Raw genomic sequence first — 56,205 nt, forward strand, 5'->3', positions numbered from 1 at the left:
GCCCCTCCACGCGCCTGCTGGTCTCCTCCACCCCGCCGGAGCTGCTGCGCAGCGGCGAGGGGGGGGGGGGGGGGGGGTTCTCCCCCCCCCCCCCCCCCCCCCCCCCCCCCCCGCATGAGCACGATCAGGACACAGCCAGCCCCGGCGAGGGGCCATACTTCCCGAATTGCCCATGTCCTCTCGGAAGTTCGCACTGGTGAAACCAGGAACCTCAGCGATACCGTCGGTGCTCTTGACTGAACTTCTGTCTCACGGGGAGTCACTGTGAAGCGCCGCGCATTGCCCGTTAGTACCGCACTGGCGGTGACGGCGGCACTGCTGCTGACGGCCTGCGGCAGCGGGGACGACAAGTCCAGCGACAACGACAAGACCGCAGGCGCCGGCCAGGCAATGGAGTCCCCGGAGGAGTCCGCGGAACAATCGGGGACACCGGCAGAGAACAGGCCGGACGGCGTCGACGTGTCCCTGCCCAAGGACATGAACCTGGTCTTCGACTGGGACAAGCCGAAGGACAAGAACGAAGCGGCGGCGATGGACGACGCCTCGAGCTACCTCCGTGCCATCTACCGGGGCGTCGACAAGCGCACGACCAAGGACGCGGCCGTGACCACCTACGCCACCGGCGATGGGCTGCGCTATGCGAATACGCAGATCGACGCCTGGATCGACGGCGGGTGGACTGCCACCGGAACGCTGCGCCACTACGACGCCACCACGCGGTCCACTACGAACGGCAAGTCGGTAGAGGTCGCGTTCTGCGCGGACTCAGGGAAGTTCTACGGCAAGGACATCAAGTCCAAGGAGGTCCTCAAGACCACGCCCAGCCTCGAAGACTTCGACTACTTCAAGATCGTGATGGTCACGTTGCCCACAAGTACGGACCTGTGGCAGGCATCCAAGGTGTTCGTCGAGACGGCGGCGGAGAAGTGCCGGTGAGCAGCTCACGACTGTCCGTCAACAGGTGACAGGGCGAGAAGGAGACGGAAAGCGTGGGAGGCACGGCCAAACCCCGACGCCGCAAAGCAGCTGCCCCTTCGCTGCAGTACGAGCGACATGCGGGCAAGCGGCGTACCAGCGGCAAGGACGCGAAGAAGAAGGGCGAGTTCGTCTTCGGCTGCCTGGCCTTTCTCTGCATCACAGGCGGCATCGTCCTCCTGGCAGTCGTCGACATACTGTGGGGCGACGACACCTGGCAGTGGGCGGCAGAGGCGTGGCCGGGCGGGGCCTATGTCTTCGCCGCATGCCTGGGGGCCCTGGCCCCCTGCCTGGTGCTTCTCTCGGTATGGTCGCTGAGCAGCATGAAATGGAAGTCCTGGAAGGCCCACCCCGCCCGCACGCTGGTCCGCACGGGCCTCGGCGTCACATCCGCCGTCGTGCTCGTCCCCTACGTGAGCCTCGTCTTCAATGCCCAGGACACCGGCAAGTGGGGCCGCGGTCGCGACACCACGCCAAGCTGGGTGTTCAGCAACTATCCCTGGCTCTGGGCAGTTGGACTGCTTTCCACGATCGTCACGATCACAGCACTCGTCCGCGCAGCCTTCGTCATCACCGACCGCCGACGCACGGAGGCCCAAGAGGCCACTCAGCCGACAGAGGCCTGACGGATCCGCTGGGATACAGCACTGGGACACAGCATCAGCTGGCTCGTCATGGCTACGCCGTCCGGGTCTGTGAATTCACGCGGTTTCTCAAATCCACCGCAGTGAGTGCGACATGGCATCGCAGAGATCACCCATCGGGCCTGCGGTTCCGCTTAGCGGTATGGAAAATGCCAAGTGCAGGTAGCCCACATCACCAGGCATGCGGACATGGAAGTCGATGGTCGACTCGGTGAGCAGACGGACCGTCCGCCCCGCCGGCAGATCGATGACCTCCACCTCGGCTCCCGCTGAGCGCTCGGTCAGTGCGTCGGCGAACGCGTGCGGCTCCGGTGTCAGGCCCGGGGGCATCGGCACCAACGAAATCAGGAGGGATGCCGGCATGGCCGACTCGCCCGGCGCTTCCGTCCTGAGGTAGAACTCCAATGCGCCGCGCCCTACGCCTCGTTCGGCGACATTGCGCAAGGTGGCCCAGAGACTGCGCGCCGCTTCAGCGGAACTCCTCCCCCTGGAGCTCTCCTTGTCCACGAAGACCTTCAGCTGTCGCCGCCAGCGCTCCTGGGTGAGGTCCACACAGAACCAGTCTCGCGGTACCAGGAGCCGGTAGTCGGAAGGCGGCGTCCCGGCGGCGGTCACGCCTTGGCCTCAGAAGTGATCAACCGCGAGCCGTCGGCGTGGTAGAGGCGGATGCTGCTGACAATGTTGCCGAAGATGGTGGAGAAGGTATCCCAGCCTGCCGGGGTGGGGGTTGCCATCTCCATGACGACGGTCGTGCCGTTGGGAAGCGGGACATGCACACGGATGTACCAGGTCGGGAACTCCAAAGACTCACCGTTCTCCGTGAAGTCGCCGCCGAGCTTCGTCTCCCGCGTTCCGATACAGGTGACCGCTGAACCACAGGGAAGCTCAATCTCGGAGACCTCGCCTGTCTCGGGGCGGCGCAAGCTCGATGCGATCTCCCGTACCGCGGCACGAGTTCCGCCCTGGACATCCGGACTGTCGACGAGCACAACCACCACGGTCGCCGTGCAGGGTGCATTGTCGACCGCGGTCAGGCAGATGCTCGCGTACTCCGCTCCTATTTCGTACAGATCACCGGCGACGAGGGCACAAACAACCCCGAAGCTCGTCTTGTCGTCGTCTCCGGCGCCTGGCAGTGCCTTCTCCGCAAGCTCTTCCAGGAGACGTACTGCCTCGTCATCGTCGTCCTCCCGAACCGGGAGATCGTGGAAGATCTCGGGCATTACCCAGCGGACGTGGATATCGTCCGCGCGCACCGCCGGTGGAGCCGCATGGGTCGGAGTGAACGTGAGCGGTTCGGTCTCGATCGTCACGAAGATTGTTCCTGGTCAGGGATGGGGCGGTCAGGTGCCTCGGGGAAGAACCTCCGCGATGTGAGGTACATGCCGTAGTAGGGGTACAGGAGCGGGATATCAGCACCTCCCCGTCGGGCGATCCCAACGATCTCGCGATAGAGACGGGCCCTGCAGCGCGTGTTCCGGATGGTCTTCTTGCGTACGTCACGCAGTCTCATCAGGAAGAGCGGCACCGTGCAGGCTGCGAGCAGCAGGGCGTCCACCACGAAGAAGGCGATCTGGAACTGACGAGATCGCTCGGATGCGACCAGATCCCAGAAGGGCCAGGCTCCCACACCCAGGATGAAGATCGGGAGAACAAGAAGACAGCCCAGAAGACTGCTCTTCTCCGTGTCCTCACGCCGCTGGAAGAGCATCCAGTGCACGGCCCGGTCATCGAGAAAATCGAACCGGACCTCGCGCCCATAGCGCTCGGCAGCCGCTTTGGCCGCCGGAACGGCGGAGATGACCGACGAGGGAATCATGTCGTGGACGGTTCCCTGGTCGTCCACGAACTTCCCGAACTCAAGCGCTTGGTAGTCGCCCATAGCGGAACCTCCTCAGCCTGTGGGAGCCAGAGCGGCGTTGAACGAAGTCGGAGACGGACTCGGTCGCGGTGCAGGCGAGGGCGTGTTCGAGCCGTCGGAGGGACTTGGCGTCGGATCCGGGGCGGGGGTCGGCCGCGCATCACCTGGAGGTGAACTGGGCTGATCCGGACGTTCCTGGGTGTGGTGGGCTATTCCGAGCTGAGCAGCAAGATTGGCCACGGCGCTGCCCTTGATGTATCGCGTAAGGAGTTCAGGATTGAACCCCTTCTCGGGGAGCACCTTGATGCCTTTCTTCGAAAGGAGCTTGGAGGCAAAGACGACACCCTTGTTGATGTTCTTCACCGCGAAGCCGTTCGTGAAGGCAGTCCAGACCCCCTGCCTTGCGGCAAGCAGTCGCCCGCCCTTCGCGGCGGCACTCAGCCCCTTGAGCGCCCCCAGGCCAGGCATGATGCCGAGGACATCCATGCCCATTGCCATGAGATCAAGCTTTCCACCACGGGCGAAGACGTCATACAAACGGCCCGTGAGTGCCGTGGCACTCAGTGCGGACGCCAGACCGACAAGGAGAACCGGCGCCAGCGCGCCGGCCGAAAGAACGACCGCCGCGACGAGCGCCACCGCCGCGACGATCGTGGCGAGTTTCGAGAACAAGTCCGCGTGATCTGCGAGCCAGTCCATGATGCCGCCGGGATCCCGCACGCCGTCATGATGGATGACGTTCTTTATTCGCCTGGCGGCTCGGTCCGCCGCATCGTCACGGACCTCCTTCGCAGCCTCGATCTTTCCGCGGGCGCTGAGCAGGATTCTCGCTGAGTCGTCCCGCTTCTTCTCCAGCCGGGTCCGCTCCGTCGCATCCGCCTTGGACGGGGACGTGCCTTCGTAAGACTCAAGATCCTTCATCGCCGACTTGTGGTCGGCCTCCGCTTCGCGGAACTCCTCCAGCGCCTTGTCCGCCATGCGCTGCGCCCGGTGCAGCTCGCTGGCGTACTCGTCGCTCTCCCCGTCCATGACCTTCGTCCCGAGCGCGGTCGCCGCTTCGTCGTAGCGGTCGTACGCCTTCTTCAGCCGACCGGCGGTGTCGCCCGCTGTCTCGTGAAAGGCCCGTCCTGCCTCGCTGTCCCAGCCGTCGACCGACGCCAGCGCCTTGATGTTCCGCGCTTGCTTGTCGATCTCCTCGGCCATGGCGCGGAGTTTCTTGCCCAGGCGAGCAACCTCGTACGGGTCACCGGGAACGGGGTCTGAATCGTACAGTGGCGACCAGTCCTTCGGCCTGGCTGTCACTTCTTTGCCTTCTTCCCGTTCTTCTTGGCGTCTCGCAGTGCGTTGGCGAGTTCGTGGTCCATCTTGTCGTAGGACTTCGCTGCGTTGCCGGTGAACTTGGCCAGGTTCTCGATGTCCTGCATCAGCTTCTTGCGGTTCTTCTTCCACGTGTCGGAGAAGTCCTCGAACACATCACGGAGCTTGCCGCTCCCCAGGTCTTCACCGAAGCCGTCAGCGGGATTTCCGTGTTTGTCGAACTCCTTGTGAATGCGGAAAAGCGAGTCGGAGCAGTCCTTGATCATGTCAAGGTCCGCTCTCATCCGGTCGCCCACGGTGTCTCCCTCTCGCAGACGCGAATCCGTCATACCGGCGGTTAGCCGAAGCACGTTGCCCAGCCGCGCGGCGCGGCACCCGTGAACAGGCACCGCGCCGCTCCGCTGCAGCCGAAGACCCTTACTTGCGAGCCTGCTTGGCCAGCTCCTCGTCGATCTGCTCGAACTTGTCGGCAGCCATGGTCAGGTAGTCACCCATGCCGTCAAGGCCGTCCAGTGTCGTCTTCGTGCCCTGCACGAACTCGTCGAAGTTCTCGTCGAACGCCTTCGACGACGACTTCGTGACGTAGCCGGACTGCACGAGGTTGTTGATGTACTTGCGGAGGCCCTCGAGCTTCTCCTGGAGCTTTTCCTTCTCCTTCACGACATGCTTGGCAGCTTCCCGCATGTCCTGATATGTGATGTCAAGGTCCTTGGCCATGAAGCCGCTTCCTCTCACAACGCCGCAGGGCCAACCCCCGTGGCTCCCTGTTTGCGGACTCATCGGCCTCCCGGCCGAGTTGGCGGTCGCACGTGGCAACCGGTGTGATCGTCCGCTCTTGCGTCAGCAGCTTACGGGTGTGGTCTTGGTGCCACATCCCTGGCCTGTGAACGAGCCGTCATGAAGTCGTGTACGTCGTTGCCATCGGGAACGTCACGGCGCCTCCCCATTGCCTCGCCGCCGCACCGAACGGATATCGTCCCTTACGGCTGTGACCCGTGTGACTGACGCGAACGGGGCAGCCGCCACACAACCACCGCGGCCACACCGGCCCAGTGGCACGGGGAGGACTAGTCGTGCGCCTGACTCTGACCGTCGTCGACCCGTACGGCGGTGGTACCGCCGACGTGGTGCTCGATGCCGATCCTGAGTCCACCGTGGGGGACATCGCGCAGGAGCTCGCCAAGCAGGTCGGGCACAGCGGCGCGCAGGTCATCCCGCTGGGACAGCACCGCCAGGTGCCGGCCAACAACGCGCCCCTCGTGTACGTGGACGGGTACGCCGTCGATCCGAGCGCCACCGTCGTCGGATCGCCCCTGCGCGACGGCGCCGTCGTCAGCCTCCAGGATCCGTCCGGGTGTCTGCCCGGTGAGCCCACCGGGCTCGTCGAGCTCCGGGTCGTGGGCGGGCCCGCGGCCGGGTTCGTGCACCGGCTCGGCGTCGGGCGCTACGACATCGGCAGCGGGGCCGCCTCGTACGTCCGGATCGACGATCCCGAGGTCGACGCCCGGGCCCTGACCCTCTCCGTGGCCACCGACGGCACCTGCCAGGTCGCCGTGCACATGGACGAGGACCTCGTCACCCTCGACGGCAAGTCCCTCGCCGAGGACGAAGAGGACGAGCAGAGCGAAAAGAAGAAGAGCGGGAAGAAGAGCGGCAAGAAGAAGGGGCAGGAGAAGGAGGAGAAGGGCGGCCCGACCGACTGGCCCCTCGGGGCTCAGATCGGGATCGGCAACACTCTCCTCGAACTCACCCGCTACACGCCCCCCAACGCCGCCCTCAAGTGGTCCGACGACGGCATCGGCCTCGACTACAACCGCCCCCCGCGGCTGCGTCCGCCCGAGCGGCAGACCAACTTCCGGTTGCCGTCGCCGCCCCGTGAGTACGAGGCCCGGCCGCTGCCCTGGCTGATGGCGCTGACGCCGCTCGTCGGTGCCGTCGTGTCCGTGATGATCTTCCAGCGCTGGTACTACCTGATCATGGCCGCGCTGAGCCCGTTCCTGCTCTTCGCGAACTACTACAACGACAAGAAGCACGGGCGTAAGTCGCACGCCAAGCAGGTTCAGGAGTACGAGGAGCAGAAGGCGCGGATCGAGAAGGACGCTCAGGACGCGCTGGTCGCCGAGCGGAACGACCGGCGGCACGCCATACCCGACCCCGCCACCGTCCTCGCTCTGGGGACCGGGCCGCGTACGCGTCTGTGGGAGCGGCGGCGGACCGACCGCGACCATCTCCTCCTGCGGGTCGGCACGGGGCAGTTGCCCTCCGAGGTCGTGCTCGACGACCCCGAGCAGGACGACCACCGTCGGCAGGTCACCTGGAAGATCGAGGACGCCCCGGTCGCGCTGCACCTGCGCACCCTCGGTGTCATCGGCATGGCCGGGCCCGGGGATTCCGCCCGCGCTCTGGGGCGGTGGGCCGTCGCGCAGGCCGCGACGCTGCACAGCCCGATGGACGTGCAGTTCTACGTGCTGAGCGACAACGCCGCGCAGGAGTCCTGGGACTGGGTGCGCTGGCTGCCGCACGCCCGGCCGTCCGGCGGGCAGGACGTCAACGTGCTCATCGGGACCGACGCCGAGACGGTCGGCGCCCGCATCGGCGAGCTGACGCAGATCCTCGACGCGCGCAAGAAGGCCGCCGAGCAGAACAAGTCGCAGGGTGGTTCGAGCTTCACTGACCCCGACATCGTCGTGGTCTGGGACGGGTCCCGGCGGCTGCGGTCGCTCCCCGGTGTGGTGCGGCTGCTGCGCGAGGGCCCTTCCGTCTCCATGTTCGCCATCTGCCTCGACGCCGAGGAGCGGTTCCTGCCCGGCGAGTGCCAGGCGTACGTCGTCGCCGAGCCGAAGGCCGAGGAGTACGAGCAGGCCCAGCAGGTCCAGCAGCAGGCCCAGCAGGTCGCCGGTGCCTTCCCCTCCTTCCAGGCTTGGCACACCACCGACCAGCAGCCCGAACAGGCCGGCCGTACCGAGAAGTTGCGGTTGCGTGTGGAGGAGGCCGGCGCGGAGCGGCTGAAGGACGTACGGCCCGACTTCGTCTCCCCTGCCTGGTGTCTGCGGCTCGCCCGGGCGCTGTCGCCGCTGCGGGACATCAGCGGTGAGACCGAGGACTCGGCCCTGCCGGGCTCCAGCCGGCTGCTGGACGTGCTGCAGCTGGAGCCGCCGACGAGTGACGCGATCGTGGCCCGGTGGCGGATGGGCGGGCAGTCGACGCTGGCCGTCATCGGGGAGTCGTACGACGGGCCGTTCGGCATCGACATCCGCAAGGACGGTCCGCACGGTCTGATCGCCGGTACGACCGGTTCGGGTAAGTCGGAGCTGCTGCAGACCATCGTGGCGGCGCTGGCCGTGGCGAACACGCCCGAGAACATGACGTTCGTGCTGGTCGACTACAAGGGTGGCGCGGCCTTCAAGGACTGTGTGCATCTGCCGCACACGGTCGGCATGGTGACCGACCTCGACGCCCACCTGGTGGAGCGGGCCCTGGAGTCGCTGGGTGCGGAGCTGCACCGCCGCGAGCACATCCTGGCCGCCGCCGACGCCAAGGACATCGAGGACTACCAGGACCTGGTGCGCCGGGATCCGTCGCACCAGCCGGTGCCCCGACTGCTCATCGTCATCGACGAGTTCGCGTCCATGGTGCGTGACCTGCCCGACTTCGTCACGGGGCTGGTCAACATCGCCCAGCGTGGCCGGTCCCTCGGTATTCACCTGCTGCTGGCGACCCAGCGGCCGTCCGGTGTCGTCTCCCCCGAGATCCGCGCCAACACCAACCTCCGTATCGCGCTGCGTGTGACGGACGGCGGCGAGTCGACCGACGTCATCGACTCGCCCGAGGCCGGGCACATCTCCAAGAACACCCCGGGCCGCGCCTACGCCCGGCTCGGGCACGCCTCGCTGGTGCCCTTCCAGTCCGGACGCGTGGGTGGCCGTCGGCCCGGTGCCGCCGACCCTGCCGTGCTGATGCCCTGGGTGGGCCCGCTGACCTGGGAGGACCTGGGCCGGGCCGCGCTGGTCAAGCCGAAGGCCGAGGCCCGTGAGGACGAGGAGATCACCGACCTGAAGGTCCTCGTCGACACCATCCGGGACGCCAACCAGTCACTCGGCATCCCGCCCCAGCACAGCCCGTGGCTGCCCGCCCTCGACGAGACGCTGCTGCTGGACGAGATCGAGGTTCCCGCGTTCGCCGGGGGCGCCGGCACGCTGCCGCCGGCCCCGTACGGCATCGAGGACCTGCCCGCCAGCCAGTCCCGCCGCCCGGTCGTCGTGGACTTCTCGTCCTTCGGCCATCTGATGATCGGCGGTGCGCCGCGCAGCGGCCGCTCGCAGGTGCTGCGCACTCTCGCGGGCTCCATCGCCCGCACGCACTCGGTCGCCGACGTGCATCTCTACGGCATCGACTGCGGCAACGGCGCGCTCAACGCGCTGACCCGGCTGCCGCACTGCGGCGCGGTCGTCAGCCGTAACCAGACCGAGCGGGTCGTGCGGCTCGTCAACCGGCTCAAGGGCGAGATGGGCCGGCGCCAGGACCTGCTGTCGGACAAGGGCTTCGCGGACATCGGCGAGCAGCGGGCCTCGGTCTCCGAGGACGAGCGGCTGCCGCACATCGTGGTGCTGCTCGACCGCTGGGAGGGCTGGGTGCCCACGCTCGGCGAGATCGACCACGGTTCGCTGACCGACGAGTTGCAGACGATGATGCGTGAGGGCGCGAGCGTCGGCATCCACCTGGTCCTCACCGGCGACCGGACCCTGCTGGTCGGCCGTATCGCTACCCTCACCGAGGACAAGTACGGTCTGCGGCTGGCCGACCGCAGCGACTTCTCGGCGCTCGGCATCCCGGTACGCAAGGTGCCGGAGGAGATCCCGCCGGGGCGTGCGTTCCGCAACGAGTCCGGTACGGAGACGCAGTTCGCGCTGCTCGCCGAGGACACCAGCGGCCAGGGACAGGCCGCGGCGCTGGCGGCGATCGGCGAGGCGGCCACGGCCCGCGACGCCGAAGTGCCGCGCGCGCGCCGCCCGTTCCGCGTCGACAGCCTGCCCAGCCGTATCTCCTTCCCGGAGGCCTGGGAGATGCGCGACCCGGACGCGTCCCGCTCGCGCCTGTGGGGTCTGGCCGGCATCGGCGGCGACGAGATCATCGGCTTCGGCCCCGATCTGGCCCAGGGCGTACCGGCGTTCGTCGTCGCGGGCCCGGCCAAGTCGGGCCGCTCGACGGTCCTGCTGAACTTCGCGCACTCCTTCCTGGCCCAGGGCACGCGCCTGGTCGTCGCGGCCCCGCGCCAGTCGCCACTGCGCCAACTCGACGGCGCGGATGGTGTCCTGAAGGTCTTCACCGGCGACGACATCGACGAGGACGAGTTCGAGGAGCTCGTCGACCAGGCGTCCCTGGAGGAGCCGATCGCCGTGCTCATCGACGACGGCGAGATCCTGGAGGACTGCGACGCCGAGAGCCAGCTGAAGAAGCTCGTCTCGCGCGGCGCCGAGCGCGGCCTCGCCCTCGTCATCGCCGGTGACGAGGAGGACGTGTGCAGCGGCTTCTCCGGCTGGCAGGTCGACGCGAAGAAGGCCCGCCGCGGCATCCTCCTCTCCCCGCAGGAGTCCTCCAGCGGCGACCTCATCGGCGTCCGCCTCAACCGCAGCATGGTCGGCGGCCAGGTCGCCCCCGGCAAGGGCATGCTCCACCTGGGCGACGGTGAACTGCGCACGGTCGTCGTCCCGGGATGAGGCGTTGAGCAGGGGTTCGGCGAAGCCGAAGCGGAGGAAGGCGGCGGGGGCCGCGCTGCGGTACGAGCACCGGCCGGGGCGGCCGACCGTCGACCGCTGTGGGCTGTCGGTCTCGTCGCCACGCTCGCCGCGGCCGCGCTGCTGATCACCGTGCTCGTCAAGTACAGCGGTCGGTCCTCCGCTACCGCACCCTCGACATCCGAGCCTGAGGACGACCCGAGTCCTCGCTCTCCGACCGGTACCGGAGGTCGTCGCCCACCGGCGTGAGGCGCACGGTCGTGGGGGCCGGGTTGCAGCCGCCGTGGTTGGTCTTCGCGCCCACGGACGTCGCGACGAGCTCCTTCTTCGTCACCTGCTTCAGGGTCAGTACGTCGACGCAGACGCCGCCGATCTGGTCGGTCTGGCGCAGGCGCCCCAACTCCTGGCCCACTGCGGCCCGTTCGACGGTGATCCGGAACGTGCCGAGGGGCAGCCTGCCGTCGAGGGCGGTGCCCTGGCCCTCCCACGTGCCGAGGTACGCGGCGGGCACGGCGCCGGAAGGGGCGGCGCTCGCCGTCGCCGCGGGGGGAGAGCCGGCGCCCGCGCCGGAGTCGCTCGTGTCGTCGTCGTGGGAGGTGCGGTCCGGCAGCAGGTCGAACACGAACACCGAGCCGATCGTCACGGCCGCCATCGCTCCGGCGACCGCCAGCGCCACGGTGCAGCTCAGCTTCCGCACGCGGCCGCCGCCCTCCGGCGTGGACGTCGCCGCCACGGAGACGGACACCCGGCCGGGGCGCCGGCCGGCGGATGACGGGGCAGCGGATGACGGGGCGGCGGTGTCGTCCTGCGGACCGCCGTCCCGGGGTGCGGGTACAGGGGCGGGGGTGGGTGCGGGTGCGGGTTCAGGTGCGGTGGGTGCGGGTGCGGGTTCAGGTGCGGCGGGTGCGGGTGCGGGTTCAGGTGCGGCGGGTGCGGGAACAGGTGCCGGTGCGGGTACGGCGGTGGAGGGGGCCGGTGGCGCGGGCATCACCGGCGGCGGCCCGAACACGCCGGCCGGACCCGCTTCCGCCGGCGTCACCGTCTCACCCGGCGTCACCGTCTCATCCCACGTCACGCTACCCACCGGCCCCACGGCCTCCCCCGACGCCACACCACCCACCGGCCCCACGCCCTCCCCCGACGCCACACCACCCACCGGCGCCACGGCCTCCCCCGAAGCCACCACCTCCCCCGCGGCCACAGACGGGCTGCTGAAACCGACCGGCCCCGAAGGGCCCCCGGCCGCCCCGGGCCCCGTGGCCTCCAGGTTCAGCAGCCGCACGGCGCTCCGGCTCACCTGCTCCACCAGCGCCCCCGGCAGCCACCCGCCCGCCACCAGCCGGGCCGCGCCCTCGGGCGCCAGCCGCCGGGCCACCTCGGCGGGGGCGGGCCGCGCGTCCGGGTCCTTCGCCAGGCAGGCCGCCGTGAGCTCCCGCAACGGTCCGTCCAGCGAGCCGAGTTCCGGCTCCTCGTGGACGACCTTGTAGAGCAGGGCCGCCGAGGAGTCCCCGGGGAAGGGCGGTTCGCCGGTCGCCGCGTACGCCAGGACCGCGCCGAGCGAGAAGACGTCCGCCGCGCCCGTGACGCCCTTGCCGAGGATCTGCTCGGGCGACATGTAGCCGGGCGAGCCGATCGACACGCCCGTGGAGGTCAGGGACGCCGTACCGTCCGTGGCCCGTGCGATGCCGAAGTCGATCAGCAGCGGACCGTCGAGTGTGAGCAGGACGTTCGAGGGCTTCACGTCCCGGTGCACCAGGCCCAGGTCGTGCACCGCCGCCAGCGCCTCGGCCAGCCCCGCCCCCAGGACCCGTACGGTGTGGGCGGGCAGCGCACCGCCCTCGGTGACCGCGGCCGACAGCGGGGGGCCCGCCGCGTACGCCGTCGCCACCCACGGCACGCGCGCGTCCGGGTCCGCGTCCAGGACCGGTGCCGTCCAGGCGCCGCCGACCCGGCGCGCGGCCTCGACCTCGCGGTGGAAGCGGGCCCGGAACTCCTCGTCCAGCGCGAAGTGCGGATGGACGATCTTCACCGCGACCGTACGGCCGCCCGCGCTGCGGCCCAGGTAGACCCGGCCCATGCCGCCCGAGCCCAGCCGGCCGAGCAGCCGGTAGGGCCCCACGACGGTGGGTTCGTCGACTTCGAGCGGCCGCATGGCGTCATCCCTCCCCCGTAGGCGCCCGCAGGCCCCCGCCGGACCCCGTACGCGCGCACTCCTCAGCAGAGTAGTGCGGGAGGGCGGCCCCGCTCACGGCTGGAGCAGGTCCACCTTCACGTCCGCGGGGAAGCCGGTCGTGGGGCCGACCCGGCGGGCGAACTCGGCGACCGCCTCCAGCTGCGGGCCGCCGAAGCGGAAGTCGAGGGTCGTGAAGTAGCGGGCGAGGGTCTCCTCGTCGAAGGCCTCCCAGCGGGCGGCCTGCTCGGCGACCTTGCCGACCTCCTCCAGGGACAGGTTGCGCGAGTCCAGGAAGGCCTCGTGCACCTTGCGCGTGATGACCGGCTCGCGCTCCGCGTAGTCGCGGCGCGCCGCCCAGACCGCGAAGACGAACGGCAGGCCCGTCCACTCCTTCCACAGCGCGCCCAGGTCGTGCACGTTCAGGCCGAAGCGCGGGCCGTCGACCATGTTCGCGCGCAGGGCCGCGTCACCGATGAGGACGGCGGCCTCGGCCTCCTGCATCATCAGGCTGAGGTCGGGCGGGCACGTGTAGTAGTCCGGCTGTACGCCGTAGCGCTCGGCGAGGAGCAGCTGGGCGAGGCGGACGGAGGTGCGGGAGGTCGAGCCGAGGGCGACGCGGGCGCCGTCCAGCCGGTCCAGGGGGACCTGCGAGACGATCACGCAGGACATGACCGGGCCGTCGCAGCCGACGGCGATGTCGGGGAAGGCGACGAGGTCGTCGGCGTTCTTGAGGAACTCGACCAGGGTGATCGGACCGATGTCGAGATCGCCCTGCACCAGCTTCTCGCTGAGCTTCTCAGGGGTGTCCTTGGTGAGCTCGAAGTCGAGGAGCGTGCCCGTTCTGGCGAGCCCCCAGTACAAGGGCAGGCAGTTCAGGAACTGGATGTGGCCGACGCGCGGCCGGGTGCGAGGATTGTCCACATCGTGAGGCTAGCCCTCATGGCGTACCGGCCCGCGCCCGGCCCCGCCGTGGGCCCGGGACCTGTCGCCGGCGCCTTCACCGCCAGTCGGCGGACTGTGTTCAAACATTCGGGTGACGTGATCTTGACCCCTATTGCATTCCGGGGCCTGCGTGCTAGGCTCGTCGCAAGTTGCAGTTTGGTTTCCCTTGCAGTACAGAGCCTGCGGAGCATGTGACCGCGGGCTCTCGTCATTCTCAGACGTATGCAGTTGTGCAGAATTCATCTTCACACTTGCTGGTTCTGGAGCAGGGCAACCCTTTTGAGCCCAAGGAGGGCTTATGGCTACCGGAACCGTGAAGTGGTTCAACGCCGAAAAGGGCTTTGGTTTCATCGCCCAGGAGGGCGGCGGCCCCGACGTCTTCGTCCACTACTCCGCGATCAACGCGAGCGGCTTCCGCTCGCTCGAGGAGAACCAGCAGGTGTCTTTCGACGTCACGCAGGGTCCGAAGGGCCCGCAGGCTGAGAACGTCACCCCGGTCTGATCAGTAGTACCCAAGGAGCCCCCCGCCGTAAGGCGGCGGGGCTCCTGCCTTTTGCTCCCCCTTGCCATCCGGTGAATTTCCGGCGAATTCTGGCCGCCCGGCCAGGGCCTGGCCTGGCCCGGGGCCTCGGCCTCGGCCTCGGCCTGGGCACGGCGATCGACGCGGGGGCGGGGACCGGAGCCCGGCAGGCGGACGAGGACCGGGCAGCCGGGACGCCGGAGGAGCCCCACGCGGTGTCAGTGCCCCGCCATAGGCTCGGGGGATGACTGACCTCGACTTTGTGGATGAGACCCGGGTCTTCTACGACGCCGTGGCGGAGGACTACGCCGTCCGCTTCAGTGAGCCGCGCGTGGCGATGCCGTTGGATCTGGGGCTGCTGTACGGGTTCGCGGAGCTCGTGGGTGAGGGGGGCGAGGTCGCCGACCTGGGGTGTGGGCCCGGGCGGGTGACCGCGTATCTGGCGTCGCGGGGGCTGTCCGTGTTCGGGGTGGACCTGTCGGAGTCCATGCTCGCGATCGCCCGGCGTGAGCATCCGGGCCTGCGGTTCGAGCAGGGCTCGATGCTGGAGCTGGAGCTGGCCGACGGCTCGCTCGACGGTGTCGTGTCCTGGTACTCCACCATCCACACCCCGCTCGACCGGCTGCCGTCCGTCTTCGCCGAGTTCCACCGCGTCCTGCGCCCCGGCGGGCATCTGCTCCTCGGCTTCCAGGCCGGTGACGAGCCCCGCCGCTACGAGGAGGCCTTCGGGCACCCGGTGGCGCTGACCTTCCGGCGGCGGCAGCCGGAGCGGATCGCCGCCCTGCTGGAAGCCGCCGGGTTCGCCGTCCGCTCCCGGACCGTCCGGGAGCCCGACGAGGCGCTCGGGGAGCCGGTCCGCCAGGCGTGCCTGGTCGCCCGCAAGCCCCCCGAGCCGGTGTCCTAGGGCCCGTCCCTACAGCACCCCCGCGGCATCCCTCGCCGCGATGTACCCGAACGTCATCGCCGGACCGATCGTCGAGCCCGCGCCCGCGTAACTGTGGCCCATCACCGCCGCGCTGGCGTTGCCCGCCGCGTACAGGCCCGGGATCACCGAGCCGTCGGGGCGCAGGACGCGGGCCCGGGCGTCCGTCCGCATGCCGCCCTTCGTGCCCAGGTCGCCGGGGACGATGCGGAAGGCGTGGTAGGGAGGCAGCCAGAGGGGCGCCAGGCAGGGGTTCGGGAGGACCGACGGGTCCGTGTAGTAGTGGTCGTAGGCGCTGTCGCCGCGGTGGAAGTCGGGGTCCTCGCCCCGCCGTGCCTGGGAGTTGAAGCGGTCCACGGTCGTGCGCAGGGCCGCCGCCGGGACGCCGATCGACGCGGCCAGGGCGTCCAGGGTCCAGGCCTTGTGCGCGGTGCCCGCGTCGTACCAGGCGCCGGGGAGGGGCAGGGCCGGCAGGACGTCCTTGAAGAGGTACCGGTTGCGGTAGTTCTGGTCGACGATCAGCCAGGACGGGATCGCTGGGTCGGTGTCGTGGACGTCGTACATGGTGTGGACGACGTCGCTGTAGGGCGCGGCCTCGTTGACGAAGCGCCTGCCCGACCCGTTCACCAGCAGCCCGCCGGGGAGCGTGCGTTCGGCGAGGCAGAAGTAGGGCTGGCCCGGGACCGGGATCGCCGGGCCCCACCACGCGTCGTCCATCAGGTCGAGCGCCGCGCCGAGCCGCTCGCCCGCCCGGATGCCGTCGCCGGTGTTCTCCTTCGCCCCGACCGTCCACTCCGTGCCGATCGGCCGGCGCTGGTACCGCTCGCGCATCGCCGCGTTGTGCTCGAAGCCGCCGGAGCCGACGATCACGCCCCGGCGGGCGCGGATCAGGCCCGGGGCGCCGTCGCGGGTGACGACGGCTCCGGTGACCCTGCCGTTCTCGACGTGCAGGTCGCTCAAGGGCGTGTTCAGCCATACCGGTACGCCTGCGGAGCGCAGCCCCGCGCGCAGGCCCGCCGCCAGCGCCTGGCCCATCGTCAGGGGCTTCTGGCCGAGCGCCGCGGCCTTCGTGCCGCGGGCCAGGCACTGGGCGGCGACGGCTGCGCCCCGGGCGTTCACGGCGGCCAGGGCCAGCCACTTGTAGTCGGCGCCGAAGACCACCATGCCGGCGGGGACGTCCATGTACGGCGGGTTCAGGCGGGCCAGTTCGGCGCCGAGGAGCGTGCCGTCGAGCTGGTCGGGCTCGATGGAGCGGCCGTTCGGCAGGCCGCCGGGCAGCTCGGGGTAGTAGTCGCTGTAGCCCTCCATCCAGCGGAAGCGCAGGGGGCTGTGGGCCATGACGTAGGAGATCGTCGCCGGGCCGTGGGTGAGGAAGGCGCGCTGCCGGTCCGCGGGGACCTCCGGGCCGACGACGGCGGCGAGGTAGGCGGCGGCCTTGGCCGGAGTGTCGGGGACACCGGCCGCGAGGATCACCGGGTTGTTCGGGATCCAGATCCCGGCTCCGGAGCGGGCGGTCGAGCCGCCGAAGGTCGGGGCCTTCTCCACGACGACGCAGCTCAGGCCCTGCCCGGCGGCGGTCAGCGCGGCGGTCATCCCGGCCGCGCCGGAGCCGATGACGACGACGTCGTACGTGCCGAGCGGGGGTAAGTCGGCGGCGTGGGCACCCTGTTGCACTCCGGCGGCGACCGCGAGGCCGGCACCCGCGGCACCGGCCAGCACTCGTCTTCGGGTGGGAGAGGAAGCAGAAGGGGCAGCAGCCGATGGTGCGGAGTTCATGTCAGTGGTCATGACGTCTCCAGCGCGACGGGACACCTCAAGGGGTGGGGAATGTCGCGCGGGCACCTCGCGAAGTCAAGAGCCAGGCCGTGATGGCCCGTTGGCGGTTCAGTCGAGGCCGATCGCCGCGCAGTCCGCCTTGTACTTCGCCGTGCAGATGTCCTTGACCGTGTAGACCCCGTCCGTGATCACCGTCTCCTTGATGTTGTCCTTGGTGAGGGCGACCACCGGCACCAGCATCGCCGGGATGTTCTTCTGCGTGGGGCTGTCGACGGTGTCCCGGGTCAGCGCGGCGAACTCGATGGAGCGCCCCTGGACCTTGGCCACGGCGATCTTCGCGGCGTTCGTCGCCTCCAGCAGGAAGGACTTGTACACGGTCATGTACTGCTCCCCCGACACGATCCGCTGCACCGCGTCCAGGTTGGCGTCCTGCCCGGTCACCGGCGGGATCGTGGTCGCGCCCGCCTCCTTCAGCGCCTCGATGACGGCGCCCGCCATGCCGTCGTTGGCGGAGTAGACGGCGGCGATGTTGTTCAGCCCGACGGTCCGGATCGCCTTCTTCATGTTGGCCTTGGCGATCGAGGGCTTCCACTCCTTGGTGTCGTACTGCTGGACGATGTCGACCTGCCCCTGGAGCTCGCTGAGCGCGCCGTCCTTGAACCGTGCCGTGTTCGGGTCGGCGGGGTCGCCGTTCATCATGACGACCTTGCTCTTCTCCGCCTTGTCGCCGAGCTCCCCGACGATGGCGCGGCCCTGCACCTGGCCGACGAGTTCGTTGTCGTGGGAGACGTAGGCGTCGATCGGGCCCTCGGCGAGCCGGTCGTAGGCGATGACCGGGATGCCGGCGTCCTTGGCCTTCTGCACGTCGGACGCGATGGTCTTGGAGTTCAGCGCGTCCACCAGGATGACGTCGACCTTGTCGTCGATCATCTTCTGGAACTGCTCGCTCTGTCTGGTCACGCTCGCCTCGGCGTTGGCGTACTCGACCTTGCCCTGGTTCTCGGTGAGCTCGGCGACCTCGCTCTTGATCAGGGGGTAGTCGAACTTCTCGAAGCGTGCCGTGTCCCGGTCGGGCAGCAGCAGGCCCACCGTGATGTCGTTGCCCTTCTTCACGCCCGCGGAGTCGTCACTTCCGCTGCCGCCGCAGGCGGCGAGGGACAGGGCCGCCAGGGAGACCGCCAGGCCTGTGGAGAGGGGACGCACAGTGGCCCGACGGGTGTTACGCGCTTTCACTGGTGGTGCCTTCCGATGGGGGAGCATCGCGACGAGGTGGCAGAAAGCCAACGGCGAGACGCCTTGCGGCGTCAAGGACCCTGTGTGAAGAGATCGCAAAGGTGCCTCACCGCGTGTACAAGGCCTCCACTTCTGCCGCGAAGGCGCGCATCACCGCCTCGCGGCGGAGCTTCATCGACGGGGTCAGGTGGCCGGCTTCCTCGGTGAAGTCCTCCGGGAGGATCGCGAAGCGGCGGATGGACTCGGGGCGGGAGACCATCTTGTTGGCCTCGTCGACGGCACGCTGGAGGACGGAGCGGAGTTCCTCGTCGTCGACGAGGAGTTTGGGCGGTACGGGGTGTTTGCCGTTCATCTGGCGCCAGTGGGTGATGCCCTCCGGGTCCAGGGTGATCAAGGCCGAGACGAAGGGACGGCCGTCGCCCACGACCATGCACTGGGAGATCAGCGGGTGGGAGCGCAGCCAGTTCTCCAGGGGCGCCGGGGCGACGCTCTTGCCGCCCGCGGTGATCAGCAGTTCCTTCTTGCGGCCGGTGATCGTCAGGTAGCCCTCGTCGTCCAGTTCGCCGATGTCGCCCGTGGCGAGCCAGCCGTCGGGGGCGGCGGGTACGACGCCCCCGGCCTGGGGGTCCCAGTAGCCGCGCAGGACGTGGTCGCCGGCGAGGAGGATCTCGCCGTCGGCGGCGATCCGGACGCGGGTGCCGGGCAGGGGCCACCCGACCGTGCCCAGGCGGGGTTTGAGGGGCGGGGTGACGGTCGACGCGCCCGTGGTCTCCGTGAGGCCGTAGCCCTCGAAGATCTCGATGCCGGCTCCGGCGTAGAACGCGGCGAGGCGGCGGCCCAGGGGGGAGCCGCCGCAGATGGCGTAGCGGACCCTGCCGCCCATGGCGTTGCGGATCCGGCGGTAGACGAGGGGGTCGTAGAAGACGCGGGCGGTCCTCAGGGCGCGGGAGGGGCCGGGTCCGGTGCCGGTCTGCTGGGCCTCCATCGCCTCGCCGTAGCGCCGCGCCACCGCCACCGCGCGGTCGAACGACGTCACCCGGCCGCCCGCCTCGGCCTTGGCCCGGGCCACGTTGAAGACCTTCTCCAGCATGTACGGGATGGCGAGCAGACAGGTCGGCCGGAAGCTCGCCAGGTCCGGCAGCAGGTTCTCCGCCTTGATGCTGGGCGCGTGGCCGAGCCGTACGCGGGCGCGGACGCAGGCGATCGCCACCATGCGCCCGAAGACGTGGGACATGGGCAGGAACAGCAGCACCGAGGCCTCTTCGCTGGTCTTGGCCCGGAAGACGGGGTAGAGCAGCTCGATGGCGTTGTCGACCTCGGCGAAGAAGTTGCCGTGGGTGAGCGCGCAGCCCTTGGGGCGGCCCGTGGTGCCGGAGGTGTAGACGAGGGTGGCGAGGGTGTCGGGGCCCAGCATGCCGCGCCGCACCTCGACCTCCTGGTCGGCGAGGTGCGCGCCGGCTTCCGCCAGCCGGTCGATGTGGCCCTTCTCCACGATCCACATGTGCCGCAGGTCGGGCAGGCGTTCGCGCTCCGGGCCGAGTGCGGCGGCCTGCCCGGCGAACTCGGTGACCAGGGCGACAGCGCCGGAGTCCTGGAGGATCCAGCGGGCCTGGAAGACGGATGACGTGGGATAGATGGGGACGGTGACGAGACCGGCCGCCCAGGCGGCGAAGTCCAGGACGGTCCACTCGTAGATCGTGCGGGCCATCACGGCGATCCGGTCGCCGGGCATCAGCCCTTCGGCGATCAGCCCTTTCGCCACGGCCAGCACCTGCTCGGCGAACTGCGCCGCCGTGACGTCGCTCCAGCGCCCGTCGGCGTCCTTGCGGCTGAGCGCCACGGCGTCCGGGTCCGCGCTCGCGTTGTCGAACGGCAGGTCGGCGAGGGACCCGTGGGTCCACGGCGGCGCCAGCGGCGGTACGGACGCCTCCCGCACCGCCCCGTCGAGCCGCCGCGTCTCGGGCTCGACCAGGGCCGGTCCGCCGTAGATGTCGCCGTAGGCGGAGGAGGGATGGGCAGTGGACACGGGCGGCTCCTGGGGCGCGCAGCGAAGGAACTGCTTGCTGCATACGTACGTGCCTCGCACGCCGAGGCGCTCAACCGGTTGAACCCCCAGAAAGGGGTTACTGGCGGTAGGAACGGGATCGTACGGGCCTCACGTGGTGGGTTTGTGCGGGTTGGGGGATGGTCCTGAGCCAGGCCTGTGCATTCTCGGGGGTTACGTGAGGGTCCTTCAGCTTCGGTACGCCGTCGGCCTCAGGCCCGTTCCAGGATCGCCGTCACCCCCTGCCCGCCCGCCGCGCAGACGGAGATCAACCCGCGGGCGGGCGCGTCGCGTTCGGCGAGCAGCTTGGCCAGGGTCGCCACGATCCGGGCGCCGGTGGCGGCGAAGGGATGGCCGGTGGCGAGGGACGAGCCCGCGACGTTCAGCCGGGCGCGGTCCACGGTGCCCAGGCCCCGCTTCTCCCAGGCCGCGAGGGTCGCCAGCACCTGGGATGCGAAGGCCTCGTGGATCTCCACCAGGTCGAAGTCGGCCAGGCCGAGTCCGGCCCGCTCCAGCATGCGCGGCACGGCGTACGCGGGTGCCATGAGCAGCCCGTCCTCACCGCCGGCGACGTCTGAGCCGACGAAGTCGACGGCCGCCGTCTCGTACGCGGTGAGATACGCCAGCGGCTCCAGGCCGCGCTCGCGGGCCCACTCCTCGCTCGCCAGCAGCACGGTCGCCGCCCCGTCCGTCAGCGGGGTCGAGTTCCCGGCCGTCATGGTCGGGTCGGGCTGGTCGAGGCCGAACACCGGCTTGAGGGAAGCGAGTTTCTCCACGGTCGAGCCGGGGCGCAGGTTCTGGTCGCGGGCCAGGCCCCGGAAGGGGATCACCAGGTCCTGGAAGAAGCCGCGTTCGTACGCCGCCGCCAGCCGCTGGTGACTGGCCGCCGCCAGTTCGTCCTGCGCCTCGCGGGCGATGCCCCAGGCGTGGGCGGTGACGGCGGCGTGTTCGCCCATGGACAGTCCGGTGCGCGGCTCGGCGTTGCGCGGGATGTCGGGGACGAGGTGGCCCGGGCGCACCTTCGCCAGGGCCTTCACGCGCCCGCCCAGCGACTTCGCCCTGCGGGCCTCCAGCAGGATGCGGCGCAGGCTGTCGTTGACGCCCAGGGGCGCGTCGCTCGCCGTGTCGGCGCCGCCCGCGACCGCCGATTCGGTCTGGCCGAGGGCGATCTTGTTGGCGGCGGCGATGACGGCCTGGAGTCCGGTGCCGCAGGCCTGCTGGATGTCGTAGGCGGGAGTGGTGGGGTGCAGACGCGAGCCGAGGACCGTTTCGCGGGCCAGGTTGAAGTCGCGGCTGTGCTTGAGGACCGCACCGGCCACGAACTCGCCGACCGCGCCCGGCTCCTGGAGCCCGTACCGCTCGACCAGGCCGTCGAGGGCGGCGGTGAGCATCTGCTGGTTGGAGGCGGTGGCGTAGGGGCCGTCGGAGCGGGCGAACGGGATGCGCGCTCCGCCGACGACCGCCACACGCCGCACCGACATCTTCTGGGGGCTCATCTCGACCGCTCCTCGCCTGTGACGTAGCCTTACCTACGGTAACCTTACTCCAGAGTAAGCAAGTGTGAGCAGTCATCCGAGCTGGGAGTCGCCATGGCCGACCGCTATCTGAGCTTCACCGCCACCGGGCCCGGCCGCTTCCTCACCCGGCGGCTCGGCCTGCCCCAGCCCGCGGCGCTGACCCGCTGGTCCCCCGAGCGGCCGGCCCTCGACGGCGGCGTGCGCCACCTCACCGCCGGCAGGTCCGCCCTCGACCTGGCGCCGGTCCTCGCCCGTACCGGGATCGGCCCGGCGAGCTCGGACCGGGCGGCGGCCGTCGTCCTGGACGCGACCGGCGTACGGGACGTCGAGGGCCTGGCCGAGGTGCACGCGGCCCTGCACCCCGTCGTACGGTCGGTCACCGCGAGCGGACGCGTGGTCCTGCTCGGCGCGCCGCTCGACCCCGCCGACCATCACCAGGCCGCCGCCCAGCAGGCCCTGGAGGGCTTCACACGCTCCCTGGGCAAGGAGATCGGCCGGGGCAGGACCGTGAACATGGTGCGGCTCACGGACACCTCGGCCGCCGAATCCACCCTCCGCTTCCTGCTGTCGCCCAAGTCGGCGTATGTGAGCGGGCAGGTGATCGAGGCCGGGACGGGCGAGGAACCCGCCACCCCCGTCGACCGGGACCGCCCCCTGGCCGGCCGAACCGCCCTGGTCACCGGCGCCGCCCGCGGCATCGGCGAGGCGGTCGCCGAGACGCTCGCCCGGGACGGGGCCCGGGTCGTCGTCCTCGACGTACCGCAGGCCGAGCAGGACGCCCGCCGCGTCGCCGACCGGCTCGGCGGCACCGCGCTGCTCCTCGACATCACCGCCGCCGACGCGGGCACGCGGATCACCGAGGCCCTGCCGGACGGCCTGGACCTGCTCATCCACAACGCGGGCATCACACGGGACCGGCGACTGGTCAACATGCCCGCCGAGCGCTGGATCCCGGTGCTGGAGGTGAACCTGGCGAGCGTGCTGCGCACGACGGACGCGCTGCTGAAGTCCGGGACGCTGAACCGGGGCGGCCGGATCGTGGCGACCGCCTCGATCGCGGGGATCGCCGGCAACGCGGGCCAGACCAACTACGGGGCGAGCAAGGCGGGCATCGTCGGTCTGGTCCGCTCCCTCGCGCCGCGCGCGCTCGCCGAGCACGGGGTGACGGTCAACGCGGTCGCGCCGGGCTTCATCGAGACGAAGATGACGGCCGCCGTCCCGCTGTTCATCCGCGAGGCGGGCCGCCGCATGAACTCCCTCGCGCAGGGCGGCCTTCCGGCCGATGTCGCCGAGACCACCGCCTGGCTCGCGCACCCGGCCTCGGGTGCGGTCAACGGGCAGGTCGTCCGCGTGTGCGGCCAGAGCCTGCTGGGGGCGTGATGACCGACGCCGCTCTCGTCCTCACCGGGTCCCCCTCCCTCGCCCCGCTCCTCGCGCGCGGCGCCCTGCTGTCCCCCTTCAAACGCCCGCGTCCCGACGCGGAGTTCCCGCACACCCGGCTCGTCCTGCCCGGCCTGCGCGTCGACCTCGCGCGGCTGGCGGCGTACGAGCGGGTCTGCGGGTTCCCGACCGGGGAGGACGCGCTGCCGCTGCCCTGTCCGCACGTGCTGGGCTTCCCCCTGGCCATGCGGCTGATGAGCGGCCGGGACTTCCCGCTGCCGCTGCTGGGCCTCGTCCACACGTCGATCACGATGACCCGGCACCGGGCGATGCCGGCCACCGGCGCGTACGAACTCACGGTGTACGTCGAAGGGTTGGCGCCCCACCGGCGCGGCACGGAGGCGACCGTCGTCACCGAGGTGCGTGAGGACGGGGACGTCGTCTGGGAGTCGAGGAGCACCTACCTCGCCCGGCACCGCACCCGACGTCCCGCCGAGGCGCCCCGGGAGGAGGCCGGGACACACCGGGAGGAGATACGGAAACAGCTGCCGGCCGTCGCCGAGTGGCGGCTCGCCGAGGACGTCGGACGCCGGTACGCGGCGGCGTCCGGCGACCGCAACCCGATCCACCTCCACCCGCTCACGGCCCGCCTGTTCGGCTTCCCCCGGGCCATCGCCCACGGCATGTGGACCCTCGCCCGCTGCCTCGCCGCACACGGCACGCCGGAGTCCTGCCACGCACGCGCGCAGTTCCGCGCACCGGTCCTGCTGCCCGGGACGGTGACGTACGCGGCGGAGGACGGCCGGTTCGAACTCCGGGGCCGGGAGGACCGGATCCACCTGACGGGGGAGCTCTACTCCACCTGAGCCCCCGCCCGCTCCTCCGCCTGAGCCCCCGCCAGCTCCTCCGGCGGTGACCACGGCCGCCCCGCCATGAGGTCGCCCAGTCCCGCCCAGGCGAAGTTCATCATCGTGGCCGCGGCCTGGCGGGCGGAGACGCCCGGGGTGGCGTTGGCCCAGGCGGCGAGCGACTCGGCGGCGCCGACCAGGGCCTCGGCGAGGCCGGCGACCTCGCGTTCCGGGAGGTCGGGATCGCGGTGCGCCTCGCGCGCGGCGGCAAGGATCAGCTGGGTCACGAACGCGACGATCTCCTCGCGCATCGCGGCGACCTCGGCGGCGAAGGGCTCGCCGTGCGTACGGGCCTGGAGGTGCAGGACCGACCAGGCGTCCGGGTTGCGCGCGGTGTGCGCGAAGAACGCCCCGAGCCCTTCCCAGAGTTGCCGGTCGGCGGGCAGGTCACGCCGGACACCGGCGCGCACGGCCTCGACGAGCGCCTCGGCCTCGCGGCGGATGCAGGCGGTGAAGAGGTCTTCCTTGGAATTCAGGTACAGGTAGACCAACGGCTTGGACACGCCCGCGAGTTCGGCTATCTCGTCCATCGACGCGGCCCTGTACCCCCGTTGTCCGAAGATCTGCACGGCGGCGTCCAGCATCTGCTGTTCACGGACCGCACGCGGCATCCGCTTGGTCTTCACGGCACCCATACCGCTTAGCGTACGGTCCCCCCGGCCGGCCCTCGGTCGGGAAACCGAGGAGGACCGGCCAGGGGGCGTCGGCGCGTCAGGCCGCGGCGGGGACCTGCTCGGGCTGTGCGTCGCGCGGCTCGTCCAGGGAGGAGCCGTCGGCCGTGGCGTAGGCCGTGCGGTCGAGCAGGTTCTCGCGGGCGGAGACCAGGACCGGGATCAGGGCCTGACCGGCGACGTTGGTCGCGGTGCGGATCATGTCCAGGATCGGGTCGATCGCGAGGAGCAGGCCCACGCCCTCCATCGGCAGGCCGAGGGTGGAGAGGGTGAGGGTCAGCATGACCGTCGCGCCGGTGAGACCGGCCGTGGCGGCGGAGCCGACCACCGAGACGAACGCGATCAGCAGGTAGTCGCCGACCCCCAGCTGGATGTCGAAGATCTGGGCGACGAAGATCGCGGCGATGGCCGGGTAGATCGCGGCGCAGCCGTCCATCTTGGTCGTCGCGCCGAACGGCACCGCGAAGGAGGCGTACTCCTTGGGCACCCCGAGGCGCTCGGTGACCTTCTGGGTCAGCGGCATCGTGCCCACGGACGAGCGGGAGACGAAGGCCAGCTGGATCGCGGGCCAGGCGCCCTTGAAGAACTGGACCGGGTTGGCCTTGGCGACGGTCGCGAGCAGCGCCGGGTAGACGCCGAACAGCACGATCAGGCAGCCGACGTAGATGTCGGCGGTGAACGTCGCGTACTTGCCGATCAGGTCCCAGCCGTAGGTGGCGATGGCGTTGCCGATGAGGCCGACGGTGCCGAGCGGGGCGAGCCGGATGACCCACCACAGCGCCTTCTGCAGCAGTTCGAGGACGGACTCGCTGAGGGTGAGGATCGGCTGGGCCCTCTCACCGAGCTGGAGGGCGGCGATACCGGCGACGGCGGCCATGAAGACGATCTGCAGCACGTTCAGCTCGGTGAACGGCGTGATGACGTCGGTCGGCACGATGCCGGTCAGGAAGTCGATCCAGGAGCCGGTGTCCTCGGGCTTCGCACCGTCCTTGGGGGTGAGACCGGTGCCGGCGCCCGGGTTGGTGACCAGGCCGATGACCAGGCCGATGCTCACCGCGATCAGCGACGTGGCCATGAACCACAGGAGGGTGCGCGAGGCCAGGCGGGCCGCGTTGTTGACCTTCCGCAGGTTGGTGATCGACACCAGGATCGCGAAGAAGACGAGGGGGGCGACGGCGAGCTTCAGCAGGCCGATGAACGTGTCGCCGACCTTCTCCAGGGTCGTGACCAGCCAGGACAGGTCCTGGCTGCGGGCGAGCCAGCCGAGCAGCACACCCAGGACGAGACCGGCGATGATCTGGGCCCAGAAGGGCACCTTGAAGGATTTCGTGTGTGAGGACACGGAATGGCTCCGTTGGGGGACGCGTAGGGACTGACGTGGGAGACGACGGGGGTTGCGTTACGTCAGGGACGACAGGTAGCGGACGCGCACCGACAGAGATCCACGTGCAGGCGCGCCACGAGCAAAGTGCTCAGGGGCATAAGGGGCGCGACTGCTGACTTCATGCCATCGACCTTAACACCTGAACTTTGAGGACCTCAAAGCCTGGCTTTGACAGGCTGAAACACGACCCCACCCACACATGACAAAGCGCCCGGTTTCCGAGCAAGTACGGAAACGGGGCGCTGTACGCCGGTGCGGGCCCTTACGAGGTCTGCCCCTGCACCCGTGACGCGTCGTCGGCGGCGTCCTCCTGGTTGCGGTTGGCCTCCAGGTTGGCCTTCATCCGGTCCACCCGCTGCACGATCTGCACGGACGCCCGGTCCCGCTCCTTGCGCAGCACGACGAAGCTGATCGGCGCGGAGAGCAGCAGGGCGAGCATGACGATCCACAGGCCGTTGCTGGCGCCGAGACCGCGCGGGGCGAGGCCGGAGTAGACGAGACCCCAGACGACCACGAGGCAGCCTGCGAAGATGCCGAGGCGCATCAGCGTGTAGCGGAGCATCTCAATCCACTCTTCCGGTTCGAACGGCCAGAACGCACCCAAAGGGGCACCGTCCAGTGAAGCACGCCGGGCGGCCGATCCTGCAGGGGGGTACGGGGCCGCCGGGTTCAGTTCAGCGGCAGCAGCATGATGATGTCGTCCCGGTCGTCGCCGGGCGCCACCCGGATAGCGCCGGGGACGCGGCCGACCTCCTTGTAGCCGCAGGACTCGTAGAAGCGCTCCAGGCCGAGACCGCCCCGGCAGGTGAGGCGGATCGCCTCGATGCCGTCGAGCCCTCGGGCCGCGTCGGCAGCCGCCGCCAGCAGATCACGCCCGTACCCCTTGCCCTGATGACGGGGATGCACCATGACCGTGTACAGCCACAGCCAGTGCGTCATGAGGTGGTGCGTGTTGAAGGTGAGGAACGCGGTCGCCGCGACGCACCCCTCCTCGTCATGCCCGACGAGCAGCCTGACCTGCCCCTCCGCCATCGACGCGAAGTGCCGCGTCAGCCAGGGACGGATGTCCTCCGGCGTCACCGGCGGCACAAAACCGACGGCCCCGCCCGCGTTGGAGACGTCGGCCCACAGGTCGAGGATGCCGTCACGCAGCTCGGGCGTGACGGCAGGATCGAAGGTGAAGGTAAGGGGCATGCGCCGATTGTAGCTATTACCCCAGGGCTTGCGCCGCCACTTTCAGGTCCGACAGCAGCCCCCGGTACGCCGCCTCCCGGTCGTCCGCCCGCAGCACCGACGACGGATGCACCGTCGGCACCAGCCGCTCCGGCCGGCCATGGATCTCCTCCTCCAGCACCGTGCCCCGCACCTGTGTGACCCGGAAGGAGGACCCGAGCAGCGCCTTCCCGGCGGTCGCCCCGAGTACGACGATCAGCTCCGGCTCCACCACCGCGAGCTCGGCGGCCAGCCAGGGGCCGCACGCGGTCATCTCCCGCAGGCTGGGCGCCTTGTGGATCCGGCGCTTGCGCGGCTCGGCCTGGGTGAACTTGAAGTGCTTGACCGCGTTGGTGACGTAGGCCTCGGAAGGATCGATGCCCGCCTCCTCCAGGGCCCGGTCCAGAAGCCGCCCGGCGGGCCCGACGAACGGCTTCCCCTGCCGGTCCTCCTGGTCCCCGGGCTGCTCCCCCACGAGCATGACGCGAGCGTCCTTGTTCCCGTCCCCGAACACGGTCTGGGTGGCGTCCCGGTGCAAGGGACACCCCCGACACTCGGCAGCGGCCCGCCGCAGAGCAGCCAACCCACCGCGATCGGGAACGAACGGTTCAGCGGTATAGGCGTCCTCAGGCGCCTTGATGGCAACCATGCCCTCCGGGTACCCCACCTAGGGGCGCGGGACCCTGTCGAAATGCGGCTTCGCCGCGGGGCGCGACCAGCCCCCACGCACCCGCACCCGAAATCACACCCGCATAGGCTGCGGCGACTCCCGAAGCTCCGGGTCGGGACCCTCGTACTCCCGAATGATCTCGTACCGCGTATTCCGCTCCACCGGCCGGAACCCCGCATCGCGAATGAGATCCAGCAGGTCCTCACGGGTCAGCTTGTTCGGCGTACCGAAGTTGTCCGCGTCATGCGTGATCTTGTACTCGACGACAGAACCGTCCATGTCATCGGCACCGTGCTGCAACGCCAGCTGCGCGGTCTGCACGCCGTGCATGACCCAGAAGACCTTCACATGCGGCACGTTGTCGAACAGCAGCCGCGACACGGCGAAGGTCTTCAGCGCCTCCGCACCCGTCGCCATCTGCGTCCGCGCCTGAAGGCGATTGCGCACCTTCCCGTCCTGCATGTCGACGAAGTCGTGCTGGTACCGCAGCGGAATGAAGACCTGGAAACCCCCGGTCTCGTCCTGCAGCTCACGCAGCCGCAGCACGTGATCCACCCGGTGCCGCGGCTCCTCGATGTGGCCGTACAGCATCGTGCAGGGGGTCTTCAGACCCTTCTCGTGCGCGAGCCGGTGAATGCGGGACCAGTCCTCCCAGTGGGTGCGGTGGTCCACGATGTGCTGCCGGACCTCCCAGTCGAAGATCTCCGCACCGCCGCCGGTCAGCGACTCCAGCCCCGCGTCGATCAGCTCGTCCAGGATCTCGGACGCGCTCATCCCGGAGATGGTCTCGAAGTGGTGGATCTCGGTCGCCGTGAAGGCCTTCAGCGAGACGTGCGGCAGCGCGGCCTTCAGCTCCCGCAGGGAGCGCGGGTAGTAGCGCCACGGCAGGTTCGGGTGCAGCCCGTTGACGATGTGCAGCTCGGTGAGGTTCTCGCTCTCCATCGCCTTGGCGAGCTTGACGGCCTCCTCGATGCGCATCGTGTACGCGTCCTTCTCCCCCGGCTTGCGCTGGAAGGAGCAGTACGCGCAGGAGGCCGTGCACACGTTCGTCATGTTGAGGTGACGGTTGACGTTGAAGTGCACGACGTCGCCGTTCTTGCGCGTGCGCACCTCGTGTGCGAGGCCGCCGAGCCAGGCCAGGTCGTCCGACTCGTACAGCGCGATGCCGTCCTCACGGGTCAGCCGCTCACCGGAACGGACCTTTTCCTCCAGCTCGCGCTTGAGCCCGACGTCCATGTGCACACCTTTCTCCGACAGCCCGACCAACCGTACTCGCCCACGCTTCGGGCGAGGGGACCCCCATACGGCGCTACGCGCCTACGCCTCTTCCGGCAGCTCGCCGACCCGGTTCTCCCACTTGGTGGAGAGCACGATGGTCGTACGCGTGCGGGACACGCCCTTCGTGCCGCTCAGCCGCCGGATGATCTTCTCCAGGCCGTCCACGTTCTCCGCCCGCACCTTGAGCATGTACGAGTCGTCTCCCGCGATGAACCAGCAGTCCTCGATCTCCGAGAGGTCCCGCAGCCGCTGGGCCACGTCCTCGTGGTCGGTGGCGTCGGAGAGCGAGATGCCGATGAGCGCGGTGACGCCGAGGCCGAGCGAGGCGGCGTCGACGGTGGCCCGGTAGCCGGTGATGACACCGGCCGCCTCCAGCCGGTTGATGCGGTCGGTGACGCTGGGTCCCGACAGTCCGACGAGGCGTCCCAGCTCCGCGTAGGAGGCCCGGCCGTTCTCCCTCAGGGCCTGGATGAGCTGCCTGTCCACCGCGTCCATTGCGATCGAAGCCTTCCGCTGAAGTTGTCTGAAAAGTCTGTGGTTGTGATGACGTACAGATGCCGTGCAGGGGCGTGGCTCAGTCGGCGCGCTGTGATCCGCCGCCGAGCTCACCTTGCCAACGGCGGTAGAGCCGGTGCGGCACGCCCGCCGCGTCGAGTACGCGTCCGGCGACGAAGTCCACCAGGTCCTGGATGTGCGTCGCGCCCGCGTAGAAGGCGGGTGAGGCGGGCACGACGGTCGCGCCCGCGTCGTCGAGGGTGACCAGGTGCCGCAGGGTCTGGCCGTTCAGCGGGGTCTCGCGTACGGCCACGATCAGCTTGCGTCCCTCCTTCAGGGTCACGCTCGCCGCCCGTTGCAGCAGGTCCTTCGACAGCCCGAGCGCGACCCCGGCCACGCTCGCGGTCGAGGCGGGCACGATCAGCATGCCCTTGGTGGGGTACGACCCCGAGGAGGGTCCGGCGGCCAGGTCGCCGGCGCTCCAGTGCCGTACGGCGCCGATGTCCACGGAGAACGTGCCGGGCTTGCCGTCGGCGCCCCGGGACAGCCATTCGCGCAGGTCGTCCTGCCAGTGGGCGTCCCGGAAGGAGATCCCGGTCTCGTCGAGCAGGGTGAGGCGGGAGGCCCGGGACACCACGAGGTCGACGCTCTCGCCGGCGGCGAGGAGCGCCCGCAGTACGGCAGCGGCATACGGGGTGCCGGAGGCGCCGGACACCCCTACGATCCAAGGCGTACGCGGTGTCTCGCCTGGCTTGACTGGGTTCACAACACCGAGCCTATCCGGCGTCGCAGGGTGGGAACCGGCCAAGGGGGGCGGGGCGTTCCCCGGAGGGACGAGCGAGCACTGGGGGTCGCCATGTCGGGTGCCGGAGCGGGTTGGTCGCGCGGCGACCGTGCGATGGCCGCGGGCAAGCTGATGCTGGCCTGGATCGCGCTGCTGTGGCTGCTGGAAGTGGTGGACGTGGTGAGCGGCCACGCGCTGGACGGCCTCGGCGTCACCCCGCGCAGCCCGTCCGAGCTGGTCGACGTCGTGCCGTCGGCGTTCATCCACTTCGGCTTCGCCCATCTGGCCGCGAACACGGTGCCGCTGCTGGTCCTCGGCTTCCTCGCCGCGCTGGCGGGCCTGCGGCGTTTCCTGCTGGTCTGCGCGCTGATCGTGCTCGTCGACGGCCTGGGCGTCTGGCTCATAGCCCCGGCCCACACCAACACGGCGGGCGCGTCCGGCCTGATCTTCGGCCTCTTCGGCTTCCTCCTGGTCAGCGGCTTCGTCGAGCGCCGCCCCTGGGGAGTCCTGGTCGGCATCCTGATCGCCGCGATCTGGGGCGGCTCGATCCTCTCGGGCCTGGCCCCCACCCAGACGGGCATCAGCTGGCAGGGCCACCTGCTGGGCCTGCTGGCGGGGGTGGCGGCGGCGTTCCTGCTCCGCCGCCCGACAGCGAGCCGAGCGCTCGCGCCTTAGGAACGCGCCTTCGGGTCCACCGGGAGCCGGGCGGTGGGGATCGACAGCTTGCCGAGCGGGGAGTCGACGGCCATTTCGGGGCCGTACGAGATGGTGTCGCGACCTCGGTAGCCGTCGGGGCCGGGGTTCCACATGGTCACGACGTGGCCCTTGAGCGGAGCGAGCACGAGGTAGTTGGCGATGCCCCGCGAGGCGTACCACCGGGGCTTCATCTCGTAGTCCGCCGAAGGGGAGCAAGACGTTGCTGACGACGTCCCACCCTGGCGGCAGCTGCGGCTCGACGATCGCCCACAGGCGCTGGACGGTCTCCCCGTCGAACGGCCTCACCGGGCTCGTGACGACGCTGCCTTCGACGATCTCCGTATGAAACCCCGGGAACGCGTCCTCGAAGCGGGCGAGCTGGGCACGGAGACGGCCCAGGGGCGGCACCGTAACTACACGGTCAGGCCGCGAACCAAGAGATCCAGCAGCGCGCACACGAACAGGGCAATGCCGATGAAGCCGTTGACGCTGAAGAACGCGCGGTTCACTCGGGACAGGTCGTGGGGGCGGACGATGGTGTGTTCGTAGAGGAACGCGGCGGCGACGATCAACAGGCCCAGCCAGAAGAAGGCGCCGGCGCCGGTGGTGAGGGCGTACCAGACGAACAGGGCCGTCGTGAGGGCGTGGCAGACGCGGGCGCCCCAGATCGCCGCCGGGATGCCGAAGCGGGCCGGGACGGACATGACGCCGATCTCGCGGTCGGTCTCGACGTCCTGGCAGGCGTAGATCAGGTCGAAGCCGCCGATCCAGATGCCGACGGCGAGGCCGAGGATCACCGCGTCCCAGGACCAGGAACCCGTGACGGCCAGCCAGCCGCCGACCGGGCCCATCGACTGCGCGAGGCCCAGGATGGCCTGCGGGAAGTTCGTGAACCGCTTGCCGTACGGGTAGACCACCATCGGGATCACCGCGACGGGGGCCAGGGCCAGGCACAGCGGGTTGAGCAGGGCCGCCGCGCCGAGGAAGACGACCAGGGCGATCAGGGCCCCGGTCCAGGCGTGCCGTACCGACATCGCGCCGGTCACCAGTTCGCGGTGCGCCGTGCGCGGGTTACGGGCGTCGATCTCGCGGTCGATGATCCGGTTGACCGCCATCGCGAAGGTCCGCAGCCCGACCATGCAGATGGTGACCAGCAGCAGCCGGCCCCAATGGACGTTCTTGTCCCACTGGTACATCGCCGTGAGCGCGGCGATGTAGGCGAAGGGCAGCGCGAAGACCGAGTGCTCGATCATCACCAGCCGGAGGAACGCCTTCGTGCGTCCCGGCTGCGGGATCGCCGCGGAAGCGGAAGTCACAGCCCATACTCCTTCCAGCGGCGGTCCACCTTCGCCGCGGTCTCCGGATCGGACTCCACCATGTCGGGCCAGCCGCCGTCACGCGTGTAGCCCTCCTCGGGCCACTTCCTCGTCGCGTCGATACCGGCCTTGCCGCCCCAGAACTGCTGGTAGGAGGCGTGGTCGAGGTGGTCGACCGGCCCCTCGACGATGCTCAGGTCGCGGGCGTAGTCCGTGTTGCCGAGCGCCCGCCAGGCGACCTCGTGCAGGTCGTGGACGTCGCAGTCGGAGTCGACGACCACGATCAGCTTGGTCAGCGACATCATGTGCGCGCCCCAGATGGCGTGCATGACCTTCTGCGCGTGCTTGGGGTACTTCTTGTCGATCGAGACGATCGCGCAGTTGTGGAAACCGCCCGCCTCCGGCAGGTGGTAGTCCACGATGTCCGGCACGATGATCTTCAACAACGGCAGGAAGAAGCGTTCCGTCGCCCGGCCGAGCGGTCCGTCCTCCGTCGGCGGCCTGCCCACGACGATCGACTGGAGCAGGGGCCGCTTCCGCATCGTCACGCAGTCGATCTTCAGCGCGGGGAAGGGTTCCTGCGGCGTGTAGAAGCCGGTGTGGTCGCCGAAGGGGCCCTCGGGCAGCATCTCGCCCGGCTCCAGCCAGCCCTCGATCACGACTTCCGCCTGCGCCGGCACCTGGAGCGGCACGGTCTTGCAGTCGACCATCTCGATCCGCTTGCCCGCGAGGAACCCGGCGAACAGGTACTCGTCGATGTCCCCGGGGAGGGGGGCCGTGGAGGCGTACGTGACGGCGGGCGGGCATCCGAAGGCGATCGCGACCGGCAGCCGCTCTCCTCGCCTGGCCGCCACCTGGTAGTGGTTGCGGCTGTCCTTGTGGATCTGCCAGTGCATGCCGATCGTGCGCTTGTCGTGGCGCTGGAGGCGGTACAGCCCGAGGTTGCGGATGCCCGTCTCCGGGTCCTTGGTGTGGGTGAGCCCCAGGTTGAAGAAGGAGCCGCCGTCCTTCGGCCAGGTGAACAGGGCCGGGAGCTGGTCCAGGTCGACGTCGTCCCCGGTGAGGACGACCTCCTGCACCGGGCCCTCCTTCACCTTCTTCGGCGGTACGTGCGTCATCGCGCCGAGCTTCCCGAAGGCCTCGCGCACGCCGACGAAGCCGTGCGGCAGCTCGGGCTTCAGCAGCCCGCCGATCCGCTCCGAGATCTCGCCGTACGACTTCAGGCCCAGCGCCTTCAGCAGGCGCCGGTCCGTGCCGTACACGTTCATCGCGAGCGGCATGCGCGACCCGCGTACGTTCTCGAAGAGCAGGGCGGGACCGCCGGCCTTCTGCACCCGGTCGACGATCTCCCCGACCTCCAGATACGGGTCGACCTCGGCCTTGATGCGCTTGAGGTCGCCCTCGCGCTCCAGAGCCCTGAGCAGGGAGCGAAGATCGTCGTAAGCCATGCGGTCCAGTATCCCCGAGCCGCTACCCTGGCCCTGAACCGCCCACCCGCTTTGCTGAGAGGCCGCGCATGCTCCGGGTACTGATGTTCCTCGTACCGCTGGCGCTGAGCGTGTACGCGTTCATCGACTGCATCAGCACGAAGGACGACGAGATCCGGCACATGCCCAAGCCGCTGTGGGCGATCCTCGTGCTGCTGTTCCCGCTCGTGGGCTCGATCTCCTGGCTCATCGCCGGGAAGAAGCGGAGCGGAGTCGCCGGCGGCGGCCGCCCCCGGCCCCGGCAGTGGGTCGCGCCCGACGACAACCCCGACTTCCTGAAGTCCCTCGACGAGGAGAAGCGGGACGACGACCCCAAGCGGGACGAGCCGTAGTCCTCAGAGGGCGGCTGTGAACGCCGACCAGGCGGACCGGGTGACGAGCAGGACCGGTCCGTCAGGGGTTTTGCTGTCGCGGACGGGGACGGTGTCGGGGAAACCGGGGGCTATTTCCACGCAGTTGCCGCCGTTGTCGTCGCTGTAGCTGCTCTTGATCCATTGCGCCGCGCAGAGCTCGTACCGGTCCATGATGCTCGTACCCCTCCATCGCGTCGCTGATCAGGGCGACGGATTCGCGGGCTGACGGGATGTCGGCCCTGAGCACATCATAGGTCTGGGAATGCCGCTGGTAGACGGCCGGATCGTTGTTGAAGTGGCCACGGTCCAGGGACTCCGAGTACACCCATCGCTCGTCAGCCAGTTCGATCAGCGACATGGATCCTCGGGGCCGGACGAGCCCGAAAGCGTCTGACGGGGCTACCTGGATACGGATGTTCCGGCGCTGCCCGACCGCCAGCAGGTGCGCGCACTGCTCACGCATGACCTCCCGGCTGCCGACACCGTTGCGCAGGCAGCTCTCGTCGAGGATGACGACGTACAGCGGACCGCCGTCGGCCAGGAAGCGTTGCTGTCGGCTCAGACGAGCCCGGACGCGTGAGTCCACCTCCTCGGCATCCGCGCCACGTCGGCTGAACAGCGCACGGGCGTAGTCCGCTGTCTGCAACAACCCCGGAATCACTCGCTCCTGGTACTCCCGCAAGGCGACGGCCACCTCGTCCATCTCCGCCCGCCGTCGAAACCAGTCAGGATGCTCCACCTGCGGATACCAGTCGATCCGCCCCCACAACCGCAGCAACACCCCGCCCGTGCCCAGAAGTTCGTCGCACTTCTTCGCGAAACCCTCCTGCGGAACCCTCGTGCCCGCCTCCACCCGCGCCACGTGCGAGCGGTCGCACGGGATCTGCCGCGCCAGACCCTCCTGCGTGAGCAGCGCCGCCTCGCGGAAATGCCGCAGCACCTCGCCGAACACGGCCGCCGTGCTCGCCCCCGACTCCGCCCCGCCGTTCCGTCGGCTCACGGCCTCCCCCTCCGTGACAGTGCACCGGTGTCACACGCCAAGCATTGAACCGGACCGTTCCCCTACGCAACGCTCGATACACCCAGAGTTACGGAGGTGCACGGGATGGAACCGGGAACGCTCGTCTACGACCCTGCGACGGGCAAGGTCGGCGAGTATCAGGACAACACCGGCCCGTATGTGATGCTGCGCCCGGTCGGCGGCGGCCGGGAGTGGCAGGCGGACCCGGCGCGGATCCGGGCGGCCACCCTGGAGGAACGGCTCAGCGCGGGCGTACGCGCGGCCAACGACCGTTCCCGGGAAGGGCTGGCCGACCCGGCCCGGCCCCCCGTGCCCGTGCCCGGGTGCGCGGTGTGCGAGGAACTGGCCGTCCGCCGGGACCAGGCACGGGCCGCGTTCGACGGGAGTGCCGTGACGGACGCGAACGTGCTGCTGCGCCAGCATCAGCGCAAGGAGCACGGCGGGCAACCGGCGGGGCGCCGGATCTTCCGGTACCTGCCGTACTCGATCGTGCAGGACGCGTCGGCGCTGCCGGAGTATCAGGCGTACTGCGTCTCGGGAGAGGAGGAGGACTGCGGGGCGAGTTCGGGACCGCGCCAGGCCCCGGCCCAAGTGGAGGAGTGGCAGCGCAGGCACACCCAGGAGACGGGGCACCTGCGCTACCGCCGCAGCTTCGCGGACTACGCGGTGCTGGAGAGGCAGGGCTGACGGGGTACGACGCCGCCGAGGAAGCGGGCGATCCCGAGGACCCTGCGCAGGTCACCCAGCCAGAAACCCGCCGGTCCGCGACGCCTGCACGGCCGCCACCTCACGCGGGGTCCCCTCGGCCACCACCCGGCCCCCGTCGGCCCCGCCGACCGGCCCGAGGTCGATCAGCCAGTCCGACGCCCGCATGACATCGACGTTGTGCTCGATGGTGAGGACGGAGTGCCCCGCGTCCACGAGCCGTTGGAGCACGTCCAGCAGCCGCGCCGAATCCGCCGCGTGCAGGCCGGTCGTCGGCTCGTCGAGGACGTAGAGCGTCCGGTCGGCGGCCCGGCGGCCCAGCTCCTTCGCCAGCTTGAGGCGCTGGGCCTCGCCTCCGGACAGCGTGGGCGCGGGCTGTCCCAGCGGCAGGTAGCCGAGGCCCACGTCCGCCATGCGCCGCAGTCGGCCGGCCACGTGGGGAACGTCCCGGAACACTCCGAGCGCCTCGTCCACCGTCGCAGCCAGCACCTCGGCGATGTCGTACCCCTGGTACCGCACTTCCAGCACCTCGGGCCGGAAGCGGCGGCCCCGGCAGGACGGGCAGCGCACCTCCACGGCCGGGAGGAAGTGCATCCGTACGGTGAGCACGCCCGCGCCCTCACAGCGTTCGCAGCGTCCGCCCGGCACGTTGAAGGAGAACCGGCCCGCTGTCAGGCGTCCTTCGCTGCTCGCGGCGAAGACCTCCCGGATCGGGGTGAAGACGTCCGAGTACGTCGCGGCGTTGGAGCGCGGGACGCGGCTGATCGGCTCCTGGTCGATGAGGACCGCCTTGGACAGGTGCTCCCAGCCGTCTATGCCGTCGTGTTCGGCCGGGAGTTCTCCGGCCCCGTGGAAGTGGCGGCGGGCGGCCCGGCCCAGGATGTCCAGCAGCAGCGTCGACTTGCCCGAGCCGGACGGGCCCGTGACCGTCACCAGGCGGTTCAGCGGGATCCGTACGGTCACGTCCTTGAGGTTGTGGGCCCGGGCCCCCCGGATCACGATCGCCGAGGTGCTGTCGCCGCGGCCACGGCTCGCGGGCGCGGGCAGCCGGCCCGACAGATACGCGCCGGTCACCGAGGACTCGGCCCGGGCCACCTCCTGCGGCGTCCCGGCCGCCACGATCCGGCCGCCGTCGCGGCCCGCCCCCGGGCCGACGTCCACCACGTGGTCCGCCGCCCGCAGCACCTCCAGGTCGTGCTCGACGACCAGCACGGTGTTGCCCAGGTCGCGCAGGCGGCGCAGGACGCCGATCAGGCGGGAGGTGTCCGAGGGGTGCAGGCCGATGGTCGGCTCGTCGAGGACGTACAGCACGCCGGTCAGGCCGGAGCCGAGCAGTGCGGCCAGCCGCAGCCGCTGGGTCTCCCCGGCGGAGAGGCTCGGCGTGGACTGCTCCAGGCTGAGGTAGCCGACCCCGACGTCCACCAGACGCCGTACCCGCTCCTCCAGGTCGGCGACGACCGGCTCCGCGAGCAGCCACTCGTCCCCGGCCGAGCCCTCCTTCAGGCCGGCCAGCCAGCCGACGAGTTCGGTGAGCGGCAGGCGTGCCGCCTCGACGATCGTCAGTCCGCGCACGTCCACCGCCCGGCTCTCGGGCCGCAGCCGGGTGCCCTCGCACTCCCCGCAGGGCTGCTTCACCAGGCCCTGCTTCTCGGCCCGTTCGCGGTACTCGGGGTCGTCGGCGCGCTCGGTGTAGCGCCGCAGCAGCGCCGTCGCGACCCCTTCGAAGCGGCCCGCCGCCACGGTCGTCGGCGCGTCGACGTCCGGGAAGTGCCGCCGGAACTCGGAGCTTTCGACGCCGTACACCAGCAGGTCCCGCTGCGGCTCGCCCAGTTCGTCGACCGGGAGGTCCGGGTCGAAGGTGAAGCCGTAGTGGCGGGCGGCGGCCCGCAGCGCGGTGAGGTTCCACTCGGTGAGCTTCGGGTTCCAGCCCCGTACCGCGCCTTCGGCCAGCGAGCGGGAGCCGTCGACCAGGCGCCGTACGTCGGGCCGGATCACCTCGCCGAGGCCGGTGCAGGACGGGCAGGCGCCGGCGGGCTTGTTGAAGGAGAAGGAGCCCATCACCAGCTCGGGCACGAGCGTGCCGCAGTGCGGGCAGGGGATGTGCTCGCCCTCGGCGTCGTCGTCGGCCGCGGTGGCCTCGGCGGCGTTCGCGTACGACGGCGGGATGCTCTTGCCGCAGCCGGGGCAGGGGCGGGACCCGATCCGCGACCACAGCAGGCGGAGGTAGGTGAAGACCTCGGTGACCGTGCCGACCGTGGAGCGCGGGCTGCGGTTGGTGAGGTGCTGGTCGACGCTGATGGACGGGGACAGGCCGCTGATCGAGTCGACGGCGGGTTTGCTGACGAAGCCGGTGACCATGCCCAGCGACTCCAGGTACTGCCGCTGGCCCTCCTGGTGGAGGGTGTCGAAGGCGAGGGTGGACTTGCCGGATCCGGACAGGCCGGTCAGGACGACCAGCTTGTTCTTCGGGACGGAGAGGGAGACGTTCTTGAGGTTGTGGAGGCGGGCGCCGGTGACCCGGATGCTGTTGTCCATTCCTTCAAGTCTTCCATTGAAGTGCGATGTTGAGACTTTGCAGGCATTGAGGTCGGCTTCTCTGCCGTAACCTTCAAATCGATGTCCAACGAACGCCGTCTCCGTCCCGTCGACCTCGCCCGGCTGGCCGGTGTCTCGACGCAGCAGATCCGCAACTACGAGGACGCCGGTGTGCTGCCGCCCGCCGCGCGGACCGCGTCCGGCTACCGCGTCTTCGGGGAGGTGCATCGCACCGCGCTGCTGGCGTACCGCGCCCTGATGCGGGGGTACGGGCCGGTGAAGGCGACGGAGATCATGCGCGCCCTGCATGACGACGACGTCCCGGGCGCGCTCGCCCTGGTCGACGCCGCGCACGCCGCCCTGCACGAGGAGCGGGTCTCCCTGCGGGCCGCGAGCGAGGCCCTGGAACTGCTGGCGGCCGAGCCGCCCGCCCCGCTGCCGCGTTCCGGCGGACTGCGCATCGGGGAGGTGGCCGCCCTGCTGGGCGTACGGACGTCCGCGCTACGGGTGTGGGAGGAGGCCGGGCTGCTCACGCCGGGGCGCGAGCGCGGCACGGGGTACCGCGTCTACGAACCCGCCGATGTGCGTGACGCCCGGCTGGTGCACACGCTGCGCCGCAGTCACTATCTCTTCGACCAGATCCGTCCGGTGCTTCAGGGGCTGCGGCGCGAGGGCAGCAGTGCGGCACTGCGGGCGGCCGTAGCGGCGCGTGGTCAGGCGCTGACGGCTCGGAGCAGGGCCATGATCGAAGGCGCGGGTGCCCTCCACGTCCACCTCGACCGGCTCACCGCGGCCGGGACGGCGCCTCGATCGCCGGCGGACGGGCCGGGCCCCTCACCCGCGTGACGACGGCCGCCGCGGGCGGCGCCCATGACCGTTCGTCCGGCCCGGCACCACGTCCGCCGCACGCGCGGATGACCGGGACAGGTTTGCGGTGCGGCTCGGACAGGTGAGGGATGAGGCCATGGACCAGGAACAGGCCCGCGCATGGCTCGCCACCGCCGTCGAGGAGGCCCGCACCGGCCTCTCGGAGGGCGGCATCCCCGTCGGTGCCGCGCTGTACGGCCCCGACGGCACCCTCCTCGGCCGCGGCCACAACCGGCGCGTCCAGGACGGCGACCCCGCGATGCACGCCGAGACAGCAGCCTTCCGGGCGGCGGGACGGCAACGGTCGTACCGGGGTACGACGATGGTGACCACCCTGTCGCCGTGCTGGTACTGCTGCGGACTGGTCCGGCAGTTCGGCATCTCCCGGGTGCTGATCGGCGAGGCGATCACCTTCCAGGGCGGGCACGACTGGCTGGCTCGACACGGCGTGGAGATCGTCCTGCTGGACGACGCCGAGTGCGTCGAACTGATGCGCGGCTTCGTCATCGAGCGCCCGGAACTGTGGAGCGAGGACATCGGCGACTGAGACGGATGTCCCCGGGCGCCGTCCGGAGCGTTCACCGCCGCGGATGCCCTCCGTTCCATTGAATAGTCGCGCCATCCGGTGTGGGCCGCGCACCCCCACGGCAAACCTGATCGGTACGTTCCCCTAGGCGATCGGAGTCGCCTCGTGCGTTTGACGGACATCCGACACTGTGAGATCCGGCCCGGGCGCCTCGTGGAGTGGACGCTCGATCCGGCGGCGGCCGCGACGGCGAAGAGCCTGCCGAAGGACTCCAGGCCGCCGGCCTACATCCAGGAGTCACACCTCAGAACCTCCCGGTCCGTGCGTGAGGACGGGCTGTTCGTACCGACCTGGATCGGCGCGTGCTTCGATTTCCCGGACCGGGTGGACCTGGACGTCCTCCAGGAGGCACTGCGCGCCTGGACGCTGCGGCACGAGACGCTGCGCAGCGGCTTCACGTGGTCCGGGCCCCACGACGACGAGCTCGTCCGGTTCACGCTCGACAGCGAGGACGTACGCCTGCACCGGGAGGAGATCGGCGACTTCACGGACGAGACGGCGCTGGCCGCGCATCTCCAGAGCCGGTTCGACACCGTGGCGGACGCACTGCGGTGGCCCAACTTCATCTACGCGGCGGTCGTCCGGGACGACAGCACCAGCGTGTACATGGCCTTCGACCACAGCAACGTCGACGCCTACTCGCTCCAGAACATCCCCGTCGCCCTCCACGAGCTCCATGCGGCGGCCGCGGCGGGTCGCCCCCTGGAGCAGGAACCGGTCGCCAGCTACGTCGACTTCTGCCAGGCCGAACGGGCGGACGCGGACGAGATCGACGAAAGCCATGACATCGTGGCCCGCTGGCAGGAGTTCATCAAGAACTGCGAGGGGCAGCTGCCGAACTTCCCCGTCGATCTGGGCCTGGGCGCCGACGGCGAACTGCCCCCGCAGAGGGCGCTGTGCGAGCCGCTGGTGGACGCCGAGGACGCCGCCGCGTTCGAGGCGCACTGCCGTCCCTACGGCGGCAGCCTGGTCGGGGTGCTGGCGGCCACCGCGCTCATCGTCCATGAGATCGGCGGGGAGCCCGTCTTCAACACCGTCGTGCCGTTCCACACCCGGGCGACGTCCCGGTGGTCGGACTCGGTGGGATGGTATGTCGGCGGGGCCCCGGTCGAGATCCCGCTGGCGCAGAACCGTGACTTCCATGGAACGCTGGAGAACGCACGCGCCGCGCTGCACGCCAACCGGCGGCTGGCCCGCACGCCCCTCGAGCGGGTGCTCCGGCTGCTCGGAACGGACTTCCGCCCCACGTCCCCCGACCTGTACTCCCTGGTGTCCTTCCTCGACGCCCGGGACGTCCCCGGCTCCGAACGGTGGGCCGAACTGAAGTTCTACGGACTGATCAGGGTGTCGTACGGCGACCGGGTCTGCGTCTGGGTCAACAGGCTTCATGAGGGCCTGTGGTTGGCATGCCGCTATCCGGACACCGACATCGCGCACAAGAACCTGTCCCTGTACGCGACCCGGCTGCGGGAGATGATCACGAGCGTCGCCCGCCAGGGCTAGGAGTGCTACACGCCCGCGTAGGAGTGCTTGCCGGAGACGAAGATGTTCACGCCGTAGTAGTTGAACAGCCAGCAGCCGAAGGCGATCAGGGCCAGGTAGGCGGCCTTGCGGCCCTTCCAGCCGGCGGTGGCGCGGGCGTGCAGGTAGCAGGCGTAGGCGACCCAGGTGATGAAGGACCAGGTCTCCTTCGGGTCCCAGCCCCAGTAGCGGCCCCAGGCGTCACCGGCCCAGATGGCGCCCGCGATGATCGTGAACGTCCACAGCGGGAAGACGGCGGCGTTGACGCGGTAGGAGAACTTGTCGAGGGAGGCGGAGGAGGGCAGCCGCTCCAGGACGGACGTCGCGAACGTGCCGGGCGTGCCGCCGCTCGCGAGCTTGTTCTCGTAGGAGTCCTTGAAGAGGTACAGGATCGTGCCGACCGCGCCGACGTAGAAGACCGCGCCGCAGAAGATCGCCGTGGAGACGTGGATGTACAGCCAGTACGAGTGCAGGGCCGGGACCAGCTGGTCGCTGGCGGTGTAGAGGACCGTCACCGCGAGGCCCAGGTCCAGCAGCACCGAGGTGATCAGGAACAGGCCGAGCCAGCGCACGTTCTTCTTCAGCGCCAGCAGCCCGAGGTACACGCCGACGGCGACCGTGGAGAACGTGATGTTGAACTCGTACATGTTGCCCCACGGGGCCCGCTCCACCGAGGCCGCGCGGGCGACGACGCCGCCCAGCTCGATCAGGAAGGCGAGCACGGTGAGGGAGATGGCGATCCGGCCGTACAGGTCGCCCTGTTCGTCACCGCCGTGCGCCCCGGGCCCGTCCGGCACGTCCCGCCGGCCGGCCCCGGCCCGCACGGTGACCTTGGGCCGCTCCAGGACGGCGGTGCCACCGGCCTGGTTCACGGTGACGGCGGGCGCCTTCTTCGCCTCGGCCTTCCCGGCGGTGAGCGCGGCGGCGGTCCGGGCGACCTTGCTGCGGCTGCCGAAGAGCCATTCGGCGATGTACGCGAAGAACGCCAGGGTGTAGACGGCCATCGCGGAGTAGATCAGCACATTGCTGATGTTCGCGAGGTTTTCGTTGGTGGCGGCGGCGAGAGTCACTTCTCAGCCCCTTCGGCAGGTACGGGGGTTTCGGTGCCCGGCTCCTGGTCGGTGTCGGGGGAATCTGCGGGGTCGTCGGGACCGGGCGCGGCCGGTGTCCGGTCGTAGAGGATCCCGGCGAGCTCGCCGAGTTCCTCGGGGACCTTGGCGGACTCGCTGCGGCCGAGGCCCGCCATCTCCACGACGGTGACGCCGTCGGCGCCCCGGACGGCGCGCACCCAGACGCGGCGGCGCTGGATGAACAGGGAGGCGGCGAGGCCGCCGATGGCCACGAGGGCCCCGGCGAGGGCCCAGCCGCCGCCGGGCTCCTGGACGACCTGGAAGCCGGCCCACTCCTTGACGTCCTTGCCGAAGGTGACCGAACCGGCGCCGTTCGGGAGCTTCATGGTCTCGCCGGGGCGCAGCAGCTTCTTGAACAGCTTGCCCTTGGAGTCCTTGAACTCCTTCATGTTGGTCTTGTCCATCTGGTACACGCTCTGCGGGATGCCGGAGTCGGCCCCCAGGTCGCCGTGGTAGGCGGACAGCGCGAGCACCGGATGGTCCAGCGCGGGGAACTGCGACAGCATCGTGCCGCTGGCGGCGCCGCCGAAGGTCGGCACGAAGAACGCGTTGAAGCCGAGCTGTTCCTTCTTGCCCTCGGGGTTGCGGTAGCCGTCGAGGACCTTGATGGCGCCGGAGGAGGTGACGTTGGCGTCGAGCGGCAGCAGCGGTACGGCGTCCTCGTAGACGACGTTGCCCTTGCCGTCGCGGACGGTGATGACCGGGGCGTAGCCGTGGCTGACGAGGTAGACCTTGGCGTCGCCGATCTGCAGCGGGTGGTTGACCCTGACGGTGGTCTTCTCGTCCTTGCCGTAGGGACCGTCGCTGTAGGTGAGGTCGGCCTGGTAGACGCGCGGGGTGCCCTTGTTGGGGCCGCTGCGCTCGTAGGTGCCGGTGAACTTCTTCAGGTTGAAGCTGAACGGCACCAGGTCGTCGGAGGTGAAGAGGCTGCCGGACTTGAAGTCGTCGTACTGGGTGAGCGTGTTGGAGAAGCCGTCGCCCTCGACGACCAGCTTGTTGCCCTCGGACTTGTACAGCTGGCCCCAGGCGAAGGCGACCAGCAGCACGATGAGGGCGATGTGGAAGGCGAGGTTGCCCAGTTCGCGCAGGTAGCCCTTCTCGGCGGCGACGGCGTCACCGGCGAGGTGGGCGCGGAAGCGGCGCTTCTTCAGCAGGGCCAGGGCGGCGCCGTGGACCTGCTCGGGTTCGGCCGTGGTGCGCCAGGTGGTGTGGGCGGGCAGCCGGTTCAGCCGGCTGGGCGCGCGGGGCGGACGGCCGCGCAGCTGGCCCACGAACTGCCAGGTGCGGGGGACGATGCAGCCGATGAGGGAGATGAACAGCAGGATGTAGACCGCGGAGAACCACACCGAGCTGTAGACGTGGAACAGGCCGAGCTTGTCGTAGAGGTCCCCGAGGGTCGGGTTGGCCTTGCGGAAGTCGGCGACCTTCGTCTCGTCCTGGCCGGACTGCGGGATGAGCGAGCCGGGGATCGCGCCGAGGGAGAGCAGCAGGAGCAGCAGCAGCGCGACCCGCATGGAGGTCAGCTGCCGCCAGAACCAGCGGGCCCAGCCGATGACGCCCAGGGAGGGCAGGTTGGGCGCGTCCTCGGTGGGGGCGGTGGACAGCTGGGAGCCGGCGTCACCCAGCTCCTGGTCCTCGGCGGCGGTCGGGGCCGGGTCGGAGGCGGTGGTCTTGCTCATCGATCAGATCCCCACAGTGAAGCCGTCGGACCAGACCTGCATCTCCTGCACGATGCGGTCCCAGGCGCCGGTCAGCAGCAGCAGACCGGTCACGATCATCATGGTGCCGCCGATCCGCATCACCCAGACGTAGTGGCGCTTGATCCACCCGAAGGCGCCGAGGGCCTTGCGGAAGGCGACCGCGGCGAGCACGAACGGCACGCCCAGGCCCAGACAGTACGCGATGGTCAGCACCGCCCCGCGACCCGCGCTGCCCTGGTTCAGGGCGAGGGTCTGGACGGCGGCCAGCGTCGGGCCGATGCAGGGCGTCCAGCCGATGCCGAACAGCGCGCCGAGCACGGGGGCGCCGACGAGACCGGCGGCCGGCTTCCGGTGGAAACGGAACTCGCGCTGGGTCAGCCAGGGCATCAGGCCCATGAAGAAGACGCCCATGAGGATCATGAAGACGCCCAGCACCTTGGAGAGCACGTCCCGCTCCGCCTGGAGCGTCTGGCCGAAGTATCCGAAGAAGGCCCCGCCGGAGACGAAGACGGCCGTGAAGCCGAGCACGAACAGCGAGGCCCCGGCGACCATCCGGCCGCGCCGGGCCTCGGCCAGGTCGGTGCCGCTGACTCCGGTGACATAGGAGAGGTAGCCGGGTACGAGCGGCAGCACGCAGGGCGAGAAGAAGGAGACGAGTCCGCCGAGCAGGGCGATGGGCAGGGCCACCAGCAGGGCGCCGTTGAGCACCGTGCCGTTGGGGTCCGCGACCGCGGCGAGGGTGAGCGCGCTCACGTCACTACTCCGCTCACTTCTCGGCGACGACCGGCTTGAGCATCTTCAGCAGCCGTTCCTCACTGAGCGCGGACAGCGAGCGGGCCGCGATCTTGCCGTCCCGGTCGAGGATCAGGGTGGAGGGGATGGCCTGCGGGTTGAGGGTGCCCTTGTCGAAGCGCAGCAGCAGCTTGCCGGTCGGGTCGTAGAGGCTGGGGTAGGTGATGCCCCAGTCCTTCTCGAAGGCGAGCGCCGCGCCGGTGGAGGTGTCGCGGGTGTTGATGCCGACGAACTGCACGCCCTTGCCGGCGTACTCCTTGGAGACCTTCGCGAAGTACTTGGCCTCGGCGCGGCAGGGGTTGCACCAGGACCCCCACACGTTGAGGACGACGACCTTGCCCTTGTAGTCGGCGACGTCGAGGGTCTTGCCGGCGATGGTCTTGCCGGACAGGTCGGGGGCCGGGGTGCGCTCGCCCTCGGCGACCGTGGCGATGCCGTCGGTGCCGGTGACGAAGTTGGTGTTGCCGCCCCCGCCGGAGGTGCCGCCGGAGCCGCACGCGGTGACGAGCAGCGCGGCCACGGCGGCGCCGGCGGTCAGGGCGGCGCGGCGACGTACCCGGGTCGAGGGGGCCGTGCGGATCGAGCGGTTCGAACGCTGGGGGGCGCGGCTGGCGGCACTCATGTGAAAAGTTTCGCATGTCCGTTCCGGGGCTCTCGCCCACCCCCCTTGCGGGCGGAAAACCGCATTTCAGGCGGCGTTTCGGGAGGGCGTACCGGCACCTCCCGGCGTCTTCTCCACGAACCCCTTCCACCCACCGGCCGGTTGCTGCCCGACCTCCAGCGTGCGGAGCTTTTCGAGCACCTCGGGCTTCTGCACGTCCAGCCAGTCGACGAACTGCCGGAAGGAGACGAGGCGCACATCCGCGCCCTTGTCCTTCTCCCGCGCCATGTGCTTGAAGGCCTCCTCCACGGCGTCCATGTAGATGCCGCCGTTCCACTGCTCGAAGTGGTTACCGATGAAGAGAGGCGCCCGATTCGTCTCGTATGCCCGCTTGAATCCCTGGATGTACGCCTGGGCCGACTGCTGCCGCCAGCCCGGGTAGTTGTGCGCGGGTGCCTTCGTGGTGCTGATCGACTGGTTCGCCAGCATGTTGTAGTCCATGGAGAGCACCTCGAAGCCCCGGCCGGGGAAAGGTATCTGCTGCAACGGCAGGTCCCAGATCCCCTGCCGCTTGACCGGCCAGACCTGACGGCCGCCGGGCGAGGAGGCGTCGTAGCGCCAGCCCAGCTCGCGGGCGGTGGGCAGCAGGTTGTCCTGGCCGAGCAGACAGGGCGTACGGCCGCCGACCAGCTCCTTGTCGTAGTCGAACGGCAGCGGCGGCAGGTCCTTCCAGCCGGTGTTGGTGCGCCACTCCTTCACGAAGGACTTCGCCTGGTCGATCTCGCTGCGCCACTGCCGGGGCGTCCAGTTCTTGACCGAGCCGTAGGTCTCGCCGCAGAAGTGCCCGTTGAAGTGCGTGCCGATCTCGTGGCCCTCCAGCCAGGCCCGGCGGACGTTCTTCAGCGTCTCCTTGACGTGCTCGTCGGTGAGGTAACCGATGTCGGAGGCGCCGCGCGGGTTGTTCGGCGGGTCGTACAGGCGCTTCTTCGACTCGGGCAGCAGATACAGCCCGGACAGGAAGAAGGTCATGCTCGCGCCGTGCTCCTTGGCGAGGTCCAGGAAGCGCGCGAAGAGCCCGTTGCCGACCTCGCCCGCGCCGTCCCAGGAGAACACCACGAACTGCGGCGGGGTCTGTCCCGGCTCCAGCGGCTCGGGCTTCGCGGGCTGGTGGGGCTGCTTGCCGGTGTAGGCGGTGGAGCCGTCGCCGATGGGCCGGGCGGCGGGCTTCGGCTTCGACCCGCCCTGCGCGGAGTCCCCGGAACCATCGGCATGGCCGGAGTCGTCCGACCCGGTGAGTCCGCCGCACCCGGCGAGCGAGACGGCGGCCGCGGCCCCCGCGCCGATCGAGAGCATTCCCCTGCGGGAGTAAGGGCGCATGGCATCCCCGTTCATCACGTTCTCTGGTGGTCACCCAGTCAGAGGTGGTGATGAACGGGGAGGTTCCGTCGATATTTGCAGATTCCGTAACGAGGCCGTCAGATGCGAACAGAAAGGGCTTACGCGCCGAACGCCTTGGCCTTGCCCTTCACCGGCTTGGCGCCGGCGAGGAGATGCGCCGGGACGAGATCGCGGGCCGGCTCGGAGTAGCCGACGGAAACGATCCTGTCGCCCCGGTACGTGAAGGTCGTCAGCGAGGCGAGCGTGCACTGCCGCTTGCGCGGGTCGTGCCAGAGCCGCCGCCGCTCGACGTACGACCGGACGATCCAGATCGGCAGCTGGTGGCTGACCACGACGGCCTCGTGGCCCCGGGCCCGGTCCTTCGCGGCGCTCAGCGCGTTCATCATCCGCACGACCTGGTCGACGTACGGCTCGCCCCAGGACGGCCGGAACGGATTGACCAGGTGCCTCCAGTTGCCGGGCTGGCGCAGCGCCCCGTCCCCGACGCCGAACGTCTTGCCCTGGAAGATGTTGCCGGCCTCGATCAGCCGCTCGTCGGTGGCGAGGTCCAGCCCGTGCGCCTTGGCGATCGGCTCCGCCGTCTCCTGCGCCCGCTCCAGCGGCGAGGCCACGACGTAGGTCACATCGCGGGACGCCAGGTGCTCGGCGACCCGGTCGGCCATGCGCCGGCCCAGCTCGGAGAGGTGGTAGCCGGGCAGCCGCCCGTAGAGGATGCCGTCCGGGTTGGCGACCTCCCCGTGCCGCATGACGTGGACGACGGTGAGGTCGCCGTCCGTGTCGTGGGTCGTCTCGTTGCTCATGCCGTGGCCTCCGCGGCAGCTCGGGCCGCAGCCGGGAGGGCGTCGGCGATCCGCTGCACGGCCCGCTCGTCGTGCGCGGTGGAGACGAACCAGGACTCGAAGGACGACGGCGGCAGGTAGACACCGTCCGCGAGCAGCGAGTGGAAGAAGGCGGTGAAGCGGAAGGACTCCTGCGTCTTGGCGTCCTCGTAGTTCCGCACGGGCCGGTCGGTGAAGAACACGGAGAACATGTTGGAGGCGTTCTGCAGCGTGTGCGCGACACCCTCCTTGGTCAGCGCCTCGGTGACGAGCCCCCGGATCTGCTGCGACACGGTGTCGACCTTGTCGTAGGCGGCGTCGTCGAGGAGGCGCAGCTGGGCGAGCCCGGCCGCGGTGGCGACGGGGTTCCCGGACAGGGTGCCGGCCTGGTAGACGGGCCCGGCCGGGGCGAGGTGCGCCATCACGTCCGCGCGCCCGCCGAAGGCCGCCGCGGGGAAGCCGCCGCCCATGACCTTGCCGAAGGTCATGAGGTCGGGCCGGACCCCGTCGACCCCGTACCACCCGGCCCGGCTGGTCCGGAACCCGGTCATGACCTCGTCGGAGATGTAGAGGGCGCCGTTCTCGGCGCACAGGTCCTTCAGGCCCTGGTTGAAGCCGGCCGCGGGCGGGACGACGCCCATGTTCCCCGGGGAGGCCTCGGTGATCACGCAGGCGATCTCGCCGGGGTGGGCGGCGAAGGCGGCGCGCACGGCGTCGAGGTCGTTGTACGGCAGGACGATGGTGTCGCCGGCCTGGGCACCGGTGACGCCGGGGGTGTCGGGCAGCGCGAAGGTCGCGACACCACTGCCGGCGGCGGCGAGCAGCGAGTCGACGTGCCCGTGGTAGCACCCGGCGAACTTGATCACCTTGCTGCGCCGCGTGAACCCGCGCGCGAGGCGGATCGCGGACATGGTCGCCTCGGTCCCGCTGGACACGAGCCGCACCTGCTCGACCGGCTCCACGCGGGCGACGATCTCCTCGGCGAGCGCGACCTCGCCCTCACCGGGCGTGCCGAAGGACGTACCGCGGGCGACGGCGTCCTGCACGGCGGCGATGACCTCGGGGTGCGAGTGCCCGAGGATCATGGGCCCCCAGGAGCACACGAGGTCGACGTACTCCCGCCCGTCGGCATCGGTCAGATACGGCCCCTTGCCGGACACCATGAACCGCGGTGTGCCGCCGACGGCGCGGAAGGCCCGCACCGGCGAGTTGACGCCACCGGGTGTGACGGCCGCCGCACGGTCGAACAGAGCCTGCGAGGCCGGTGCTTCATACGGATATGCCAGTTCGCTCATGACCTGCGACTTCTCCGACCTTCTCCGACGCCGTCGGGATCCGGGTGCGTGTGACCTGTTCAGGGTAGGACAGAGCCCTGCAACCGGTCGCCGAACCTCTGTCGTCTGCGAGACTGGGGCGTGATACACACAGCTCAAACGGCCAGGAGTGGTCGGAGGCTGCGAAGATCCCGCGGGCAGATGTTTCGGCGCACGTTTCGGCGAGCGACCGCGGGGGAGGTCACTGACACGATGATCGGGTTGCGCGGCGGGGGCGACGCGTCCTAGAAAAGCAGTCGGGTGGAGATATGCATCGCGGTGGCGGACTGGGCGAGGGGACTGATGACCTGGGTCCTCGACGTGCCCGGCGGGGAAGGCACCGGCGCGAAGCGGAGGACACGCAGGAAGCACGTCAGACGCAGGGGCTGCCGAGTGAACCGGACCGGCTCGACCGCCGTACTGAACGCCGGATGGACGATCTTCGGACGGGGAGCAGGAATGGTGGTCGGGTGGGGGTGACGTACAAGTACTTCGGCGCGCCCGACGGCGCGACCGCGGCCCGCGTCCCGATCTCGATGCGCCCCGAGGAACTCGGCGGCGACGAGCTCGGCATGAACGGCATGTTCACGAAGATCAAGCCGGAGACCATGGCGGCGATGGTCCTCACGGGCATCGAGGGCGTCCCCCTGCACAAGGTGCCGCCGCTGGAACTGGTCGTCCTGCACCCCGACTACGCGGTGGTCAAACTCCCGATGACCGTCGTCGACCCCCTGCGGGGCATCGGCGAGGAGGCGGTGGGCGCGGCAGCCTTCATCTGGTCGACGGTCCCGGACCGGGGCGGGCCCCGGGACGCGTTCAATGTGTACCAACTGCTGCACGAGTGGCAGGACTTCTCGCATCGGCTGCATGAGGCGGGGCATCAGCCGTATTGCCTTGTCTGGCCCTGAGCGGAGACTTCCGGGGGTGGGGCGGAGCTTGAGGCTCCGCCCTTGTTTGTGTGGGGGGTCGATTTCTCGGGACGGCCCTTCTCGTCGGCCCGGCTGCCCGGGCCGGGTTCCAGGTGCACTTCGTCGAGCGTGCGGCCGACATGATGGCCATCGGCGGACGGCTCCTCGCGGACACCGGCCCGGGCGCCGACGTCATGGTGATCGACGTGACGGTGATGGACGGGAACTGGCGCCAGGAGGTGCGGGCCGAGGTCATCGAACGCGTCCTGGCCGCGATGACCGAAGCCTGCGGCCTCGCCGAGCCGTCGCCGGCCTGGTGGGTCACCTTCCCCGTGATCGACGAGGGCAGCTGGGGATCGCGCGGCGGCGTGCTGTCCGTCCTCTCCCTCCTCGACACCGGCGTGTTCACCGAGGAGAAGGCCGAGGCCGTCCGCGCCGCACTCGGCGTGTGACCCGGGTCCGTACGCTTTGGCGGGTCAGCGCTTGATCGCGCCGGCGACGAGTGCCTGCAACTGCTCGGCGGTGTCGTCGAGCGGCTGTGCGCTGCGTTTGGCGCGGCACATGGCGACCGTGCCCTCGACGGCCGCCACGACGAGCGTCGCGAGCTGCGCGGCCTGTTCCGCCTCGGTGCCGCGCTCCCGCAGCGAGGCGGCAAGCAGGGCCTCCCACTGGGCGAACACCTCTGCCGCGGCAGCCACAGCAGGCGGGATCTCGTCGGTCGGGGGCTCCTCGATGGCCACGGCCAACACAGGGCAACCGGCGTGGAAGTCGCTCTCGACGACGATCTTGCGCCACAGGGCGAGGAACGCCCGCAGTCCTTCGACCGGCCCTGCCTGAAGCTCCTTGCGAAGGCTGCGGGCGACCCACTCGCCGGTGTACCGGACGGCTTCGGTGGCCAGTTGCTGCTTGCCCTCGGGGAAGTAGTGATAGGTCGAGCCGAGCGGCGCCTTGGCGTGCCTGGCCATCTCCCGGATGCTCGTGGCGCTCAGACCGCGCCGACTGATCATGTCGGCGGCCCCGGCCACGATCCGCTCACGCGACGGCGCACTTCGCTCGGCCACTTGTGCACATCCCCTCTGGCTATAACGGCCGTCATAGTCTACTGTGTCCACTCGTTATAACGACTGTTATAGACAGAGCCCGTCGGCGAACAGTGGCTGCCGGCGATTCGAGGAGCTGCCATGCCGATGATCATGCTGACCGTCCCGACCGGTGCTCTCACCGATCAGGGGCGCACGAACGTCCAGCGCGACCTGGCCGCCGTGCTGCTGCGCTGGGAGGGCGCGCCCGACACCGCCTTCTTCCGCGCTCAGGCATGGAGCTACCTCGTCGAACTGCCCGAGGGCGCCCAGACCACCGCCGGGGACGACGAACCGCGCTTCCTGGTGGAGGTCGTCGTCCCGCAGGGCGCCCTGTCCGAGCGCCGCAAGGCGGGGCTGGTCGAGGAGGCGACGAAGACCGTACTGGGCGCCGCCGGCCTCGGCCCGGACGACACGCTGCGGGTGTGGGTGCTGGTGCACGAACAGCCCGACGGCACCTGGGGCGCGGGCGGCTCCGTCGTCCGGTACGCCGATCTCGTGGCACTGGCGAAGGGGCAGCACACCGATGCGTGAACTGACCTACGTCGCCAAGCGCACCGTCGCATGGCGAGAAGCACCCGACCCCAGGATCCAGTCGGACGGCGAGGCGATCGTCGCGCCGGTGGCCGCCACCCCGTGTGACGTCGACTCCGCCATCCTCGCCGGGCACGGCTTCATCGAGCCGCCCTTCGCCCTCGGCCACGAGTGCGTCGCCCGGGTCGTGGAGACCGGCGACGCCGTCACCGCCGTCGCGCCCGGCGATCTGGTGGTCGTCCCGTGGTCCGTCAACTGCGGCGACTGCGACCGCTGCCGGGCCGGGTTGACCGCGCACTGCACCGCCGTGCCCTACATGGCGATGTACGGCGCGCCGATCGGCGGCACCTGGGGCGGGCTCTTCTCCGACCTGGTCCGCGTGCCCTACGCCGACGCCATGCTCGTACCCCTGCCCACCGGCCTCGACCCGATCGCCATGGCCTCGGCCAGCGACAACTGGTCCCTGGCCTGGCGCCTGGTCGCACCGCACCTGGAGGTCCGGCCCGGAGCACGGGTGCTGGTCGTCGCCCGCGGCAGCATCGGCCTCTACGTGTGCGACATCGCCCGCGCGCTCGGCGCCTCCGGGGTGCTCTACGTCGACCCCGCCCCCGAACACCGCGAACTGGCCCGCGCGTTCGGGGCAGCTACCGCCGAGACGCTGGATGCGGTCCCGCAGGGCTTCGACATCGCCGTGGAGGCCACCGGCCGTGTCGACCAGCTCGGCCTGGCCGTCAAGTGCCTCACCCCGGAGGGGATCTGCGAGAGCGCGGGCAACCACTTCCGCCCCGGCGAGCTGCCCCTGCTCGACATGTACCTCACCGGTGTCACCCTGCGCGTCGCCCGCGACAACGTACGTGCCCACATCCCCGACGCCCTCGCACTCGCCGCCTCCGGCAAGGTCGCCCCCGAACGGGTCGTCTCCCACGTCATCGACTGGGAGGACCTCCCGGCCGCACTGACGGAGAAACACCTCAAGCCGGTCTTCGTCCGGGCAGATGTCTGACCGCCCCTGTTCCCCGGGGGCGGGATGAGCCGGCCCCGGGAAGGGCAGTACGTGTATAGGTGTACGGGGCGGGGCAACTCCCGTGCACTACTGCCGACTTGGGGGGAATGGTCATGCGCGGTCTCACGGACTCGATCGAATCGGTGGAGCAGCTCGCCACGGTGTGGCGGGTCATGGTGCTCGACCGGGATCCGCAGGCGGACGTCCGCGATCTGCCGGGGGTCGCCGTCCGCTGGGCCGACTGCCGGTTCGCCTTCTGGAACTGCGTCACGCTGACCGAACCCGGCACCACCGCCGGGCTGCTGAAGCAGCGGCTGGACGAGGTCGTGGAGGTCATGCGGGCGAAGAAGCACCCCGGTTTTCTGTGGGTCTTCGAGGATCTGCTGGACGACGAGGCACGCGCGGGGCTCGGGGACGCCGCCGAGCGAGCCGGGCTGGTGCACGCCTTCGCCGGGACGGGCATGGCGGGGGATCTGCTGCCCCTGCCCGAACCCGCCCACCCCGACCTGACGTTCGTACGCGTGACGACGGACGATCAGCTGCGCGCCTTCGCCGACCTCAACTCCCGTGCCTACGGCTTCCCGTTGGAGGACGGCCGTGACGGTCTCGGCCGCTCCTCGCTGTGGAAGAGCCGGGTGTACGCCTACCTGGGCGTGCGCGCCGACGGCACTCCCGTCACCTGCGCCGCCACCGTCGAGGCCGACGGCCGCCTCTTCGTGCTGCTCGTCGCGACCGATCCGGCGTGGGAGCGCCGGGGGTACGGGGAAGCGGTGACGCGGAAGGCCCTGTACGAGGGTGGCCGGGCCACCGGACTGACCCGGGCGACCCTGCACGCCACCGCCGCCGGAGCGCCCGTGTACCCGCGCATCGGCTTCGAGGCGAACTCCCCGATGCGGTTCTTCGCCCTCAAGGACTGATCAGCCGGTTCTTCCCGGGGTGCGCACGTCACTCACGCACCTGCTCGCCGGCCCGCTCCCCCTCGTCCCGGGCCCTGGCCCGGCACACAGCCCGCCTGGCTTGCAAGCGCTGTCCCGACCCGCCGCCGGGCTTCCTGTGTCTGGTCAATGAGGAAGGTGCCGGGCAGGGGCAGACTCCGTGGCGCCCGACACACGTAGGCGCGGAGCCGGCCCGGGTCACTCCAGCCCCCCGCCCACCGTGAACCCGATCACCGTCCCGCCCCCGTCCCGGCGGAACGCGAACGGTGCCCCCCCGTGTGCGAGCGCCACCTCGCGGACGATGGACAGGCCCAGGCCCGAGCCCGGCAGGGAGCGGGCGTCGGCGGCGCGGTAGAAGCGGTCGAAGATGCGGTCGAGATCCTTGTCGGCGATGCCCGGGCCGCGGTCGAGGACCTCGACGCGGATCGTGCCCGGGCGGGCGGGCCCGGCGACGACGATCTCGATGGGGGTCGTGCCGCCCTGGTCGAACTTCACCGCGTTCTCGACGAGGTTGGACAGCGCCCGGGTCAGCATCCCGGGCCGCCCGTCGGTGGTGGTGTCGCCGCTCGCGCGGAGCAGGATCCGCCGGCCGCTGCGGCGCCGGGCCAGGCCCGCCACCTCCTCCGCGATGTCGGCGACGTCCACCCGCTGCGGCGGCTCGGTGTCGGACTGCCCGGCCGCGAGGTCGACGAGCTCGTTGACCAGGTCGGTCAGCTCGCGGGCCTCCTGGCCGAGATCGGCGACCAGTTCCTCACGGGTCCGGGGCGGGAGTTCGTCGATCCGGCGGAGCAGGGAGATGTTCGTCCGCAGGGAGGTCAGCGGCGTACGGAGCTCATGGCCCGCGTCCTGGACCAGGCGGCGCTGGTCCTCCTCGGACTGGGCGAGCCGCCCCAGCATGCGGTCGAAGGCCCGGCCCAGCCGGCCCACCTCGTCGTGCCCGGCGACGGGCACCTGGATGCCGAGCCGGCGCGTGCGGGCGACGTCCTCGGCGGCGTCGGTCAGGACGACCAGGCGGCGCGTGATCCGCCGGGCCAGCCACCAGCCGAACAGGCCGGCGGCGATCACCACGGCCGCCATCAGCAGCAGCGTCCGCCGCTGCAGCGCCCGCAGCAGGTCCTCGACATCGCTGAACTCCTGCGCGACCTGCACCGCGCCCCGGCCGCCGCCGAGGGAGACGGTCGCGACGCGGTAGACGTCGTCGCCCACGTCGACGTCCTTGTGCTCGGCCACCCGCCCGGACGTCACGGCCCCGGCGATCCGTACGTCGGCGCCGGTGACCGGCAGCCCGGGGCTGCCCGGGTCGACGACATGGCCGTCCGGCCCGAGTACCTGCACATCCGTCCGGGCGGGCCGGACCAGGTCGTGGCCCGGCGCGGCGGACGAGAAGTCGCCGGGCGTCATGTGGTTCTGCCGCACCTCGTCACGCAGGTCCTGCACGACCTCGTCGAACACGGTCTGCTGGTCCACCCGCACCAGCCGGGCCGCCGCGCTGTACGACAGGATGCCGACCAGGATCGTCACGGCCGCCGTCACCGCCGCGAACGACACGGCGAACGTGGTGCGCAGCGAGACCAGCTTCAGCCGCCGCCCGCCCAGCATCCGGCCGAGGCGGCCCACTCAGTCCTCCCGCAGCACGTAACCCACGCCACGCACGGTGTGGATCAGCTGCGGCGCGTCCGGCTCGTCGAGCTTGCGCCGCAGATAGCCGACGTAGACGGCGAGGTTCTTCGAGCCGGGGCCGAAGTCGTAGCCCCAGATACGGTCGTAGATCGTCGAGTGGTCGAGGACGATGCCCGCGTTGCGGACCAGCAGCTCCAGCAGTTCGAACTCGGTGCGGGTCAGCTCCAGCTCGCGGGCGCCCCGCCAGGCCCGGCGCGCCTGCGGGTCCATGCGGATGCCGGCCGCCTCGATGAACCGCTCGGGGACCGGCCGGGGCGCCTCGGCCGCGGGTGCGCCGCCGACGCTCACCGGGCTGGTGCGGCGCAGCAGGGCGCGCAGCCGGGCGAAGACCTCCTCCACGTCGAAGGGCTTCACCACGTAGTCGTCGGCACCCGCGTCCAGGCCGGCGATCCGGTCGGCGGTCTCCACGAGGGCGGTCAGCATCAGGATCGGCGTCCGGTCACCCTCGGCGCGCAGCACGCGGCACACCTGGAGCCCGTCGATGCCGGGCATCATCACGTCCAGGACGAGGACGTCGGGACGGTGGCGGTGGGCCTGCGCCAGTGCCTCGACACCGTCGGCGACCGCCATGACCTGGTAACCCTCCAGGGTCAGGGCGCGCTCCAGGGCGTTGCGGATGGCGCGGTCGTCTTCGGCGAGCAGCACTGTTTGGGACACGCGTCCAGTGTGCCCCGCCGCCGGGTCCGCCGGACCGGATGAGCTGCGCCGGAGCCTCCTTCTTACTGCCCTCTCACCAGGGGGCACGCAACCACAGCCGTCCTCTCACCGTTCCCGGAGACGGCTCAT

General features: G+C 70.4%; 55 protein-coding genes. 18 read left to right on the forward strand and 37 right to left on the reverse strand.

The window, feature by feature from the left end; genetic code table 11:
• Positions 1-264: 264 nt before the first annotated feature.
• Both AC07F0_RS34935 and AC07F0_RS34940 read left to right on the forward strand, forming a co-directional pair.
• Positions 265-936, forward strand: a complete 672-nt coding sequence (locus AC07F0_RS34935; protein ID WP_478983947.1) for a hypothetical protein — start codon at positions 265-267, stop codon at positions 934-936.
• A gap of 53 nt (positions 937-989) precedes the next feature.
• Entirely contained in the window at positions 990-1,601 is a 612-nt protein-coding gene (locus AC07F0_RS34940; RefSeq protein WP_478983948.1) for a hypothetical protein, read from the forward strand.
• 87 nt (positions 1,602-1,688) lie between these two features.
• Here AC07F0_RS34940 and AC07F0_RS34945 read toward each other — a convergent pair whose 3' ends face one another.
• The 6 genes from AC07F0_RS34945 to AC07F0_RS34970 all read right to left on the reverse strand — a co-directional run bounded on the left by AC07F0_RS34945 (position 1,689) and on the right by AC07F0_RS34970 (position 5,514).
• Positions 1,689-2,171, reverse strand: a complete 483-nt coding sequence (locus tag AC07F0_RS34945) for a hypothetical protein (RefSeq protein ID WP_478983949.1) — start codon at positions 2,169-2,171, stop codon at positions 1,689-1,691.
• Positions 2,172-2,230: 59 nt separating this feature from the next.
• Positions 2,231-2,932 carry a hypothetical protein gene (locus tag AC07F0_RS34950; RefSeq protein WP_478983950.1) on the reverse strand — a complete coding sequence of 234 codons (702 nt, stop codon included), beginning with the start codon at positions 2,930-2,932 and terminating at the stop codon, positions 2,231-2,233.
• Positions 2,929-3,501, reverse strand: a complete 573-nt coding sequence (locus AC07F0_RS34955; RefSeq protein WP_478983951.1) for a hypothetical protein — start codon at positions 3,499-3,501, stop codon at positions 2,929-2,931. Before AC07F0_RS34955 ends, AC07F0_RS34950 begins: the two co-directional genes overlap by 4 nt.
• 12 nt (positions 3,502-3,513) lie before the next feature.
• Positions 3,514-4,782 (reverse strand): putative T7SS-secreted protein, encoded by a 1,269-nt coding sequence (locus tag AC07F0_RS34960; RefSeq protein WP_478983953.1) that lies wholly within the window; start codon positions 4,780-4,782, stop codon positions 3,514-3,516.
• A complete protein-coding gene (locus tag AC07F0_RS34965; RefSeq protein WP_478983954.1) occupies positions 4,779-5,081 on the reverse strand; it encodes a hypothetical protein in 303 nt (100 codons plus the stop codon). The genes AC07F0_RS34960 and AC07F0_RS34965 overlap by 4 nt, the downstream gene beginning before the upstream one ends.
• A gap of 133 nt (positions 5,082-5,214) precedes the next feature.
• Positions 5,215-5,514, reverse strand: a complete 300-nt coding sequence (locus tag AC07F0_RS34970; RefSeq protein WP_082319687.1) for a WXG100 family type VII secretion target — start codon at positions 5,512-5,514, stop codon at positions 5,215-5,217.
• 356 nt (positions 5,515-5,870) lie between these two features.
• On the opposite strand from AC07F0_RS34970, the gene AC07F0_RS34975 reads away from it, so the two are divergent.
• A complete protein-coding gene (locus AC07F0_RS34975; protein WP_478983955.1) occupies positions 5,871-10,514 on the forward strand; it encodes an FtsK/SpoIIIE domain-containing protein in 4,644 nt (1,547 codons plus the stop codon).
• 181 nt (positions 10,515-10,695) lie between these two features.
• On the opposite strand, the gene AC07F0_RS34980 is transcribed toward AC07F0_RS34975, so the two are convergent.
• Positions 10,696-12,684 (reverse strand): serine/threonine-protein kinase, encoded by a 1,989-nt coding sequence (locus AC07F0_RS34980; protein WP_478983956.1) that lies wholly within the window; start codon positions 12,682-12,684, stop codon positions 10,696-10,698.
• Positions 12,685-12,777: 93 nt separating this feature from the next.
• Positions 12,778-13,626: a menaquinone biosynthetic enzyme MqnA/MqnD family protein gene (locus AC07F0_RS34985; protein WP_478983957.1), complete on the reverse strand. Its 849-nt coding sequence runs from the start codon at positions 13,624-13,626 to the stop codon at positions 12,778-12,780.
• Between the two features lie 319 nt (positions 13,627-13,945).
• Between AC07F0_RS34985 and AC07F0_RS34990 the strand changes: the two genes are divergently transcribed.
• Both AC07F0_RS34990 and AC07F0_RS34995 read left to right on the forward strand, forming a co-directional pair.
• Positions 13,946-14,149, forward strand: a complete 204-nt coding sequence (locus tag AC07F0_RS34990; RefSeq protein WP_003992177.1) for a cold-shock protein — start codon at positions 13,946-13,948, stop codon at positions 14,147-14,149.
• A 262-nt stretch (positions 14,150-14,411) separates the two neighbouring features.
• Complete coding sequence (locus tag AC07F0_RS34995) at positions 14,412-15,071, forward strand: class I SAM-dependent methyltransferase (protein WP_478983958.1); 660 nt, start codon at positions 14,412-14,414, stop codon at positions 15,069-15,071.
• Positions 15,072-15,080: 9 nt separating this feature from the next.
• Here the strand turns inward: AC07F0_RS34995 and kstD are convergent, their stop codons facing one another.
• From kstD to AC07F0_RS35015, 4 genes are all read right to left on the reverse strand, one after another.
• Entirely contained in the window at positions 15,081-16,877 is a 1,797-nt protein-coding gene (gene kstD / locus AC07F0_RS35000) for a 3-oxosteroid 1-dehydrogenase (protein ID WP_478983959.1), read from the reverse strand.
• Positions 16,878-16,973: 96 nt separating this feature from the next.
• Positions 16,974-18,098 (reverse strand): sugar ABC transporter substrate-binding protein, encoded by a 1,125-nt coding sequence (locus AC07F0_RS35005; RefSeq protein WP_478983960.1) that lies wholly within the window; start codon positions 18,096-18,098, stop codon positions 16,974-16,976.
• 106 nt (positions 18,099-18,204) lie between these two features.
• On the reverse strand, positions 18,205-20,124 hold the full coding sequence (locus AC07F0_RS35010; RefSeq protein ID WP_478983961.1) for an AMP-dependent synthetase/ligase: 1,920 nt from the start codon (positions 20,122-20,124) through the stop codon (positions 18,205-18,207).
• Between the two features lie 230 nt (positions 20,125-20,354).
• The gene (locus AC07F0_RS35015) at positions 20,355-21,638 is read right to left on the reverse strand and encodes an acetyl-CoA C-acetyltransferase (protein ID WP_478983962.1); all 1,284 of its coding nucleotides are present in this window, start codon (positions 21,636-21,638) and stop codon (positions 20,355-20,357) included.
• A 93-nt stretch (positions 21,639-21,731) separates the two neighbouring features.
• Here AC07F0_RS35015 and AC07F0_RS35020 point away from each other — a divergent pair, with 93 nt between their 5' ends.
• Entirely contained in the window at positions 21,732-23,039 is a 1,308-nt protein-coding gene (locus tag AC07F0_RS35020; protein ID WP_478983963.1) for a 3-oxoacyl-ACP reductase, read from the forward strand.
• Positions 23,039-23,905: a MaoC family dehydratase gene (locus AC07F0_RS35025; RefSeq protein WP_478983964.1), complete on the forward strand. Its 867-nt coding sequence runs from the start codon at positions 23,039-23,041 to the stop codon at positions 23,903-23,905. Before AC07F0_RS35020 ends, AC07F0_RS35025 begins: the two co-directional genes overlap by 1 nt.
• Here AC07F0_RS35025 and AC07F0_RS35030 read toward each other — a convergent pair.
• The 9 genes from AC07F0_RS35030 to AC07F0_RS35070 all read right to left on the reverse strand — a co-directional run bounded on the left by AC07F0_RS35030 (position 23,893) and on the right by AC07F0_RS35070 (position 30,423).
• The gene (locus tag AC07F0_RS35030) at positions 23,893-24,582 is read right to left on the reverse strand and encodes a TetR/AcrR family transcriptional regulator (RefSeq protein ID WP_478983965.1); all 690 of its coding nucleotides are present in this window, start codon (positions 24,580-24,582) and stop codon (positions 23,893-23,895) included. The genes AC07F0_RS35025 and AC07F0_RS35030 overlap by 13 nt on opposite strands.
• A gap of 76 nt (positions 24,583-24,658) precedes the next feature.
• Positions 24,659-25,960 (reverse strand): dicarboxylate/amino acid:cation symporter, encoded by a 1,302-nt coding sequence (locus tag AC07F0_RS35035; protein WP_478983966.1) that lies wholly within the window; start codon positions 25,958-25,960, stop codon positions 24,659-24,661.
• 62 nt (positions 25,961-26,022) lie between these two features.
• Positions 26,023-26,100, reverse strand: coding sequence for a putative leader peptide (locus tag AC07F0_RS35040; RefSeq protein WP_478984023.1), 78 nt, complete (start codon positions 26,098-26,100; stop codon positions 26,023-26,025).
• Between the two features lie 164 nt (positions 26,101-26,264).
• Complete coding sequence (locus tag AC07F0_RS35045; protein ID WP_478983967.1) at positions 26,265-26,564, reverse strand: DUF4229 domain-containing protein; 300 nt, start codon at positions 26,562-26,564, stop codon at positions 26,265-26,267.
• Between the two features lie 107 nt (positions 26,565-26,671).
• A complete protein-coding gene (locus AC07F0_RS35050) occupies positions 26,672-27,196 on the reverse strand; it encodes an N-acetyltransferase family protein (protein ID WP_478983968.1) in 525 nt (174 codons plus the stop codon).
• Between the two features lie 16 nt (positions 27,197-27,212).
• Positions 27,213-27,863, reverse strand: a complete 651-nt coding sequence (locus AC07F0_RS35055; protein ID WP_399407922.1) for a UdgX family uracil-DNA binding protein — start codon at positions 27,861-27,863, stop codon at positions 27,213-27,215.
• Positions 27,864-27,956: 93 nt separating this feature from the next.
• Positions 27,957-29,120, reverse strand: coding sequence for an aminofutalosine synthase MqnE (mqnE, locus tag AC07F0_RS35060; protein ID WP_399407925.1), 1,164 nt, complete (start codon positions 29,118-29,120; stop codon positions 27,957-27,959).
• An 81-nt stretch (positions 29,121-29,201) separates the two neighbouring features.
• A complete protein-coding gene (locus tag AC07F0_RS35065; protein ID WP_059424549.1) occupies positions 29,202-29,657 on the reverse strand; it encodes an Lrp/AsnC family transcriptional regulator in 456 nt (151 codons plus the stop codon).
• Between the two features lie 79 nt (positions 29,658-29,736).
• Positions 29,737-30,423, reverse strand: coding sequence for a UbiX family flavin prenyltransferase (locus AC07F0_RS35070; protein ID WP_478983969.1), 687 nt, complete (start codon positions 30,421-30,423; stop codon positions 29,737-29,739).
• Positions 30,424-30,513: 90 nt separating this feature from the next.
• Here AC07F0_RS35070 and AC07F0_RS35075 point away from each other — a divergent pair, with 90 nt between their 5' ends.
• On the forward strand, positions 30,514-31,116 hold the full coding sequence (locus AC07F0_RS35075; protein WP_399407929.1) for a rhomboid family intramembrane serine protease: 603 nt from the start codon (positions 30,514-30,516) through the stop codon (positions 31,114-31,116).
• On the opposite strand, the gene AC07F0_RS35080 is transcribed toward AC07F0_RS35075, so the two are convergent.
• The 3 genes from AC07F0_RS35080 to AC07F0_RS35090 form a co-directional block, all read right to left on the reverse strand.
• Entirely contained in the window at positions 31,113-31,328 is a 216-nt protein-coding gene (locus tag AC07F0_RS35080) for a hypothetical protein (RefSeq protein ID WP_478983970.1), read from the reverse strand. The genes AC07F0_RS35075 and AC07F0_RS35080 overlap by 4 nt on opposite strands.
• A 222-nt stretch (positions 31,329-31,550) precedes the next feature.
• Positions 31,551-32,453 carry a menaquinone biosynthesis prenyltransferase MqnP gene (mqnP, locus tag AC07F0_RS35085; RefSeq protein WP_399407933.1) on the reverse strand — a complete coding sequence of 301 codons (903 nt, stop codon included), beginning with the start codon at positions 32,451-32,453 and terminating at the stop codon, positions 31,551-31,553.
• The gene (locus AC07F0_RS35090; RefSeq protein WP_436727740.1) at positions 32,450-33,901 is read right to left on the reverse strand and encodes a menaquinone biosynthesis decarboxylase; all 1,452 of its coding nucleotides are present in this window, start codon (positions 33,899-33,901) and stop codon (positions 32,450-32,452) included. The genes mqnP and AC07F0_RS35090 overlap by 4 nt, the downstream gene beginning before the upstream one ends.
• Before the next feature lie 68 nt (positions 33,902-33,969).
• Here AC07F0_RS35090 and AC07F0_RS35095 point away from each other — a divergent pair, with 68 nt between their 5' ends.
• Entirely contained in the window at positions 33,970-34,272 is a 303-nt protein-coding gene (locus tag AC07F0_RS35095) for a PLD nuclease N-terminal domain-containing protein (RefSeq protein WP_478983971.1), read from the forward strand.
• Between the two features lie 3 nt (positions 34,273-34,275).
• Here AC07F0_RS35095 and AC07F0_RS35100 read toward each other — a convergent pair whose 3' ends face one another.
• A complete protein-coding gene (locus AC07F0_RS35100) occupies positions 34,276-34,386 on the reverse strand; it encodes a DUF397 domain-containing protein (RefSeq protein WP_478984024.1) in 111 nt (36 codons plus the stop codon).
• Positions 34,334-35,293: a helix-turn-helix domain-containing protein gene (locus tag AC07F0_RS35105; RefSeq protein ID WP_478983972.1), complete on the reverse strand. Its 960-nt coding sequence runs from the start codon at positions 35,291-35,293 to the stop codon at positions 34,334-34,336. Before AC07F0_RS35105 ends, AC07F0_RS35100 begins: the two co-directional genes overlap by 53 nt.
• Before the next feature lie 105 nt (positions 35,294-35,398).
• Here AC07F0_RS35105 and AC07F0_RS35110 point away from each other — a divergent pair, with 105 nt between their 5' ends.
• Positions 35,399-36,001 (forward strand): DUF7848 domain-containing protein, encoded by a 603-nt coding sequence (locus tag AC07F0_RS35110; protein ID WP_478983973.1) that lies wholly within the window; start codon positions 35,399-35,401, stop codon positions 35,999-36,001.
• 51 nt (positions 36,002-36,052) lie between these two features.
• Here AC07F0_RS35110 and uvrA read toward each other — a convergent pair whose 3' ends face one another.
• Positions 36,053-38,554, reverse strand: coding sequence for an excinuclease ABC subunit UvrA (uvrA, locus tag AC07F0_RS35115; protein ID WP_478983974.1), 2,502 nt, complete (start codon positions 38,552-38,554; stop codon positions 36,053-36,055).
• A gap of 81 nt (positions 38,555-38,635) precedes the next feature.
• On the opposite strand from uvrA, the gene AC07F0_RS35120 reads away from it, so the two are divergent.
• From AC07F0_RS35120 to AC07F0_RS35130, 3 genes are all read left to right on the forward strand, one after another.
• Positions 38,636-39,400: a MerR family transcriptional regulator gene (locus AC07F0_RS35120; protein ID WP_478983975.1), complete on the forward strand. Its 765-nt coding sequence runs from the start codon at positions 38,636-38,638 to the stop codon at positions 39,398-39,400.
• Positions 39,401-39,518: 118 nt separating this feature from the next.
• Entirely contained in the window at positions 39,519-39,968 is a 450-nt protein-coding gene (locus AC07F0_RS35125) for a nucleoside deaminase (protein ID WP_478983976.1), read from the forward strand.
• Positions 39,969-40,112: 144 nt separating this feature from the next.
• A complete protein-coding gene (locus AC07F0_RS35130; RefSeq protein ID WP_478983977.1) occupies positions 40,113-41,510 on the forward strand; it encodes a condensation domain-containing protein in 1,398 nt (465 codons plus the stop codon).
• A 5-nt stretch (positions 41,511-41,515) separates the two neighbouring features.
• Here the strand turns inward: AC07F0_RS35130 and ccsB are convergent, their stop codons facing one another.
• The 7 genes from ccsB to hemL form a co-directional block, all read right to left on the reverse strand.
• On the reverse strand, positions 41,516-42,598 hold the full coding sequence (gene ccsB, locus AC07F0_RS35135) for a c-type cytochrome biogenesis protein CcsB (protein WP_478983978.1): 1,083 nt from the start codon (positions 42,596-42,598) through the stop codon (positions 41,516-41,518).
• A complete protein-coding gene (gene resB, locus AC07F0_RS35140; protein WP_478983979.1) occupies positions 42,595-44,337 on the reverse strand; it encodes a cytochrome c biogenesis protein ResB in 1,743 nt (580 codons plus the stop codon). The genes ccsB and resB overlap by 4 nt, the downstream gene beginning before the upstream one ends.
• Positions 44,338-44,340: 3 nt before the next feature.
• Positions 44,341-45,111, reverse strand: coding sequence for a cytochrome c biogenesis CcdA family protein (locus tag AC07F0_RS35145; RefSeq protein ID WP_436727750.1), 771 nt, complete (start codon positions 45,109-45,111; stop codon positions 44,341-44,343).
• A gap of 13 nt (positions 45,112-45,124) precedes the next feature.
• Entirely contained in the window at positions 45,125-45,772 is a 648-nt protein-coding gene (locus AC07F0_RS35150) for a TlpA family protein disulfide reductase (RefSeq protein ID WP_436727751.1), read from the reverse strand.
• A gap of 66 nt (positions 45,773-45,838) precedes the next feature.
• Positions 45,839-47,128 (reverse strand): polysaccharide deacetylase family protein, encoded by a 1,290-nt coding sequence (locus AC07F0_RS35155; RefSeq protein ID WP_478983980.1) that lies wholly within the window; start codon positions 47,126-47,128, stop codon positions 45,839-45,841.
• A 119-nt stretch (positions 47,129-47,247) separates the two neighbouring features.
• The gene (locus tag AC07F0_RS35160) at positions 47,248-47,949 is read right to left on the reverse strand and encodes a histidine phosphatase family protein (RefSeq protein ID WP_478983981.1); all 702 of its coding nucleotides are present in this window, start codon (positions 47,947-47,949) and stop codon (positions 47,248-47,250) included.
• Positions 47,946-49,262: a glutamate-1-semialdehyde 2,1-aminomutase gene (gene hemL / locus AC07F0_RS35165; protein WP_478983982.1), complete on the reverse strand. Its 1,317-nt coding sequence runs from the start codon at positions 49,260-49,262 to the stop codon at positions 47,946-47,948. The genes AC07F0_RS35160 and hemL overlap by 4 nt, the downstream gene beginning before the upstream one ends.
• Before the next feature lie 488 nt (positions 49,263-49,750).
• Between hemL and AC07F0_RS35170 the strand changes: the two genes are divergently transcribed.
• Together AC07F0_RS35170 and AC07F0_RS35175 are read left to right on the forward strand one after the other, a co-directional pair.
• Positions 49,751-50,188 (forward strand): hypothetical protein, encoded by a 438-nt coding sequence (locus AC07F0_RS35170; protein ID WP_003974483.1) that lies wholly within the window; start codon positions 49,751-49,753, stop codon positions 50,186-50,188.
• 50 nt (positions 50,189-50,238) lie between these two features.
• Complete coding sequence (locus tag AC07F0_RS35175; RefSeq protein WP_478983983.1) at positions 50,239-50,640, forward strand: tautomerase enzyme; 402 nt, start codon at positions 50,239-50,241, stop codon at positions 50,638-50,640.
• 24 nt (positions 50,641-50,664) lie between these two features.
• Here the strand turns inward: AC07F0_RS35175 and AC07F0_RS35180 are convergent, their stop codons facing one another.
• Positions 50,665-51,249: a TetR/AcrR family transcriptional regulator gene (locus AC07F0_RS35180; protein WP_478983984.1), complete on the reverse strand. Its 585-nt coding sequence runs from the start codon at positions 51,247-51,249 to the stop codon at positions 50,665-50,667.
• Between the two features lie 120 nt (positions 51,250-51,369).
• On the opposite strand from AC07F0_RS35180, the gene AC07F0_RS35185 reads away from it, so the two are divergent.
• The 3 genes from AC07F0_RS35185 (at position 51,370) to AC07F0_RS35195 (ending at position 53,721) form a co-directional block, all read left to right on the forward strand.
• A complete protein-coding gene (locus tag AC07F0_RS35185) occupies positions 51,370-51,801 on the forward strand; it encodes a tautomerase family protein (RefSeq protein ID WP_478983985.1) in 432 nt (143 codons plus the stop codon).
• Positions 51,794-52,804 carry a zinc-dependent alcohol dehydrogenase gene (locus tag AC07F0_RS35190; protein WP_478983986.1) on the forward strand — a complete coding sequence of 337 codons (1,011 nt, stop codon included), beginning with the start codon at positions 51,794-51,796 and terminating at the stop codon, positions 52,802-52,804. Before AC07F0_RS35185 ends, AC07F0_RS35190 begins: the two co-directional genes overlap by 8 nt.
• A gap of 113 nt (positions 52,805-52,917) precedes the next feature.
• On the forward strand, positions 52,918-53,721 hold the full coding sequence (locus tag AC07F0_RS35195) for a GNAT family N-acetyltransferase (protein ID WP_478983987.1): 804 nt from the start codon (positions 52,918-52,920) through the stop codon (positions 53,719-53,721).
• A 216-nt stretch (positions 53,722-53,937) separates the two neighbouring features.
• Here the strand turns inward: AC07F0_RS35195 and AC07F0_RS35200 are convergent, their stop codons facing one another.
• Together AC07F0_RS35200 and AC07F0_RS35205 are read right to left on the reverse strand one after the other, a co-directional pair.
• Positions 53,938-55,338 (reverse strand): HAMP domain-containing sensor histidine kinase, encoded by a 1,401-nt coding sequence (locus AC07F0_RS35200; protein WP_478984025.1) that lies wholly within the window; start codon positions 55,336-55,338, stop codon positions 53,938-53,940.
• Between the two features lie 18 nt (positions 55,339-55,356).
• Positions 55,357-56,076, reverse strand: coding sequence for a response regulator transcription factor (locus AC07F0_RS35205; RefSeq protein ID WP_436730045.1), 720 nt, complete (start codon positions 56,074-56,076; stop codon positions 55,357-55,359).
• Positions 56,077-56,205 lie beyond the last annotated feature (129 nt).

It is taken from the genome of Streptomyces sp. NPDC045955, assembly GCF_056430805.1.

Coding starts and splice junctions, on each gene's coding strand:
- AC07F0_RS34965 (WP_478983954.1), bottom strand. CDS start 5,081: ATGAGAGCGGACCTTGACATGATCAAGGACTGCTCCGACTCGCTTTTC.
- AC07F0_RS35075 (WP_399407929.1), top strand. CDS start 30,514: ATGTCGGGTGCCGGAGCGGGTTGGTCGCGCGGCGACCGTGCGATGGCC.
- AC07F0_RS35110 (WP_478983973.1), top strand. CDS start 35,399: ATGGAACCGGGAACGCTCGTCTACGACCCTGCGACGGGCAAGGTCGGC.
- AC07F0_RS35150 (WP_436727751.1), bottom strand. CDS start 45,772: ATGAGTGCCGCCAGCCGCGCCCCCCAGCGTTCGAACCGCTCGATCCGC.
- AC07F0_RS35040 (WP_478984023.1), bottom strand. CDS start 26,100: ATGCCCCTGAGCACTTTGCTCGTGGCGCGCCTGCACGTGGATCTCTGT.
- AC07F0_RS34955 (WP_478983951.1), bottom strand. CDS start 3,501: ATGGGCGACTACCAAGCGCTTGAGTTCGGGAAGTTCGTGGACGACCAG.
- AC07F0_RS35055 (WP_399407922.1), bottom strand. CDS start 27,863: ATGGTTGCCATCAAGGCGCCTGAGGACGCCTATACCGCTGAACCGTTC.
- AC07F0_RS35160 (WP_478983981.1), bottom strand. CDS start 47,949: ATGAGCAACGAGACGACCCACGACACGGACGGCGACCTCACCGTCGTC.
- AC07F0_RS35080 (WP_478983970.1), bottom strand. CDS start 31,328: ATGAAGCCCCGGTGGTACGCCTCGCGGGGCATCGCCAACTACCTCGTG.
- AC07F0_RS34990 (WP_003992177.1), top strand. CDS start 13,946: ATGGCTACCGGAACCGTGAAGTGGTTCAACGCCGAAAAGGGCTTTGGT.
- AC07F0_RS35185 (WP_478983985.1), top strand. CDS start 51,370: ATGCCGATGATCATGCTGACCGTCCCGACCGGTGCTCTCACCGATCAG.
- AC07F0_RS34995 (WP_478983958.1), top strand. CDS start 14,412: ATGACTGACCTCGACTTTGTGGATGAGACCCGGGTCTTCTACGACGCC.
- AC07F0_RS35120 (WP_478983975.1), top strand. CDS start 38,636: ATGTCCAACGAACGCCGTCTCCGTCCCGTCGACCTCGCCCGGCTGGCC.
- resB (WP_478983979.1), bottom strand. CDS start 44,337: ATGAGCAAGACCACCGCCTCCGACCCGGCCCCGACCGCCGCCGAGGAC.
- AC07F0_RS35090 (WP_436727740.1), bottom strand. CDS start 33,901: ATGGCTTACGACGATCTTCGCTCCCTGCTCAGGGCTCTGGAGCGCGAG.
- kstD (WP_478983959.1), bottom strand. CDS start 16,877: ATGACCACTGACATGAACTCCGCACCATCGGCTGCTGCCCCTTCTGCT.
- AC07F0_RS35025 (WP_478983964.1), top strand. CDS start 23,039: ATGACCGACGCCGCTCTCGTCCTCACCGGGTCCCCCTCCCTCGCCCCG.
- AC07F0_RS35190 (WP_478983986.1), top strand. CDS start 51,794: ATGCGTGAACTGACCTACGTCGCCAAGCGCACCGTCGCATGGCGAGAA.
- AC07F0_RS35020 (WP_478983963.1), top strand. CDS start 21,732: ATGGCCGACCGCTATCTGAGCTTCACCGCCACCGGGCCCGGCCGCTTC.
- AC07F0_RS35045 (WP_478983967.1), bottom strand. CDS start 26,564: ATGCTCCGCTACACGCTGATGCGCCTCGGCATCTTCGCAGGCTGCCTC.
- AC07F0_RS35095 (WP_478983971.1), top strand. CDS start 33,970: ATGCTCCGGGTACTGATGTTCCTCGTACCGCTGGCGCTGAGCGTGTAC.
- uvrA (WP_478983974.1), bottom strand. CDS start 38,554: ATGGACAACAGCATCCGGGTCACCGGCGCCCGCCTCCACAACCTCAAG.
- AC07F0_RS34980 (WP_478983956.1), bottom strand. CDS start 12,684: ATGCGGCCGCTCGAAGTCGACGAACCCACCGTCGTGGGGCCCTACCGG.
- mqnE (WP_399407925.1), bottom strand. CDS start 29,120: ATGGACGTCGGGCTCAAGCGCGAGCTGGAGGAAAAGGTCCGTTCCGGT.
- AC07F0_RS35200 (WP_478984025.1), bottom strand. CDS start 55,338: ATGCTGGGCGGGCGGCGGCTGAAGCTGGTCTCGCTGCGCACCACGTTC.
- AC07F0_RS35030 (WP_478983965.1), bottom strand. CDS start 24,582: ATGGGTGCCGTGAAGACCAAGCGGATGCCGCGTGCGGTCCGTGAACAG.
- AC07F0_RS35195 (WP_478983987.1), top strand. CDS start 52,918: ATGCGCGGTCTCACGGACTCGATCGAATCGGTGGAGCAGCTCGCCACG.
- AC07F0_RS35155 (WP_478983980.1), bottom strand. CDS start 47,128: ATGCGCCCTTACTCCCGCAGGGGAATGCTCTCGATCGGCGCGGGGGCC.
- AC07F0_RS35065 (WP_059424549.1), bottom strand. CDS start 29,657: ATGGACGCGGTGGACAGGCAGCTCATCCAGGCCCTGAGGGAGAACGGC.
- AC07F0_RS35125 (WP_478983976.1), top strand. CDS start 39,519: ATGGACCAGGAACAGGCCCGCGCATGGCTCGCCACCGCCGTCGAGGAG.
- AC07F0_RS35050 (WP_478983968.1), bottom strand. CDS start 27,196: ATGCCCCTTACCTTCACCTTCGATCCTGCCGTCACGCCCGAGCTGCGT.
- AC07F0_RS34970 (WP_082319687.1), bottom strand. CDS start 5,514: ATGGCCAAGGACCTTGACATCACATATCAGGACATGCGGGAAGCTGCC.
- AC07F0_RS35015 (WP_478983962.1), bottom strand. CDS start 21,638: ATGAGCCCCCAGAAGATGTCGGTGCGGCGTGTGGCGGTCGTCGGCGGA.
- hemL (WP_478983982.1), bottom strand. CDS start 49,262: ATGAGCGAACTGGCATATCCGTATGAAGCACCGGCCTCGCAGGCTCTG.